General features: G+C 67.2%; 41 protein-coding genes and 2 pseudogenes. 30 read left to right on the top strand and 13 right to left on the bottom strand.

Features of this window, described 5'->3' with window-relative positions; all coding sequences use genetic code 11:
* The 3 genes and pseudogenes from ACTICP_RS08205 to ACTICP_RS08215 all read left to right on the top strand — a co-directional run.
* Positions 1–516, top strand: a pseudogene (locus ACTICP_RS08205) (hypothetical protein); the annotation flags it as partial.
* Between the two features lie 151 nt (positions 517–667).
* Entirely contained in the window at positions 668–1417 is a 750-nt protein-coding gene (locus ACTICP_RS08210; RefSeq protein WP_441891251.1) for a DUF5819 family protein, read from the top strand.
* Entirely contained in the window at positions 1404–2498 is a 1095-nt protein-coding gene (locus ACTICP_RS08215; protein ID WP_441891253.1) for an HTTM domain-containing protein, read from the top strand. Before ACTICP_RS08210 ends, ACTICP_RS08215 begins: the two co-directional genes overlap by 14 nt.
* Here ACTICP_RS08215 and ACTICP_RS08220 read toward each other — a convergent pair.
* The gene (locus tag ACTICP_RS08220; protein ID WP_441891255.1) at positions 2491–2904 is read right to left on the bottom strand and encodes an OsmC family protein; all 414 of its coding nucleotides are present in this window, start codon (positions 2902–2904) and stop codon (positions 2491–2493) included. The two genes, ACTICP_RS08215 and ACTICP_RS08220, sit on opposite strands and share 8 nt — an antisense overlap.
* Before the next feature lie 279 nt (positions 2905–3183).
* Here ACTICP_RS08220 and ACTICP_RS08225 point away from each other — a divergent pair, with 279 nt between their 5' ends.
* Positions 3184–5238 (top strand): acyl-CoA dehydrogenase family protein, encoded by a 2055-nt coding sequence (locus tag ACTICP_RS08225; RefSeq protein ID WP_441891257.1) that lies wholly within the window; start codon positions 3184–3186, stop codon positions 5236–5238.
* A 29-nt stretch (positions 5239–5267) separates the two neighbouring features.
* Positions 5268–5849: a DNA-3-methyladenine glycosylase I gene (locus tag ACTICP_RS08230; RefSeq protein WP_441891259.1), complete on the top strand. Its 582-nt coding sequence runs from the start codon at positions 5268–5270 to the stop codon at positions 5847–5849.
* Positions 5850–5858: 9 nt separating this feature from the next.
* Here ACTICP_RS08230 and ACTICP_RS08235 read toward each other — a convergent pair whose 3' ends face one another.
* The 5 genes from ACTICP_RS08235 to ACTICP_RS08255 are packed head-to-tail and all read right to left on the bottom strand — an operon-like array spanning position 5859 to position 8745.
* Positions 5859–6617 carry a hypothetical protein gene (locus ACTICP_RS08235; RefSeq protein ID WP_441891261.1) on the bottom strand — a complete coding sequence of 253 codons (759 nt, stop codon included), beginning with the start codon at positions 6615–6617 and terminating at the stop codon, positions 5859–5861.
* 3 nt (positions 6618–6620) lie between these two features.
* Positions 6621–7394, bottom strand: coding sequence for a hypothetical protein (locus ACTICP_RS08240; RefSeq protein WP_441891263.1), 774 nt, complete (start codon positions 7392–7394; stop codon positions 6621–6623).
* Between the two features lie 40 nt (positions 7395–7434).
* A complete protein-coding gene (locus ACTICP_RS08245) occupies positions 7435–7746 on the bottom strand; it encodes a hypothetical protein (protein WP_441891265.1) in 312 nt (103 codons plus the stop codon).
* 55 nt (positions 7747–7801) lie between these two features.
* Positions 7802–8452, bottom strand: a complete 651-nt coding sequence (locus tag ACTICP_RS08250; RefSeq protein ID WP_441891266.1) for a hypothetical protein — start codon at positions 8450–8452, stop codon at positions 7802–7804.
* Positions 8449–8745: a WXG100 family type VII secretion target gene (locus tag ACTICP_RS08255; protein ID WP_441891268.1), complete on the bottom strand. Its 297-nt coding sequence runs from the start codon at positions 8743–8745 to the stop codon at positions 8449–8451. Before ACTICP_RS08255 ends, ACTICP_RS08250 begins: the two co-directional genes overlap by 4 nt.
* 181 nt (positions 8746–8926) lie before the next feature.
* Here ACTICP_RS08255 and ACTICP_RS08260 point away from each other — a divergent pair, with 181 nt between their 5' ends.
* Positions 8927–9862: a DUF5684 domain-containing protein gene (locus ACTICP_RS08260; protein WP_441891270.1), complete on the top strand. Its 936-nt coding sequence runs from the start codon at positions 8927–8929 to the stop codon at positions 9860–9862.
* A 105-nt stretch (positions 9863–9967) separates the two neighbouring features.
* A complete protein-coding gene (locus tag ACTICP_RS08265) occupies positions 9968–10486 on the top strand; it encodes a hypothetical protein (RefSeq protein ID WP_441891272.1) in 519 nt (172 codons plus the stop codon).
* 7 nt (positions 10487–10493) lie between these two features.
* Here ACTICP_RS08265 and ACTICP_RS08270 read toward each other — a convergent pair whose 3' ends face one another.
* From ACTICP_RS08270 to eccD, 4 genes are read right to left on the bottom strand one after another with little or no spacing between them, the layout of a single operon-like run.
* Positions 10494–11084, bottom strand: coding sequence for a hypothetical protein (locus ACTICP_RS08270; protein ID WP_441891274.1), 591 nt, complete (start codon positions 11082–11084; stop codon positions 10494–10496).
* A gap of 59 nt (positions 11085–11143) precedes the next feature.
* Positions 11144–12550: a S8 family serine peptidase gene (locus tag ACTICP_RS08275; RefSeq protein WP_441891276.1), complete on the bottom strand. Its 1407-nt coding sequence runs from the start codon at positions 12548–12550 to the stop codon at positions 11144–11146.
* Entirely contained in the window at positions 12547–13857 is a 1311-nt protein-coding gene (eccB, locus tag ACTICP_RS08280; protein ID WP_441891278.1) for a type VII secretion protein EccB, read from the bottom strand. Before eccB ends, ACTICP_RS08275 begins: the two co-directional genes overlap by 4 nt.
* Positions 13858–13860: 3 nt before the next feature.
* Positions 13861–15189 carry a type VII secretion integral membrane protein EccD gene (eccD, locus tag ACTICP_RS08285; RefSeq protein WP_441891280.1) on the bottom strand — a complete coding sequence of 443 codons (1329 nt, stop codon included), beginning with the start codon at positions 15187–15189 and terminating at the stop codon, positions 13861–13863.
* Positions 15190–15407: 218 nt separating this feature from the next.
* Here eccD and ACTICP_RS08290 point away from each other — a divergent pair, with 218 nt between their 5' ends.
* The 21 genes from ACTICP_RS08290 to ACTICP_RS08390 all read left to right on the top strand — a co-directional run bounded on the left by ACTICP_RS08290 (position 15408) and on the right by ACTICP_RS08390 (position 44957).
* The gene (locus ACTICP_RS08290; protein WP_441891282.1) at positions 15408–15725 is read left to right on the top strand and encodes a WXG100 family type VII secretion target; all 318 of its coding nucleotides are present in this window, start codon (positions 15408–15410) and stop codon (positions 15723–15725) included.
* A gap of 22 nt (positions 15726–15747) precedes the next feature.
* Complete coding sequence (locus ACTICP_RS08295; RefSeq protein ID WP_441891284.1) at positions 15748–16041, top strand: WXG100 family type VII secretion target; 294 nt, start codon at positions 15748–15750, stop codon at positions 16039–16041.
* Between the two features lie 111 nt (positions 16042–16152).
* Positions 16153–16491 (top strand): hypothetical protein, encoded by a 339-nt coding sequence (locus ACTICP_RS08300; protein ID WP_441891286.1) that lies wholly within the window; start codon positions 16153–16155, stop codon positions 16489–16491.
* A gap of 14 nt (positions 16492–16505) precedes the next feature.
* A complete protein-coding gene (locus tag ACTICP_RS08305; RefSeq protein WP_441891288.1) occupies positions 16506–17900 on the top strand; it encodes a S8 family peptidase in 1395 nt (464 codons plus the stop codon).
* Positions 17897–19261: a hypothetical protein gene (locus ACTICP_RS08310; protein WP_441891290.1), complete on the top strand. Its 1365-nt coding sequence runs from the start codon at positions 17897–17899 to the stop codon at positions 19259–19261. Before ACTICP_RS08305 ends, ACTICP_RS08310 begins: the two co-directional genes overlap by 4 nt.
* Positions 19262–19329: 68 nt before the next feature.
* Entirely contained in the window at positions 19330–20727 is a 1398-nt protein-coding gene (locus tag ACTICP_RS08315; RefSeq protein WP_441891292.1) for a hypothetical protein, read from the top strand.
* A gap of 62 nt (positions 20728–20789) precedes the next feature.
* Positions 20790–21893, top strand: coding sequence for an RDD family protein (locus ACTICP_RS08320; RefSeq protein ID WP_441891294.1), 1104 nt, complete (start codon positions 20790–20792; stop codon positions 21891–21893).
* Positions 21890–25858 (top strand): type VII secretion protein EccCa, encoded by a 3969-nt coding sequence (eccCa, locus tag ACTICP_RS08325; RefSeq protein ID WP_441891296.1) that lies wholly within the window; start codon positions 21890–21892, stop codon positions 25856–25858. Before ACTICP_RS08320 ends, eccCa begins: the two co-directional genes overlap by 4 nt.
* A 126-nt stretch (positions 25859–25984) precedes the next feature.
* Positions 25985–32068 (top strand): Ig-like domain-containing protein, encoded by a 6084-nt coding sequence (locus ACTICP_RS08330; protein WP_441891298.1) that lies wholly within the window; start codon positions 25985–25987, stop codon positions 32066–32068.
* Positions 32069–32101: 33 nt separating this feature from the next.
* The gene (locus tag ACTICP_RS08335; RefSeq protein WP_441891300.1) at positions 32102–33073 is read left to right on the top strand and encodes an AAA family ATPase; all 972 of its coding nucleotides are present in this window, start codon (positions 32102–32104) and stop codon (positions 33071–33073) included.
* Complete coding sequence (locus ACTICP_RS08340) at positions 33073–34332, top strand: DUF58 domain-containing protein (protein WP_441891302.1); 1260 nt, start codon at positions 33073–33075, stop codon at positions 34330–34332. The genes ACTICP_RS08335 and ACTICP_RS08340 overlap by 1 nt, the downstream gene beginning before the upstream one ends.
* Positions 34329–36743, top strand: coding sequence for a transglutaminase family protein (locus ACTICP_RS08345; protein WP_441891304.1), 2415 nt, complete (start codon positions 34329–34331; stop codon positions 36741–36743). The genes ACTICP_RS08340 and ACTICP_RS08345 overlap by 4 nt, the downstream gene beginning before the upstream one ends.
* Entirely contained in the window at positions 36740–38083 is a 1344-nt protein-coding gene (locus tag ACTICP_RS08350; RefSeq protein ID WP_441891306.1) for an RDD family protein, read from the top strand. Before ACTICP_RS08345 ends, ACTICP_RS08350 begins: the two co-directional genes overlap by 4 nt.
* Entirely contained in the window at positions 38080–38895 is an 816-nt protein-coding gene (locus tag ACTICP_RS08355) for a PP2C family protein-serine/threonine phosphatase (RefSeq protein WP_441838932.1), read from the top strand. Before ACTICP_RS08350 ends, ACTICP_RS08355 begins: the two co-directional genes overlap by 4 nt.
* Positions 38895–40253 (top strand): FHA domain-containing protein, encoded by a 1359-nt coding sequence (locus tag ACTICP_RS08360; protein WP_441891308.1) that lies wholly within the window; start codon positions 38895–38897, stop codon positions 40251–40253. Before ACTICP_RS08355 ends, ACTICP_RS08360 begins: the two co-directional genes overlap by 1 nt.
* Entirely contained in the window at positions 40250–41908 is a 1659-nt protein-coding gene (locus ACTICP_RS08365; protein ID WP_441891310.1) for a serine/threonine-protein kinase, read from the top strand. Before ACTICP_RS08360 ends, ACTICP_RS08365 begins: the two co-directional genes overlap by 4 nt.
* 88 nt (positions 41909–41996) lie before the next feature.
* Entirely contained in the window at positions 41997–42389 is a 393-nt protein-coding gene (locus ACTICP_RS08370; RefSeq protein ID WP_441891312.1) for a hypothetical protein, read from the top strand.
* Between the two features lie 142 nt (positions 42390–42531).
* Positions 42532–43242: a hypothetical protein gene (locus ACTICP_RS08375; protein ID WP_441891327.1), complete on the top strand. Its 711-nt coding sequence runs from the start codon at positions 42532–42534 to the stop codon at positions 43240–43242.
* 187 nt (positions 43243–43429) lie between these two features.
* Positions 43430–43594 carry a hypothetical protein gene (locus ACTICP_RS08380; protein WP_441891314.1) on the top strand — a complete coding sequence of 55 codons (165 nt, stop codon included), beginning with the start codon at positions 43430–43432 and terminating at the stop codon, positions 43592–43594.
* On the top strand, positions 43591–44250 hold the full coding sequence (locus ACTICP_RS08385) for a hypothetical protein (protein ID WP_441891316.1): 660 nt from the start codon (positions 43591–43593) through the stop codon (positions 44248–44250). Before ACTICP_RS08380 ends, ACTICP_RS08385 begins: the two co-directional genes overlap by 4 nt.
* A gap of 2 nt (positions 44251–44252) precedes the next feature.
* A complete protein-coding gene (locus tag ACTICP_RS08390; protein WP_441891317.1) occupies positions 44253–44957 on the top strand; it encodes a hypothetical protein in 705 nt (234 codons plus the stop codon).
* 71 nt (positions 44958–45028) lie between these two features.
* Here ACTICP_RS08390 and ACTICP_RS08395 read toward each other — a convergent pair whose 3' ends face one another.
* Both ACTICP_RS08395 and ACTICP_RS08400 read right to left on the bottom strand, forming a co-directional pair.
* Positions 45029–45475: a dehydrogenase gene (locus ACTICP_RS08395; RefSeq protein ID WP_441891319.1), complete on the bottom strand. Its 447-nt coding sequence runs from the start codon at positions 45473–45475 to the stop codon at positions 45029–45031.
* A gap of 41 nt (positions 45476–45516) precedes the next feature.
* Complete coding sequence (locus ACTICP_RS08400; protein ID WP_441891321.1) at positions 45517–46506, bottom strand: malate dehydrogenase; 990 nt, start codon at positions 46504–46506, stop codon at positions 45517–45519.
* Positions 46507–46553: 47 nt separating this feature from the next.
* Here ACTICP_RS08400 and ypfJ point away from each other — a divergent pair, with 47 nt between their 5' ends.
* Positions 46554–47426 (top strand): KPN_02809 family neutral zinc metallopeptidase, encoded by an 873-nt coding sequence (gene ypfJ, locus ACTICP_RS08405; protein WP_441891323.1) that lies wholly within the window; start codon positions 46554–46556, stop codon positions 47424–47426.
* Positions 47427–47512: 86 nt separating this feature from the next.
* Positions 47513–48484 (top strand): prolyl aminopeptidase, encoded by a 972-nt coding sequence (pip, locus tag ACTICP_RS08410; protein ID WP_441891325.1) that lies wholly within the window; start codon positions 47513–47515, stop codon positions 48482–48484.
* Between the two features lie 236 nt (positions 48485–48720).
* On the opposite strand, the pseudogene ACTICP_RS08415 reads toward pip, so the two are convergent.
* Positions 48721–49616, bottom strand: a pseudogene (locus ACTICP_RS08415) (aldehyde dehydrogenase family protein); the annotation flags it as partial.

Genomic DNA, 49616 nt, shown 5'->3' on the forward strand with positions numbered 1-49616 from the left:
GCTGAGGCAACCGACGCAGAAGCCACCGATGCAGAGGCAACGGATGCTGAGGCAACCGACGCTGAAGCCGGCGATGCTGAGGCTGGCGATGCTGAGGCTGCTGACGGTGGCGACGCCGACGCAGGTGAGCTGGGCATCACGATCGAGCACCCTGTGATCGAGCGGGAGCAGACGCAGTCGGCGACGGGCACCGGTTTCGAGCCGGGCGAGGTCGTCACCGGCGTCATGAACTCCGACCCGGTCGAGCTGGGAACCCAGACGGCCAACGCTGACGGAACGGTCACGTTCACGTGGACGATTCCTGCGGGCACCGACCTGGGCGACCACACGGTTACCCTGACGGGTGCTGATTCGGGATCGGTGAGCATCGACTTCAAGGTCGTGGCGAAGGGTCTCGCTGTAACCGGATCCGAGTCCGGCCCGGCGATTCCGCTGGCGCTGATGCTCATCGCCGCCGGCACGCTGGCGGTCGTTGGATCTCGTCGGATGATCAAGAAGGCGCAGGCGTCAAGCTGAGCCTGACCGATACGAGAATTCGTATCGGATGAACGACGGCTGGCGGCCCGGACTCCGGGTCGCCAGCCGCGTTCCCGTTTGCTGAATGAAGAATAAAGGGAGTTCGGTGCGTAGGAAGCCTTCACCACCGGTGCTGACCAGGTCTGCACGCGTGACCGGGATTATTGCCACCCTCGTCGCCTTCGTGGTCATCGCGGGCACGGCGTTGATCGTCTCACCGGTCGGGACGCCACTCCGCGGCGAAGTCCGATCCGTTGCCTTGCCCTACTTTGGGCAGACCTGGCGAGTTTTTGCGCCGAACATTATGAAGGTCGATCGCACTCTGCAGTTCCGCGTCGGCTGGCTCGATGACAACGGCGACATGGTCAAATCCGGTTGGGTCAACTTCACACAGATCGAGCAACGCGCGGCTGAGGGGAATCCGTTCCCGTCGCGGATACAGAAGCCGAGCTGGAATACCTCGGCCACGTACCTGAATCGCTACCGCGCTTTGGAGGAAGAGCAGCAGACTCGCGCTCGCGATACCTTCATCGAATCGACCGGCGACGGGTTCCGCGCTATCCCGGTGGAGGAGTTGATCGCGGACCTGGGTGAAGAAGATGGCGATGTCATCCGGTACCTGCGGATGGACTACATGATGATGCGGAACATCACTCTGTTCGCCACCGCTGGCTTCGATGAGAAGATCGAGCGAGTCCAGTGGCGTGTTGTGCGCGAGCGGGCAAACGACTTCACTCATCGTTTCGATGAGGAGCAGCAGTTCAGTCCGACCATCTCAACCTTCGGGTGGCGGCAGTCGACGGTCGGAGTTGATCCAGAGATCGTGTCCGAGTATCGGGCGCTGATCGAACGCAATGGCGGGACCTTCGAGTTCGGGGAGGCCCGTCGTGAAGCTGAGTGAACGTTTCGATCGCTGGCTGGTATGGCTCACCTCCGCGTCTCACAACCTGCGCAGTTTCTCGATACTGCGCATCCTGTACGGCCTGGGGCTGCTGATAACGCTCGTTCCCAGCATTTCTGAGCGCTCGCTGCTGTGGGGCCCGGCATCGTTCTGGGTCGACCCGGAAGCAAAACGCCGCGGATTCTTCACCTTCAACACCTTGTTCCCCAAGGAGAATGCGTTGGTCTTCGACCTCGTCTTCTTCTTGCTGATCGCTGTCGCGGTTGTTTTCACGATCGGTTACCAGACGCGTCTGATGACGGTGCTGACCTGGATCCTGGTGTTCGCCCTGCAGGCGAACAACCCCTACGTTCTCAACGGAGGAGACACTCTCTACCGCATCACGCTGCTGTTCCTGATCTTCGCGAATCTCGGTGCGCACTACTCAGTGGATTCCTGGCTTGCGAAACGTCGACAGCGCCGATCGCAGAGAGCAAGGACGCCAAGGCAGTTCATCCCGAGCTACATCGTCAACGCGGGGCACAACGTCGCGCTCATCCTGTGCTGTTTTCAGATCATCGTCGTCTACGTGGTCTCGGGGATCTGGAAGCTTCAGGGCAGCGAGTGGCTCGACGGCACAGCGCTGTTCTACGCTTTGCGCATTGACTCGTTCATGGTCTACCCGGCGTTCAACGAGTTGCTGTGGCAGTCCTCGTTGCTCATCTACATCGCGACGTTCATCGCGTTGTGGGTGCAGACGCTGTTCCCCCTGGCGCTGCTGTGGCGTCCTTCTCGCATCTTCGTCTTGATCTCGCTCGTGTTCATGCACTCGGGCATCGGCATCCTGCTGGGTCTGTGGCCCTTCTCGCTGCTGATGATCGCGCTCGACATGCTCTATATCCGCGACTCCACATGGGTGTCCATGACGAACTGGGCGCACTCGACGAAGATCGGGAAGTTTGTCGACGAGAAACTTCGCGAGTGGGTCAAACTCGGCGGTGTCAGGTCGAACAGGTCACGCACATCGACGGATCCCGAGTCTGCGGCATCCGCTGGTGACACGCCATCCGCCGACGAACCTAAGTCGGCACCAGTCAGCTGACCGCTGACCACGCCTCGGTATGCACGGCAACGGTCGCCGCCCCGCCGATGAGTTTCGACACCGGGCAGCGGGGGTGCGCGGCATCGAGCACCCGCTGAGCTTCGTCGTCTGACGCACCCTCCACAGAGAGATACGCGTCGACATGGAACTCGTATCCGATACCGGCCGAAGCATCGTGCAGCTCAACCTCGACGCGCACGGCCGTCCGTGACCTGCGGGTGACAACGGCCTGAGCGGTCGCGTTCAGACACGTCGCCCAGGCCAGCGCGAGCAACTGCTCGGGGTTCGTGCCAGCGGGATCGCGATCGGGATTCAACGGTGAAGAAACGGTCACCGTCAACCCGTCGCGAACGCGCGCTTCGCCATCGCCGCCATCGCGGTTGATCGCCTCGGTTCGGTACTTCATGCTCATCTCTCTATCTTCACTGCTCTGCGTCATGCTGGATCGGTTTGGTCGGTTACGCGGCGCGATAACCGACCAACTTCATACAGCATCCGCGCTCCGGCACGCGCCCGCGACCCATCGCGCCCAAAGCGCACTCACCCGCAACCTGTCGGCTCACGACAACGCGGCGTGTCCACACCCGCTACCTCCATTGGAGGGAATACACAGCGCGCTTTACCGCGGATTGGAGGAGTCCTACGATCGAAGTATCCCTACTTCTCTCCGAGAGGAACTGCACCCATGGTCGACGCCGCCGTCCGCACTGCAACGACACACTCAGACGACGAAGCCCCGCGCATCGACGTCGATCGGGTGGGTGACCTGCTGCTGGGCACCTGGGCCGACACCCGCCGCACAGCGCGCGAGATGATCAAGGACCCTGCGTTCTGGCGCAAGGATGACCTCGGCAAGGACGAGCACCGCGAACGCGTGCTCAGCCAGTTGCACCTCCTCGTCGACAACAAGGCTGTGCACCGTGCCTTCCCGAAGGAGTACGGCGGGGAAGACAACAACGGCGCCAACATCTCGGGCTTCGAAGAGCTCGTCGCCGCTGACCCGAGCCTGCAGATCAAGGCCGGCGTGCAGTGGGGTCTGTTCGGCTCCGCGATCCTGCAGCTCGGCACCGAAGAGCACCACCGCAAGTGGCTGCCCGGAGTCATGGACCTCTCGATCCCCGGCGCCTTCGCGATGACCGAGATCGGGCACGGCTCCGACGTCGCGGCAGCGGCGACCACGGCGACGTACGACCCGGACACGGAAGAGTTCGTCATCCACACCCCGTTCCGTGCGGCGACGAAGGAGTTCCTCGGCAACGCCGCCCTGCACGGTGTCGCCGCCACTGTCTTTGCGCAGCTGATCACGAATGGTGTCAGCCATGGCGTGCACTGCTTCTACGTGCCGCTGCGCGGCGATGACGGCAACGACCTCCCCGGCATCACCCGCGAGGACGACGGTCTCAAGGGCGGGCTGAACGGCATCGACAACGGCCGGCTCGCCTTCGACAGCGTGCGCATCCCGCGCACCAACCTGCTGAACAAATACGGCAACGTCGCTCCCGATGGCACCTACACGAGCCCGATCGACAGCCCCGGCCGCCGCTTCTTCACGATGCTCGGCACGCTGGTTCAGGGACGCGTGTCCCTCGACGGCGCAGCATCCTGGGGCTCCGCACTCGGTCTGTACATCGCGATCACCTACGCGACCCAGCGCCGCCAGTTCGACGGCGCCGACGGTCAGGAGGTCGTGCTGCTCGACTACGGCAAGCACCAGCGCCGCCTGCTGCCGCGCCTGGCGACCACCTACGCGCAGATCTTCGCGCACGACGAGTTCCTGCAGAAGTTCGACGGTGTCTTCTCCGGCCGCACCGATACTCCGGACGATCGCGAAGATCTCGAGACGCTCGCCGCGGCCCTCAAGCCGCTCTCGACCTGGCACGCGCTCGACACGCTGCAGGAAGCCCGCGAGGCTTGCGGCGGCGCCGGCTACATGTTCGAGAACCGCCTCGTCGGGCTCCGCCAGGACCTCGACATCTACGTCACCTTCGAGGGCGACAACAACGTGCTGCTGCAGCTGGTCGGCAAGCGCCTGCTCACCGACTTCGCGAAGCAGTTCAAGGACAAGGATGCTGCGGCGCTCGCCAAGTTCGCCTTCGAGCACACGGCGGGCAAGGTCTTCCACGGTGCGGGGCTGCGACGGTTCGGGCAGAACATCGCCGACTTCGGCTCGACAGCCCGCTCGGTCGAGAACGGCCTGCGTGCTGAGCAGCAGCACGAGCTGCTGGCCGACCGTGTGCAGCAGATGGTCGCCGACATCGCCGGCCGTCTGCGCCCGGCAGGCAAGGACAAGGTCCTCGGTGAGAAGCTCTTCAACGAGAACCAGGCCGACCTCATCGAAGCCGCCCGCGCGCATGGTGAGCTGCTGCAGTGGGAGGCCTTCACCGATGCCGTGAACAGCATCCCCGACGATGACACCCGGCAGGTGCTCACCTGGCTGCGCGACCTGTTCGGCCTGCAGCTCGTCGAGAAGCACCTCGCCTGGCACATCATCAACGGGCGCCTGTCGACCCAGCGCGCAGCCGCCGTGTCGAGCTACATCGACCGGCTGTGCCTGCGTCTGCGCCCGCACGCCCTCGACCTCGTGAATGCCTTCGGGTACGAGCCCGAGCACGTGCGCGCACCGATCGCCAGCGGTGTCGAGCTCGAGCGCCAGAACGAGGCGCGCTCGTACTACGCCGAGCTCGAAGCATCCGGTGAGGCGCCCGTCTCGGAGAAGGCCCTCAAGAAGAAAAAGAAGTAGCCGACCGCCGCGGCGCATACGCTGGGGGAATGACCTCGCTGATCGACGGAACCGACGGACGCGCGCGCTGCGCGTGGGTCGGGCAGGATGCCGAGTACGCGCGGTACCACGACGAGGAGTGGGGCTTCCCGCTGCACGGCGACCGCGCGCTGTTCGAGAAGATGTCGCTCGAGGGGTTCCAGGCCGGTCTGAGCTGGATCACGATCCTGCGCAAGCGACCCCGGTTCCGCGAGGTGTTCGCGGGGTTCGAGCCGGAGCGCGTCGCCGCATTCGATGACGACGACGTCGAACGTCTCATGGCGGATGCCGGGATCATCCGCAACCGCGCGAAGATCCTCGCCACGATCGGCAACGCACGCCTGGTCGCCGAGATGGGGGAGGGCGACCTCGACGAGCTGATGTGGTCGTTCGCGCCAGCCCCCGCCATCCGGCCTCGTTCATTCGAAGACGTGCCGGCGGTGACGCCCGAGTCGACGGCTATGAGCAAAGCGCTGCGCAAGCGCGGGTTCCGCTTCGTCGGTGCGACCACGATGTACGCGCTCATGCAGTCGGCAGGCATGGTCGACGATCACGTCGACGGATGCTGGCGGGCGGCGCCCGAGCCGAGCTAGAAGCCGCTCCTAGAAGCCGTGCGCGTGGGCGAGGGCGGCGAGCTCTCCATCCGTGCCGTCCCCTCCGTAGAAGGTCGACGTCTGCAGTTCCAGGGTGTCGGTGAAGCCGTTGTCTCCGGGGACAGTGATCTCGAGCGGATAGGTGCCGCCAAAGGCGGGAATTCGAGGCACCTCTCCGTTGTCGCTCCAGCCGCGGGCCTCGTGGAACGCGGCGCTGACGTCGACGCCGTGGATCCGATACTCGGTGTCTGCGGGGAGGAGTTCGACGCCGGTCGCGTCGATCCCGAACTCGTCCTTCGGGATGACGATCGCGTAGTCCCACGGCTTGTCATCGTGCGCGGCGATCAGACGCAGATCGAGCGTCTCGGTGAGCTCTTCACCTGCCAGCTCGTACGTCACCGATGCCGTCGCGTCTTCCCCGTCCTCCGACGCGGCGACGTCGTCGACGGACTGGATCTTCGGGCGATCCTGGACTTGCGCGTAGACCTCGGGGGCCAACAACGCGGACAACGGCTTCTCAAGGTCCAGGTCCACCTCGGGTTCAACCTGCACGAACTCCGGAGCGATGTCGCCAGCCGCGAGCAGCGAGAAGAACGAATTGGCCGACGATTCCGCACCGTCGGCCGCGGTGTACAGCGACTCGGTGTTCGTGGGTGAGGGCGCTGGCTCGCCTGACGCAGCGCACCCGCTCAGCGCGAACACGAGGATGGCGGCCGCCCCGGCAGCAGGCAGCAGCATTCGGCGGGGTCGACGATCTGAAAGAATCACGAGTTAAATCGTAGCCGTCGGCCAGGTGCCGTTCGGGAAGCCGGTCAGATTCGCCATGTCCTGCTTGAGCTGGTCGGCGACATCCTTGGACTCGGTGAAGTTCTTCCCCAATTGCTCACCCAGGTCGACGGCGAGCTGTGCAAGATTGGTGCACAGCGTGACGATCTTGGGGACGATGTCCAACCACTCCAGCGGATCCGCGGTCACGAACGCGGCAGCGGCGTCGATCTGATCTATGAGGTATGTGATCAGTCGTGCGCCGAACTCGATCCAGGAATCGAGGATCTTCTTGGCATAGTCCGAGAGGAAGTTTGCCATCGAATCGGTGTAACCCGCGATCGTGTCGATGGCGATGCGCTGGCGCCCGGCGAGGTCGCCGTACCCGTCTCCAGTCGATCCCTTCCAAGTCGTGTCCGCCTTGAGGTATTCGCTGGTGATCGTCGTCTTCGATGACGTCACGTCCCGCTTGACCTGGAGCCAATCGTCGCGTTTGGCGTACATCACGAAGGGGTTTCCGGGGCTGAGATAATCGCCGATCGTCAGCACGAACTCGTTGAACTTCTCAATGGCCGCATTGAGCTTCTCCACGACCTCGTTCATGTTGGACGTGAACCAGTCCACGAACTTGTCCCAGGCCGAGATGCTGTCCTTTTTTGCGTCGTACGTGGTCGAGCAGGACTCGAGGTCGGTACGCGCCTCTTCGATTCCATCAGTGATGTTCCTGACCATCTCCGTGAACGATCCCTCATCAGTCGGGGAGACGAATGTATCTACCATGGTGTCCTCTCAGGTGCGGCTACTGACGACATTCTGCAGCTCAGTCTTGGTCCAGTTGCCACTGCGCGTATCCGTCGGCTTCTTCGTAGCGTGCCTTTGTGTCGCTCAGGTTCGTTGAGATCTGCTCGAACACGCCCGGTGCCGCACTCAACAGATCGTAGATTGTGCTGTGGGCGGAACTGTAGTTCTCCTCGGCGCCGACCATATGCCCCATGCCGTCCATCGAGAACCGGGGGAGCGCACAACCTTCGACCATCGTTACGACGGATGAAAAGGTCTCGGAAATGTCGCCCCAGGCGGCGGAGTCCTTTCGGAGATCCTCCAGTGCCGCTTCATAGTCTTCGTAGCTCATCGCTGTTCTCTCTTCTCGTCAACCGATCCGAACTGTGTGCTGGGGGGGAGGGGCATCAGGCGCTGCGTACTGCGCGCACGACGCCGGCCAGCGCAGGCAACTCGTTCATGAGGGCGGCTCGACGCTCGCCGAACCAGCCTCTCGCGCGGTTGAAGAGCTCGATGATCTCGGCGGCGATCTCACTCTCAGAGACCAGCTGGACGTTCATCTTGTCGACCACCAGACGTCGCGGCGATCCGCCGACCAGCTCGAGTGTCACGTTCCCCGAGGCACTGCGCAACTCCGCAGATTCTGAGGTCGACGATCGGACAGCCTTGCGATAGCGGTCGAGTTCGCTGAATGCCGAAAGAACGTCACCGAGCTCGGTAGCGAGACGTGAAATGTCCAGAGAGTCAGCATCCGAGTTGGGAAGCGGCGGGACTTCCTTCACATCCGTATCCGTGCGACGCAGTCCTTCCTCCTCCAGTTCGGCAATCGTGTGCAACCGGGACGCGGCGCTCGCATGTCGTAACCGGAACACGAGGGGACCGAGCTCCTCGGGCGTCACTCGCCGCCACCATGACGGTGTGAGGTGGAGCGTGTGCAGTGCACCGTCTGCGTCGACCGAGAGCCGGACCGTGTCGGTCTCGTCAGCTATCTGCCAGACCGCGGGATCTTCCGCCAAGATCGCGGCGAGCCGATCTTGGATCGACTCCGATGCGCTCACGACTCGCTCCACAGCCGACGGACCGACTTTGCAGCACTGGTGAAAGCCTCGTTGGACAGCGACGTATTCCTACGGGCACGGTCCAGTTCGGCGTCCAGTTCTCCCATGTTTCGAAGCCAGTCGGTCTGAGCGCGGACGTATGCATCCTGCGCCTCCCCACTCCACTCACCCGACAGCTTGTTGAGAGCGGTCGTCAGTGCTTCGAGTATTCGCGTCATCTCTTCATGGGCGTCGGCCATGTGGCCGACCAGGACCTCGATCCGTCCGCCACTGACCTTCAATTCTCTGTTCACCTCAACGCCTTCCTCGTCAGCTCCTCATGGCCTTCACCTACGCGATTCTGAGAGTAACGGCGCGATCCGCAACAGGCGATGGGGAGGACTGCCCACACTGGCTCGCGCTGTCCGACGCGGCAATGGCGGGCCTGTGGTGAGCTAATGTCGATGCGGCGGGACCACGACGGAAGGGGATCGGATGCGGGATGTCGATCCGGCGCTGATCACGCTCCTCTGGGGCGCGGGCGCCGGGATGCTCGTCGTCGGCATGGGGCTTTTCGTCTGGTACGCGATCGCGCTCTCTCGGTTGTTCCCCCGCCTCGGCGGGGAGGGGTGGAAGGGCTGGGTCCCGGTCCTCAACGAGGCCGAGATCCTCTCCCGCGGAGGCGTCCCTGCATGGTCAGTGGTGTTCTACTTCATCCCCCTGGTGCAGTTCTACGGACTGTATCTGAAGATCGTCGCGGTGCACCGGACGAACGTGCGCTTCCGTCACGGGGCGGGTTTCACCACGCTGGGCATTCTCGTGCCGCCGCTGTGGGCGACGCTGCTCGCGCAGGCTGATGAGCCGATGGCAGAAGACGCCAAGCCGCGCGCCGCGAGCGTCCGGACTCTCTCCGAGCCACGGCGGACGCCCCTGGCTCGCGATGCATCCGGCTACGCGATCCCGATCCCCGCGCCGCTGGAGCCGACCCTGATCGACGAGGTGCCGATCGACCGCGCGCCACCGCCCGCCGATCCGGCTCCCGCTCCTGTTCCTTCGCCTGCTTCCGCGCCGGTTCCGGTCATGTCAGCTCCGGCCGTGAGCGCTCCGGCCCCGCCGTCGTGGCGGATCGTGCTCGACGATGGCGCCGGGTTCGAGCTCACCGCATCACGCGTCGTGCTCGGACGCAGCCCCGCGGGCGGCCCGGATGAGCAGCTGCTCGCCGTTCCGGATGCGACCCGGACCCTGTCGAAGACGCATGCCCGACTGGAGTTCGACGACGCCGGGTGGCACCTGACGGATCTGAACTCGACCAACGGCTCACGGGTTGTTACAGCCGGTGAGTGGTCTGAGCTGACCCCCGGTATGCGCGTCGCTTTCTCAGCGGCGTTCAAACTGGGCGATGTCGGGATGCGGATCACGGAACAGCCGTGAGCAGGAGCGAGCGTAAGGAGTGAGACTCAGTTGACCGATCTTCGACCGATCGGATGGTCGCTTGCTATTGCTTCTCTGACACTTTCGGCGGTAGGCGTGTTCTGGTTGCGACTGTGGATCCTCGGTCTTGTTGTGGGGGTGGCAGCGCTCGTCGTCAGCGTCGTCGCTGTTCGCCGGAGAGGGAATCGGCCCTCGTTCGCTGATCCGCTCGTCGTGGTCAGTGCGCTCGCGCTTGCTGTGCCGATCGTGATCGCGGTGATCACGATCATCGGCTCACTCACGCGATTGGACACCGGGCCGCCTCGTGACGAGCTTCAGGTCGAGATTCGTGTTCAGGCGGAGGGCGACTTCACCGTCACCTACACCGAGCCTCCGGCATCTGGTGCGTCCCAGGCGACGGTGGCAGAGGTCGCGGCCACCGACGAGTTCGAAGAGTCTTACACCACACGTCTCAGCGAGATCCAATTCTTCGCAGCGATCGCGCCGAACAACATCGGCCCCCAGTCGATCAGCTGCGAGATCCTGATCAACGGGACGACGGTGGTCGACCAGACCGAAGAAGGCCGATTCATCGACTGCTCGTCAGATCTGCAGGAGCTCTACAGAGAACTGACGAGCAAGTAGGGGTCGCTCAGCCGGCGTCGTAGCGGCAGGTCACCGTGCCGTTATCGGAGGTCTCGTCGACGACGACCTCTCCGTTCCAGATGATCTGGCAATTGACGGTCTCGGACTGCGCGTCGTCGGGAGCCTCGAGGGTCAGCTCGGCCCACGATTCCTTCGTGTTGAACTCGGCCCATCCTTCCGCCGGCCATGTTTCGGTGCGGTCGCCTGCGTCGTGGGACATCGACGCAGACATGCCTTCTGGCCCTTGTCCGCGAAGTTCGACCTTGTTGATCGACGTCGCCGAGATCATGCCGACGATGAAGACGATGGTCATGACGCTGCTGATGAGCAGCGCCACGACGGAGCAGATCAGCGCCCAGCCTCCGCGGGCGGCTGACCGACGCGCCCGGACTCCGAGGATGATCCCGGCGATGCCGGTGCCTACCGCCAGCGGGAAGAACAGCAGCGCGACGGGAGACCTCAGCGCCAGGTACGGCAGCGCGAGGAGGATGCAGAGCACGAGAGCAATGATGGAGAACCAAATGGCGACCGTGGGCATGCCCGAGCGGCGAGCACTCTCGTCTGGTGCGGTGGGCTTCCGAGACATGGGTTCACTCATGGGGCAAAGCGTCTTTCATTCGCGGGGCGGCTCATTGTTTTCGGCGCAGTTGTCCCTACTCAGAATGGGGGGGTCGGCGCCCGGTCGAGCAGGCCGCCCTCGTAGGTCTCTTCGGCCCTCGTGTCCGCAGCGGGTGACGTGGCATCCGGATCCCTCATCTTCCCCGAAGGATCCGAGTCTGCCCGACTCGCCCGATGGCGCCGCAGCAGAAGCAGCGCGGAGAGTAGCCCCAATGCGGCGGCAGCTCCGATGGCGACCAGTAGTGTCGCCTCGCGGGTGAGAGCGAAGGGAGCCTCGGTCGGGGCGGACTCGATCTGGGCTCCTTCGGGTCGCACGGCGCTCGCGCTCGTGTCGAAGAACGGGCTCGCCGGTCCCCGCGTGCTGGCATCCGGAAGCAGGTCGATCGCGGCGAGCGGCTGGATGAAACCCCACCCGTCGACGTCGTCGCGGCGATCGGGATCCGAACGCACGGCCGTGGCAGTGAGCCGGTAGGCCCACGCGGCCGGCGGCTCGCTGGGATGCGCCTGCGCGACAAGGGCGGCCGTGGCGCTCGCGTAGCCGGTCGCGAAACTGGCCGATGGCGCGTCCTCGCTGTACAGACAGTCGCCGGCGCCAGTTGCGGTGCTCAGCACGCTCGCCCCGGGCGCCGCAACGTCGACCTGCGGGCCGTGCACCGAGTCATCCGTTGCACGCCCGTTCGCCCCGGCGGCGGTGACGCCGAGGGCCTCCGGATACCCGGCAGGGAAGCGCACGTCATCAGGGGCATCCGGGGTTGATGCGCGGTTGCCGCCGCTGGCGACCACCAACGCGCCGCGAGCGTCTGCGTACTGCACAGCCGCACGCAGCTGCGGCGCGTTCTGCTGCATGCTCATCGACACGTTTATCACGCTCGCCCCGTGATCGACCGCCCAGCGGATCCCGGCGGCGATGCGCTCTGGGGTCGGGCCGAAGCCCTTCTCCCGGTCCTCTTCGCTGTCGCTGCGGAACACGCGCACCGACAGCAATGTCGCGTCGGGCGCGAGCCCCACCACGCCGGAGCCGGAGACCCGGCGTGCGGCGATCTCTCCCGCGACCACGGTGCCGTGTCCGTGCGGGTCGCTGAGGCCGTCGGACCGCTCATCGTCTCCGACGAGATTGACCCCACCGACCACGGCATCCGTCAGATGGGGGTTGTGCACGTCGATGCCGGAGTCGACGACGGCGACGGTGACACCCTGTCCGGTCGCGCGTGAGGCCACCGCCTCAGCCCCCAGCGCGACGAGCGCCGGCGGGGTCTGCGGGGTCAGTACGACGTTCCCCGGCTTGCAGACGTCGCCGGCCGCCGATACCGGGGTCACCGTCTGCTGCGGCTCCGCTGAGATCGGTGCCGGCGGCGCTGTCGCGGCGAATGCGGGGGTGCCGGACAGGATGACGAGCACACCGGCGAGCAGGGCGACGACACCCCGGAGGCGGGAGCGTTCGGTCATTCGCCGCTCACCGGTGTGCTTCCCGCGGCCTCGATCGCCAGAGCAGGGCCGGCCGCGAAGTACGCCAGCCAGGCGTCGGGTACAGCGCCCACCTCATCTGTCGCGTAGCCGAGCCGACCGATCGCTTCTGCACCGTCCGGAATCGCGTACGCCGCCCCAGACTCGTCGACCAGGGCATGGCCGCTGGTATCGCCGTCTCCGACCCGCACCAGGGCGCCGGAGCCGACCGCGACCTTCACCGTCTCGCGCTCCGCGGGAAGTTCAGCATCCGTCGCAGCGAAGACCGTTCGTCCCTCTTCGTCCAGCAACGCGCAGGGGGTCTGCGGATCGGTGAGTGCCGCCAGAGGGGCCTCCGGCCAGTCTGATCCGCCGGCGACGTCGCCCGTGGGCAACGCCGCGATCTCAGCCGGTGTCACGTCGTGCTCGGCACCCGCGTTCGCCCCGCTTCCGAGCAGATACAACTGGTACGCGAGCGGGGTGAGGGGAGCAGCCTCGCCCGTGCTCGTGACGACGTACCGCTCTTCAGCTGGGCGCCCCTGCACGTGCACGATCTCTCCGACGGTGAGGGAGCTGTCCGGAATACGCGCACCCACGTCACGCAGGTTGATTGGTGAGAGACTCTCGCCGGGTGGGAAGAGATTCAACCAGCGCCCGTCGACGCTGATGATGTCTGCGGTGCCGAGCCCCGCGGAGCGCAGCACCGCATCTGCCTCGCCTGCCGGCACCGCGTAGCGCAGGCCGCCGGCGATCACGAACAGGTCGTCGTCGCGGCGCACGACCGCTCCTGCTCCGGGCTGAACTGTCGCGATGGACTTCGCCTCGACCGCGATCGCCGCGGCCGGGTCGTCGTCCACGCAGGCCGTCCACCCGGAGTTCTGCAGAGAAGAAGGTGCGGGCAGGTCATCCGGTGCGCCGAGGATGCCGATCGGCGCACCGACCTCGATCCCGGCAAGGGTGCTCTTGTCGGTGCTGACCACGGAGAACTCGTCTGCGGGAATCAGCAGACGCGCGCTGGCGGTATTGATCACGGGATGCAGCACGCCTTCGGCGGAGACGTAGCGGGCGCCGGTGTCGGTGGCGACGATCAGGCGGTTGTTCTCCCAGCCCTGGGGGAGCCCCGGGCGCAGCATGCCGTAGAACAGGCCGCCGAGCACCACGATCGCGGCCAGGGCAATACCTGCTGCGACGGCGCGGAGCGGTTTCGCGGGCTCGAGCTCCTTGCCACCGGGAGCGCCTCCGGTGAACGCCGACAGCAGCCGTCGGCGACTGAAGCCCTGCGCCTCGATGAGCTCTTTCTTCGTCGCCATCGTCTACAGCAGTCCCGCCGTTACCACTCCGAGCGGCAGCAACAGGGCCATCGCGAAGATCTCGACGGTGTCGGCGAGGCGCCCGAGCCGGAGGCGCGCTCGCGGGCTCAGCAGCGTGAGACCCACCAGAATGACGGTGGCGGCGAGGAGCACTGCCAGCAGACTCAGCCGCAGATCCGGCTGCGTAACAGCGACAGTGAGCCCCGTGCCGGCAAGACCGAGCGCGCCGAGGATCATCAGCGTGAGCACTCCCAGCCGCGCGTGCACCTGACGGGATTGGAACATCATTCCGATGAAGGCGAGCAGGCAGAGCATCGCCCCCGGAATACCCTGCGAGGCGATCAGTGGGGTCGCGATGAGGGCGGCGACACCCAGCGCGGCGCGCAACGAGATGAGGGTCCGGGTTCCCGCGGCGGCTCGACGTTTGACGTCTTCGCCGTCGATGGGCTCGGGGATGCTGAACACGTCGACGTCGCTCTGCGGTGATATGACCCGGATGCGGGTGGAGCCGAGGGCGAGCCACGGGATCCCGTTCGCGAGGGTCGCCGTCACCGCCAGCATCAGGGCGTAGGGCGCTATGACGTTGCCGAACAGAGCGGTGGAGGTCGCCGTGACGCCGATGAGGGCGCCGAGAACGATCGGGATGAGATGAATCTCCGGCTTGTCTTTCGTGAGCGCCAGGCTCACCCCACCGACGATCAGCAGCCCGAGTCCCGCGGCGGCGAACGGCCATCCCCACGGGGTGGTCGACGGCACCGCGAGGTAGCCGCACAGCCCGCCATAGACGGCTGCTGCGAGTCCGAGGGCGTGCCCGGCTTCGTTCTGGTCGAGGCGCAGCAGCACAGTGGCGACGACGAGAAGGACGAGAGTGCCAGAGCCCGCGACGATCGCCGAGAGCAGCCCGGCACCGCTTGCGACGAGCAACAGGCCGCACAGGGTGAGGAACGTGAGGCTGATCGCCAGCGCCGTGCGAGCGCTGTCCTTCGGCATCCAGTTGCTGTGCTGCGCTGTGGTCGCATCGATAACGGCTTCGACGACGTCGTCGTAGACCCGTGGTTCGGGCAGGAGCCCGCCGCGCACGAGCGTGAGCAGTTCTCCGTCATGAACACCCTGCGCCGCGGCTCCGAGGGCGGGATCGAGCGACGTGCCGTCAGCCCGGTGGAGAGCGTAGCCGCCGTGGGCGAACGAGGGATCGAGGACGCCGAGGCTCCTGGCGAAGCCCGGGATGATCTCCACGAGCGGCACTTGTGCGGGCACGCCTGCATCGACACGTCTGTCGTCGCTGACGATCGAGAGCCTCAGCACGGCGCCCGCAGCGCTGCCCTGGTCCATTTGATGCCGGCCCCCCACACGGTCGGTGATCCCGGCGGAATCGTGCCGGCGACAGCGTCAACTCTATAAGATGGCCCGGCGGGGGTCCGGAACGGGTGCGGGGAGTTCTGCCCATGGTGACTTTGGGCGGCACCGATTACCGTCGTTCGTGAGGACACCGCCGGGAGCCAGCTACCTGGCCCTGAGTTCTCGAAATCCCAACCGGAGGAGAGTGAATTATGAACAAGGTCATCTCTGCAGAGGAAGGCGCGCTAAGGAAAGGCGCCTCGGCGGTCCACACTGCTAACACCGAGATCAACCGTGAGGTCAAGAAGGTGCGCGGCGAGATTGAGCAGGTCCGTGCATACTGGACCGGCCCCGCGTCGAACTCCTTCCAGTCGCTGATGAACCAGTGGGACCACAAGACGAGCCAGCTCAACCAGGTGCTGGTGACGCTCGAGGACGCCCTCTCAGGTACCGAGCGCGACCAGGCCGAGACCGAAGACCAGCAGCGTACGACGATCACGGGCCTCGGCTCGATGATGTCGGGCGCCTGAGCGAGATAGAACGAGGTAGATCATGTTGGAGTCAATGTCGGTCAATCCGGCTCAGGTAATTGCTCTTTCCGGCCAGATCCGTACCGGTGCCACCGGAATCAACGGTCACCTGGAAACGCTGGAGACGCAAGTCAACAAGCTTCGCGCTTCGTGGAGCGGTGAGGCGCAGGAAGCGTACGACGTTGCGCAGCGCGACTGGAACATCAAGCTCAAGGAGCTGCAGCAGCTGCTCTCGCAGATCGCGACCAAGACCCAGGAGATGAGCGAAGAGTACACCTCTCGCGACAAGGGGTCAAGGCAGCGTTTCCTGGCGTGACGACAGCCACGGGTGCGGTCCCTCGGGACGCGCACCCGTGCTGTGTCCGGTGCGGATTCGGCGAAGCAACGGTCACGAGTCGACGGATATGAGTGAGAGGCAGACACGGACATGACGATCAGTATCGTCGTCGAGGGCGTCGCCGGCGCCTTGGGCAAAATCCTCCGGGAGATGCAGGAGTTCCCTGCAGCTGTCGAGGTGGCGGTCTCGGAGGGTGGCACCAGTACGGTCACGAAGCCGTTCCGCGATGAGGTGACTTACGCCGCTCGCGAGATGAGCTTCGTGACTACGAAGATCGTCGATGTCGTCAACGACACTCAGGACCACATTCGTGCGGCGGTCAAGACTCTCATGGAGACGGACGCCGAGTTCGCTGACGAGGGTCGCCGGCTGCTTGCCCTGCTCGAATCCGCAGGCGAGCAGAGCGAGGGGTCCGGGGGGACTTACTAGTGAGCCGAGCACCCGTGCTTCGTGCGGTGGTGGGCACAGCGACGGTCGTGGCCGTGCTCGCTGTGGGTGCTGTGGCGCCCGCACACGCCGAGGACGATCTGTCCTCTGGTTCGTGGTACTTCGACAACGGCCATGTGCAGGATGCGCATGATGCCGGTTTCCGGGGGGATGATGTGACGATCGCGGTGATCGACTCGCAGATCAACCCCGATATCGCCGCTCTTCGCGGCACTGATCTTGAGGTGGTCGAACCCTCCTTCTGCCGCACGGCCGATGGAGCGGAGATTCCCACCGTCTCGACGGACCCGGACGTCGCGTATCACGGCACGGGTGTCGTCTCGATGATTCTCGGAACCGGCGCGACGGATCCGGGACAACTGCCGCTGCGCGGCGTCGCTCCCGACGCAAAGGTCATCTATTACAACGGCATCGCGGGAACGAGGGACGAGAGCGATGCCGGTGATCTGAAGTGCTTCGACGAGTCGGGTGAGAACAGCGGGACGGACGGCGTCGGTCGGGCGATCGATGCCGCAGTGACAGACGGTGCCGACATCGTCTCGATCTCGATCGGCGGCGGTGTTTCCGGCGTGGTCAACGATGCGATCGCACGCGCGTATGCCGAAGGGGTCGTCGTGGTCGCGGGCCTTCCCAATGACTCAGGCGCGTCCCAGCCACCCGCAGGCCTGAACGGCGTAGTCGCGGTTCAGGCTTTCGATGAGGCTGGCGAGATCCAGAAGGGCGACAAGGGGCTCGATGGTGCACCCCTGACGCCGAACACGGGCAATTTCGTCGTCGTCGGCGCGCCGGGAATCGGTGTGCTGCAACCCGCCGTGGACCCGGAATGGCAGCTGCAGACGCTGAGCGACGGCACCTCGATCGCGACGCCGATCGTGGCGGGATTCCTCGCGGTGCTCAAGAGCAAGTTCCCGGAGGCGACGGGAAATCAGCTGATCCAGACGATGCTGCACAACACCGGCGGAGAGCAGCATGAGCTCGACTGGAGCAACGATGTCGGCTTCGGGGCGATCTCGCTGACGAGCATGCTCACCGACGATCCGCTTTCTTACCCCGACGAGAATCCGCTGTTCGACAATCCGCAGTTCGAGCTCAACGCCGTCATGGGTCCGACGGCGGAGGACGTGGAGCGGGCCGCGGACGCGGCGCCGACGGCGAGTCCGACGATGGCGGCACCCGTCCCGGATGACGATGGCTCGCCGTCGCCGCTGTGGGCCATCGGCGGAAGTGCGCTCGGAGTCCTCGTCCTGGGCGGGGTGCTCGCGCTGATCCTGACGATGGCCGCGCGCCGGCGCGCGGTTGCAGGGGTGACGACGCCGACGGCGCCGGGCGAAGGCGGACACGACATGGCGGGGGGCTACGCCGGTGGAAGAGACGACGGAGGGTATCGATGAGTGAAGCAGAAGATGAACTGAACCGCATCCGTGCGATCAGTGACTGGCACATTCCCAAGGCGAATGCGCTCCAATTGTCGCTGCAGTCGCTGGATTCCGTACTGAAGACGCTCACCGAAGCAGAAGAAGCATGGCAGGGCGAGTCCGGCGATGCGATGCGCGCTCGAGTTACTGACCTGCGCGCGAAGTTCGACGAAGTCAAGGGGCATGTGTCGACGATTTCGACCTCCGTCGACGCCGCGAACACCGCCCGCCGGACCGCGATGGGAGCGGAGCTGCCCAGCGGTGAGGTGGATCCATTCTGGGAGAACGCGGTCAAGGGCGCTTCCGTCGTCGTGCACCCGATCCTCGGACCGATCGCCGCAGACAAGGCCCTCGACGTCATCGGCGATTTCCTGGGCGGGCAGCGCGAAGAGAAGGCTCGCGCGGCAGTGAAAGCCGTCGCCACGGCGATCGAGGAGCCGAAGCGCAAGGTCGCCGAGGCCCGAAGGGAACTCGCGCGGGTGTCATTCGATAAAGGTGGGACTGGCGACCCAGGAGATTCTGGAGACCCCAGCGGTCCTGGTGATCCCGGCGGCCCCGGTGGTCCTGGTGGTCCTGGTATTCCGGACGGCCCTGGTGTTCCAGACGGCCCCGGTGTTCCTGACGGCCCTGGTGTTCCTGACGGCCCTGGTGTTCCTGACGGTCCGGATGGTCCGGACGGGCCTGACGGTCCGGACACTCCTTACTATCCTCGTGATCCGGATGTTCCTGATTTTCCTCGTGACCCGGATAACCCCGATTATCCTCGTGACCCGGATTACCCGGATTACCCGCGTGATCCGGATTACCCCGATTATCCTCGTGACCCGGATAACCCGAACTATCCCGATGATCCGTCCGTCGACGACCCGAATCCAGACGGTCGTATCCCCGGCGGGCCCGGCCCGGGGGGAAACGGCCCGGGGATGCCTGGTGGCCCCGGCGGACCCGGGGGCGGTGGGGCGCTTCCTGGTGCGATCGGCGGCGGCGGTGCTGGTGCGCTCGCGATCGGAGCCGGAGCGAAGCTCGGCGGTGCCACCGGCTTCGGCGGTGCCGCTGGCTTGGGCGGCCTGAAGGGCGGTGGCCTGCTCGGTTCCGGCGCCGGCGCCGGTGGTGTTGGCGCTGGCGCTGGCGGCGCGGCGAGCGGTTCCGGTGCGGGCGCGGGCGGGCGCGGTGGCATGATGATGGGGGCCGGCGGCGGCACGGGCTCGGAGGACAAGAAGCGATCCCGTTCGGGCCTGGGTGGACCGATCGCGCCACGCCTTGAAGACGATGAAGAGCCGCTGCCGCGGTCGAAGGGCTCCCGTGCGGGGTCACGCGAAGACAATCCGGAGACGTGACGCGTCGACGGAGCGGTGAATAGGCGGACGGGATGAAACCCCGTCCGCCCGACGAGTAGGGTACTGCTGTGAACGGGGGATTGATCGAGCGACGGCGTATCGCGCTGGCGGGCCAGAGCGGACGGATGGATCTGGCCCTCCCTCTCGATGAAAGTCTCGCGGATGCACTGGTCGTCAGCGGTCTCGGTGGTACGGGCGCACTCGCCGTGCTCGGGCCGCATGGATATGAGATCGATGCAACGACCCTCGCCGAGGACCTCGTCGAGGGCGGGCTGTACACGCTCGTCGATCTTGATGTCGTCGCCGCCCGTGCTGAGAGCACCGCCGGGCGGAGGGACGAAGAGCGGACCGACCATGGGGCCCGCTGGGTGCTGTTGGCAGTCGCGGCATTGCTGCTGGTCGCCGTTGTCGGCATAGCCGCTGCACTCGATCCGTTCCTGCGCTTGCTTGCCGCTCTGGTCGCGCTGATCGGGGCGCTCACAACGGCTGTGGTGTGGACGGGGCGTGCGCACGATGTCCTCGCGCTGCGTGGTGTGGTCGCGCCGGCCGCGTTGTCCTTCGCCGCAGGAGCGCTCCTGATCCCCGCATCGTTAGAAGATGCGGGGCCCCTGTCCATCGCGGCCGGTTTCCTCGCGGCGGCAGTCGGCATAGCGCTCATCGCATTGATGACGCGCGTGCGCTCTGTCCGAGCGGCGGCCGGTACGGTCTCGATTGTCCTGGTCATCTTCGGGGCGGTCTGGGCAGCGACACTCCTGCTGCGCTGGGGGCCCTTCGCGGCCGCCGCGATCTGCCTGGGATTGGCTCCGTTGATGCTGCGCGCACTTCCGAGCGCCCTGGTGAACCTGCCCGACGGCGCCTTCATCGACTACAAGCACTTCATGAGCAACCGATGGACGGTGCGCGGAGCCATTCCCGAGTCTCCGACCAGTGTGGACGCGCTGGGCATCAATGAGGTCGTGGCAGATTCCTGGGCGCGGCTCGGATCCGGGACCGTCGTGCTCAGCCTCATCGCGGCACTGTCCGCACCGGTGGTGCTGCTGCGAGCATGGGGCGATGATCCGTTCGTCATCTCGGGCGGGATCGCTCTGTTGATCTGCGTCGTGCTGTCGTTGCTGCTGGTGCCGCGGCACACCGGCTCCCGGCTGCTGCGCTGGGCTCCGCGACTTGCGGCGTTCGTCGTCCTCGTCACGGCGGTGGTGGCGGTTTCCGCGGGTATCGGCCCGTGGTTCGGAGCCGGGGCGGGCGGTGCCCCCGCGGCGTCGCAACTGCTGATCGTTGCCGTAGGGATGTTCCTCATCGCGGTCGTCGCTGTCGCCGTGACTCGCCCCGTTTCACGCGGTGCGCGCTCGCTGGCCTGGTCGCGTGTGGGTGACGTGTTCGAGGCTCTCGCCGTGGCGCTCGCGCTCCCGGCGGCGCTGCTGCACGCAGATATCCTCACTCTCCTGCGTGGGATGATGGCAGCGTGAGTGGAATCGGCGCACCCCCGGGGGGACCAGCAGGTGGATCGGGTGCCCCCGAACCGATGTCGGTGATCATTCCTGACGCCCCGGAAGCGCCCCAGGCAGGAACTCCGGCACTGCGTCGGCGCCGAGAGACCAGCTCCAGGCAGCAGGCAGCGCCGGGGCCCGACCGGACGACGACCGTGCTCGGACCAGCCTTCGCCGGAGTTCCCGCAGCCACCGGTACGCGTTTGATCGCATTCACCATCGATGTGCTGATCGTCGCGGCGCTCGGTGCCGCTGTGCTGTGGGCGACGAACAGCATCGCTCTTGCATTCGTCGTCATTCTGCAGCTCGCGATCGGTCTCACCGTGGCACTCGCGCGCACCGGAGCGACACCGGGGAAGCTCCTGCTGCGCCTGCGTGCGTCTCGCGTCGACGCGCCGATCTCGCCCGGTGTCGGCCGCGCATTCGTTCGAGCGCTGATCACCGGGGCCGGGTTCGTCGTGGGGATCGGATCCTGGCTCGTGGTCGCCTCCAGCGCATTCGATAAGAATGGACGGCGGCAGTCCTGGGCAGACCTGGCCGCCGAGACCGTTGTGGTCGCTGCGCCGCGTCGCGGTGGCGCTGCTGTGCTCACCCGTGCCACATCGACCCCGACGCTGGCTCCCCCGCAGCTGATCAGCATGTCAGCGCGCCCTGCTATCGACGACGACGAGGACGACGAGCCTGTCGTCCTCGACGCGGCACCGCGTGTCTCCGATCCGGTGCCGACGGTCGCACGCGCGTCCGCTCCAGCGGTATCGACGGCCGCGGATCCGGCCCTCGCTGCGCTGCTGCTCGTGTTCGACACCGGCCAGCGCGTACGGATCGATGTTCCCGCCGCGGTCACCCTGGGGCGACGCCCGTCTCCGGCCGAGCCGGGCGATCTGCTCGTTGTGATCAACGATCCGGACAGCACGGTGTCCAAGAGCCATCTCCGGCTGGAGCACTCCCGTGGACGCACGTGGGTGACGGATCTCGGGTCCACCAACGGGTCTGACATCCTTTCGGAAGGCGGTGGTCGCGCCGAGCTCCTTCCCGGAGAGCGCAGCCTGCTCGAAGACGGCAACTGGGTTCGCGTGGGCGACCGGGCTGTGACCATCAACCCGCTGTGGTCCGGCGGAGTCGATCAGCCGCAGGTCACAGCATGACCGGCCCCCGGCTCGCACCGCCGCGCGTCCCCTCGGGGCGGCTCACCGTACAAGCACCTCCTGAACTCCAGGCCAGTGAGGGCGGCTCGAACATGCTGGCCTCGATGCTTCCGATGTTGGGCAGCGTCGGAGCGGTCGTGATGGTCAGCATGTCGAACTCGGGCCCCGCGGGCTTCCTCATCGGCGGGATGGTTCTCGTATCCTCTCTCGGCTTCGTCCTCGTCAACGGCTGGCGTCAGCGCGCCCAGAAACAGGCCGCCACACTCGCGGCGCGACGGGAATATCTCGCCTACCTCACGGAGCTGCGCTCCTCGATCCGGGTCGCCGCCCATCAGCAGCGCCGTGGCGCGAACTGGCAGTTGCCTGCGCCCTCGGCCCTGCCGTATATCGCCGAGGAGCGCACGCGCGTCGGCGAACGCGCCCCGACCGACCCTGATTTCCTCTCGGTGCGGATGGGGATCAGCGATCAGCCGCTGTGCATCACGTTGGAAGCGCCAGAGCTGCCTCCGCTCGCCCAGCTCGACCCGGTCGCCGCTTCGGCTGCGCACCGGTTCATGCTCACGCACGAGACGCAGAAGGAGCTTCCGCTCGGCGTCACTCTCGGTGACTACGCACGCGTCGAGATCACCGGCGACCAGGCCGAGGTGCGCGGGCTCGCGCGGGCGATGCTCCTGCACGCTGCGACCCTGCACGATCCGGAGAGCCTGCAGATCGTCATCGCCGCCGATCAGGAGTCGCTCTCGCAGTGGGAATGGGCGAAGTGGCTTCCGCACACGCACTCGGGCACCGAGCGCGATGCGTTGGGGTCGGCGCGGATGATCAGATCGAGCATCGAAGAGCTGGAGAACATGCTCCCGGCCGATGTCCGTGAGCGCTCCCGGTTCATCCGCGGCGCGGCCGTCCCCACGTTGCCGCACGTGATCGTGCTGACGGACGGTGTGTCGGGGGGAGGTGCGCTGGTGGCACGCGGCGGCGTGACCGGCGTCACCGTGATCGACCTCCCGCACCGATGGGACGACCTGGAGGACGACAACACCCTGCGCGTTGCGCTCGCCGCAGACGCGACCGGGGTCAGCGAACTCGTCAGCAGGCAGGTGCCCGCTCGCGAGTTCGTACCGGATGCGATCAGCATCGTCGAGGCTGAGGCGACCGCGCGCCGACTCATCTCCATGCAGGACGCGAGCGCAGCATCACCGGCTGACGCATCGGTCGTCCGCGGGCAGGCAGAGCTCGTCGACCTGCTCGGGCTGCCCGACGTTCGCGACATCGACCTCGACAGCGCCTGGTCCGGACGTTTGGAGCGCGACCGTCTGCGCGTGCCGATCGGACAGGCGGAGGATGGCTCTCCGCTGATCCTGGACATCAAAGAATCTGCTCAGCAGGGTATGGGCCCGCACGGTCTCATCATCGGCGCCACCGGATCTGGTAAGTCGGAGGTGCTGCGAACGCTCGTGCTCGCACTCGCACTGACTCATTCGCCAGAACAGCTCAACTTCGTTCTCGTCGACTTCAAGGGCGGTGCGACGTTCGCCGGAATGTCGGGAATGCCGCACGTATCGGCGATCATCACCAACCTCGGCGAGGAGATCTCGCTGGTCGACCGCATGCAGGATGCGCTGCAGGGCGAGATGGTTCGCCGGCAGGAGCTGCTGCGAGCCACCGGCCCGTTCGCGAACGTCACCGACTACGAGAAGGCCCGCCGCGGCGGACGCACAGATCTGGCCCCCCTGCCGGCGCTGCTCATCGTCGCGGATGAGTTCTCCGAGCTGCTGGCAGCCAAGCCCGAGTTCGTCGACACCTTCGTCAACATCGGCCGTCTGGGCCGCTCGCTGCAGGTGCATCTGCTGATGAGCTCGCAGCGTCTCGAGGAGGGAAAGCTCCGCGGTCTCGATTCGCATCTGTCCTATCGGATCGGTCTGCGTACGTTCTCAGCATCCGAATCTCGCGCGGTTCTGGGCGTGCCGGACGCGTACCACCTGCCTCCGCAGCCCGGTGCCGGTTTCCTCAAATCCGACACCGAGACGATGACCCAGTTCCGTGCGGCGTACGTTTCCGGGCAGCCGCCGCGCCGGAGCCGGGCCGTATCGCGGAAGCAGCGCAGATCCCAGACCGCGGCGGTCGAACTGTTCACGGCCGCAGCGAGGAACGCGCCCGAAGCGCCGGCTGTGGAGCCCGACGAGACCGACATGGTCAGCGCCGAACCCGAAGAGCAGCGCAGCACCTTCGAGCTCGCCGTCGAGCGGATGAGCGGCCGGGGGCCCGCTGCGCATCAGGTCTGGCTGCCGCCGCTGGAGACTCCGCCCTCCCTGGATGTTCTCCTCGGGGATCTCGTCGTCGACCCGCAGCTCGGCCTGATCTCACCGCGCTGGCGCGCCGTCGGCGGACTCACGGTACCGCTCGGCATCGTCGACGTCCCGCTCGAACAGCGTCGTGAGAACCTCGTCGTCTCGCTGGGCGGTGCGGCCGGCCACATGGCGATCGTCGGAGCACCGCTGAGCGGTAAGAGCACGCTGGCGCGCACCACCGTGGCAGCGCTGGCACTGACGCATACTCCGCGCGAGGTGCAGTTCTTCGTGATCGACTTCGGCGGCGGCAGCTTCGCAGGCATGCAGGGGTTTGCGCATTTGAGTGGGCTGGCGACCCGCTCCGAGCCTGAGGTCGTCCGGCGCACCGTTTCGGAGATCACCGGTTTGCTCAACCGGCGCGAGGTGTATTTCCGAGAGAACGGGATCGATTCGATCGACACGTACCGTCAGCGCCGAGCTCAGGGGCTGGTGGACGACGGATACGGCGATATCTTCCTCGTCGTCGACGGCTGGGGGACGCTGCGGAACGAGTTCGAGATGCTCGAACCGCAGATCCAGGCCATTGCCGCGCGCGGCCTCACCTACGGCATCCACGTGATCATCGCGGCCTCCCGGTGGATGGAGATTCGCGCGAACATCAAGGACCTGATCGGCACGCGAATCGAGCTGCGGCTGGGCGACCCGAGTGACTCCGAGGTCAACCGCAAGTCCGCCGCGAACGTCACCAGTCGCCCCGGGAGGGGCATCGACTCACGAGGGCTGCAGATGCTCACCGCGGTCCCGCGGATCGATGGCGTGGAGGATGCCTCGGAGCTTGCGGATGGCGTGGAGCAGCTCGTGCAACGTGTGGATGCCGCCTGGCCGGGCGGCCCTGGCCCCAAGCTACGGCTGCTGCCGGAGCGCATCACCCACGATGAACTGCGTGCGCTCGCCGCGGAACGGGGCGGAGGGAAGGAACCGCGCAAGATGCTTCTCGGCATCGATGAGGCCGACCTCGCCCCGGTCTCGATCGACCCGCGCGCTGAACCGATGCTCTACCTCTACGGTGATGCGGATTCGGGGAAGTCCTCGATGCTCCGCGGTGTCGTGCACGAGATCATGAGGTTGTACGGGCCGAAGGAGGCGAAGATCTTCGCCGTCGACTACCGCCGGGCGCTGCTCGGCGAGATCCCGACCGAGTACCTGGGTGCGTATCTCACCTCGCATGAGCTCGCAGAGTCGGGTGTGCGCGAACTGGCGGAGTACTTCCGCAGCCGCATGCCCGGACCAGATGTCACACCGGAGCAGCTGCGCAGCCGCTCGTGGTGGACGGGATCCGAAGGGTTCGTGCTTGTGGACGACTACGATCTCGTCGCAACCTCGCAGGGCAACCCGATCGCCGTGCTCGCGCCGCTGCTCGCTCAGGCGTCGGATCTCGGTCTGCACGTGATCCTCACCCGGCGCACCGGTGGCGCGAGCCGCGCCGCCTACGACCCGATCATCCAGCGGATGACGGATCTGGGGGCCACCGGCATCCTCCTCAGCGGCAACCCCGAGGAGGGGCAGCTCATCGGCAAGGTCAAGCCCGTACCGGCGATCCCCGGTCGTGCGCAGATCGTCAGTCGCGACCGCGGTGTGATCGCGGCACAGATGCTCTGGGTGCCGGCGCAGTATGACTGATCACACTCTGATGGGGGGAGTCCTCCCCATCGAGCGGTTTCGATCTGGCGGTTAGGATGTACCGGTGCGCCCGGGGTCGGATGATCCGGCGCACTGTTGTGAAATCCACCCGGGGGGAAACTAAGGATGAAGGCGCTGTCATGGATGCGCGCGAAGCCGAAGACTGCGGCATCGATCGCGGGTCTCACAGCCGGCATCCTCGCCATCGGCACGCTCGCCTTCGCCTATGAGGGCAACCCGACCACCAAGGTCGACCTGAACGACGGCGGCGTCTGGATCACCAAGTCATCGGCCCTCATGGTCGGTCACTTCAACAACGAGTCGACGCTGCTCGACGGCGGCCTGCGTACGACGGGTGAGAGCTTCGACATCCTGCAGGACGAGTCCACGGTCCTCGTCACCGACAACACCAACGCCACGCTCACCGCTGTCGACCCGTCTCGGGTGTCGCTCGGCGACAGCGCGACGATCCCCGGTTCCGCGAAGGTCGAACTCGGATCGCAGACCGCTGCCATCCTCGACAGCGAGTCCGGTGACCTCTGGGTGCTCCCGGTCAAGGGGATCGCCGGGTTCGAGGTGCAGGGCGCCGATCCGCTGGTCGAACTGGGGAAGGACTCCGACGTGACCGTCGGGCAGGACGGCACGGTATATGCCGTCTCGGGCGAACGCGCTGAGGTCGTCACGATCCCGGTCGACAACCAGGGCGAGGCCCTGGAACCGCAGACGGCATCACTCGGCGAGGTCGATACGTCGCTGGCCCCGACGATTACGGCGGTCGGAACGACACCGGTCGTGCTCGCTCCCGCCGACAGCGCGGTCATGACACCGGGGGGCTTCCGCACCGAGATCATCGAGGCAGACACCGCTGTGCTGCAGCAGGCGTCTTCGGCGACCGAAGGCGTCACCGTGGCGACCTCCACCCAGCTGCTCGAAGTGCCCCTCGACGGCGGCGAGATCGAGGCGACCGAGGCCGGCGGCCAGGGCACTCCGGCGGCGCCGGTCTCGCTGCTGGGCTGCACCTACGGAGCCTGGGCGGGGTCCAGTCAGTTCGTGCGCGAATGCCCGGGTGAAGACAGTGACGTGCAGGCCGAGGTTCCTGGCGTCGAACGTTCGGCGTCGCTGACCTTCCGCGTCAACCGCGACGTGATCATCCTCAACGACACGGTCAGTGGTGCGGCGTGGCTGGCCGATGACAGCCTGCAGCAGGTCGACAACTGGAACGACCTGACCCCGCCAGAGGGCGAGACCGAAGACGAAGAGGACACCACGCAGGAGACGGTGGAGACCACTCTTCCCGTGCGCACCGACGTGAACACGCCCCCGGTCGCCGAGGACGACGATTACGGTGTGCGTCCCGGCCAGACCACGGCACTGCCGGTCCTCGACAACGACAACGACCCCGACGGCGACGTGCTGGTCGCCTCGGTCGCCGAGGAGCAGCCGTCGATCGGGGAGGTGCAGCCCATCTACGACGGCGGGTCGCTGCAGATCGACGTCGACGAGGATGCTTCGGGGGCAGCCTCATTCACATATGAGGTGGACGACGGCCGAGGAGGCACGGATACCGCCAGCGTCAATCTGTCGGTGAAGGACTGGGACACCAACACGGCCCCGAAACCGAAACGCACCACCGCTCTCGCGATCGAGACCGGCGGCACCGTCTCGTACAACATCCTGCCCGACTGGATCGACCCCGAGGGCGACGACGTCTACCTGCGTAATGTCGTCGCGGCCCCCGGCGACGAAGTCGAGTTCACGACCGACGGTCAGATCACTTACCGGGCGACCGCGAGCCTGCAGGGCCGCAAAGAGGTTGAGGTCTCGGTGGCCGACGCCCTCGGCGAGATCGCGACGGGCACTCTCGTGCTCGATGTGCGTCCGGCGGGGTCGACTCTGCCGAAGACGAACGCCGATCACGTGATGACCCGCGTCGGCGAGCAGGTGACCGTCTCGCCGCTGGCCAACGACTCCAGCTCCGGTCGCGAGCCCCTGCGCCTGACCCGCGTGAACGGCGACGAGACCCCGGGTGCGACGATCGAGCCCGACTACCCGAACAAGTCGTTCACCTTCAGCGCGCCGACGAAGGGCGTCTACTACGTGCTGTACGAAGTGGCGGCGGGCCCCAACGGCGTGCCGGGCATCGTACGCATCGATGTCGCAGACGCGAACGAGCAGGACCAGCCGCCGGTCGCGGTGCGTGACGTCGCCCTGCTGCCGACCGGCGGCGAGGTGCTGCTGGGTGTGCTGAACAACGACACCGACCCCTCCGGTGGCATCCTTGTCGTGCAATCGGTCACCGTCGAACCCGGCAGCGGCATCTCCGTCTCCGTGCTGAACCACGAATCGCTTCGGATCGGCGACCAGGGCGCTCTCGACGAGCAGGTGACGATCAGCTATCGCATCTCGAACGGGTCGAAGACCGCCGAGGGCGAGGTGGTCGTCATACCCATACCCGCTCCGGAGAAGATTCTCCCGCCGGTCGCGACCCCCGACCAGGCGGTGGTCCGCGTCAACGACGTGGTGACGATCCCCGTGCTCGAGAACGATACGAGTCCGACGGGCGATGCGCTCACCCTCGAGCCCGAGCTCGTCGAGCCGTTCGTCGACCCTGAGGACGGCGAGATCTTCGTCTCGCAGGATACGGTTCGATTCCGGGCTGGCCCGGAGGCGAAGACGGTCTATGCGACCTATGAGGTCTCGGATACGCGCGGCAACAAGGTCGGCGGGTACATCACGATCCAGATCGTCCCCGAGCAGGAGGACAACGCCGCCCCGCGTCCGCAGGACATCACGTCGCGCGTGCTCAGCGGCAGCACGGCCAACATCGCTGTGCCGCTGGATGGCCTCGACGCCGACGGCGACTCCGTGGAGCTCATCGGTCCCGCGACCAGCCCGAAGAGGGGCCGCATCATCGAGGTCGCCCAGAACTATTTCGTCTACGAGGCGTATGCCGATTCGTCGGGCGTCGACACGTTCTCGTACCGGGTGCGTGATCGCCTCGGCAAGGAGGGCACGGCCACTGTGCGCGTCGGCATCGCCCCGGCCGAAGATGCGAACCAGGCGCCGTATGCCGTGAAGGATGCCGTGGTCGTGCGACCAGGGCGTGAAATCGCCGTGCCGGTGATGCTGAACGACTCCGACCCTGAGGGCGATGAGATCGCGCTCGTGGAAGACGGGCTTGTCCTCCCCGAACTCGACGGCATGACCGCCCGCGTCTCGGGCGACCGCGTGCTCGTGCAGGCACCGGATCGCGCGGCCGAGACGTCACTGCAGTACACGATCAGCGATGCGCGCGGCGCGACCGCGCAGGCGGTGCTGCAGATCACGGTTGATGAGGATGTGCCGCTGCTGGCGCCGATCGCCCGCGACGACCGCGTGCTGCCCGCGGACCTGACCGACGGCGAGCTCACCACCAATGTCGACATCCTCGGCAACGATGAGGATCCCGATGGCACCACCGACGGTCTCGACGTCGAGGTCGACGAGGGCGGCACGCTGCTCGAAGACGGCACGGTTCGCGTCACCGTCGGCGAAGAGATGCAGCTCATCCGCTACACGCTCACCGATCGCGACGACCTGTCGACTTCGGCGTTCATCTTCGTCCCGGCGATCAAGGATCTCCGGCCCGCTCTCACCTCGACCACACCGGTCGAGGTGGTCAGCGGCGAGACCAAGGAACTGCCGCTCGACGAGTACGTCACGGTCGCCGGCGGCGGCTCGGTGACGATCACCGAGCATGCCACGGTGAGTGCCGCTCATGCGGATGGTTCCAATCTGGTGAAGGACGGCAGCACACTCGTCTACACCTCCGCGCCCGGCTACTACGGCGAGGACGGCATCGCGTTCGAGGTCACCGACGGCGCGGGACCCGACGATCCGGAGGGACGCAAGGCCACCTTGACGATCCCGATCACGGTGCTTCCGCCGGACAATCAGCAGCCGACGTTCACGCGCGGTGAGGTGAATGTCGCGCCGGGGGAGGATGCCACGACGCTTGATCTCGCGGCGCTGACCACTGATCCCGACAAGGACGATGAAGGCGAGCACTCCTATTCGCTCGAGGACGGTGGCAGTGACGGCGTCAGTGCCACCGTCGAGGGCAGCACGCTGTCGGTTGAAGCGGCATCGAACGCCAAGAAGGGCACTGCCCAGACGCTGACGATCCGCGTCTCCGACGGCGAGACGGATCCGGTCGAGGGCACCGTGGTCGTGAATGTCACAGCGTCGACCCGGTCGCCCGCTACTGCGAACACCGACACGATCGACGAGGCCGACCAGGGCGAGACGATCATGGTGCCGGTGCTCGACAACGACTTCAACCCGTTCCCGGACACCCCGCTGGAGGTCGTGTCGGCGTCGCCGGAGAGCGGTTCCGGCAGCGCCAGCGTCGAGGGCGACCAGGTGCAGGTCACCCCGAGTGAGGAATTCGTCGGCACGCTGGTGGTCCGCTACACGATCGAAGATGCCACCGGGGATCCCGACCGGCAGGTGGACGGCCGCATCGTGCTGACCGTGCAAGGTGTCCCGGAGGCACCGGGCCGCCCACAGGTGACCAGTGTGCAGGATCGCACTGTGGTGGTGTCGTTCTCGGCCCCGTCGAACAACGGCGCCGAGATCACGCACTACACGGTCAAGAGCACGAGCGGCAGTGGGTACAGCAAGCAGTGCGATACGACGACCTGCACGCTGGACGGCTTGACGAACAACGTCGAGTACACCTTCGAGGCGGTCGCGACCAACCGCGTCGGCGACTCCGAGCCGTCGGGAGCCTCGGCTGTCGCACGCCCCGACGCCCGCCCGGACACCCCCGCCTCACCGACGCTGGACTTCGGCGACAAGTCGATCGACGTCGCGTGGAAGACGCCGACGACCCCCGGTTCCCCGGTGGAGTCGTACAACCTGCAGATCTCTCCGGCGCCGCCTTCGGGCGTCGCCGAGAAGACCGGCGTGACCGGCAACTCGCTCACGTGGAAGGGGCTCGAGAACGGCACCTCGTATCAGGTGCGGGTGCAGGCCGTGAACAAGGCACCGGAACCGTCGACGTGGAGCGGCTGGTCGCTGGACGAGATTCCGGCCGGGCCTCCGCTGCAGCCGGGTGCGCCGTCCACGGCCGAGCTCGAACCAGTCGGCAGCCAAGCACAGATGCGTGTCACGTGGAAGGCTCCGAACAACAACGGCGCGTCGATCGACGGCTACCAGCTGCAGGTGCTGCGCGGCGGATCGACGGTGGACACCATCTCTGTGGGGGCGGGGCAGACCAGCCAGGCCGTGAGGGTGAAGACGGACGAGGCCGGTTACACCTACATCGTCCACGCACACAACAAGGCCGGATGGGGTGAATGGAGTGCGCCGTCGGCGGAGCGTCGTGGGGCGATCAGGCCGGATGCGCCGCGGACTCCGTCGATCTCGGCCGGTGACGGCTCCATCACGATCGCCGACAACTACGCGTTGAACGCCGAACAGCGAAACGGTGCCAAGGCGGGGGAGATCAGTTACCAGTACCGGCTGAACAGCGGCAGTTGGCAGAATCTCACGCACAACAGGATCGGCGGACTCAGCAACGGCACGCGCTACACGGTGCAGATCCGCGCGCTGTCGAACACCGGCACGGGCAGTTACACCGGCGCCGCATCGGCGTCGTCGAAGGCCGTGACGCCGTACGGCGTTCCGCCACAGCCGAAAGCCGGTGCTCGGAACAACGGTTCGAACGTGACGGTGTCGTGGGGCAACAACGGCACCAACGGCAAGGGCATCACCGACACGCAGATCAGGGTGACCGGTCCGGGGACGCCCGGCACCTGGCAGAGCGTGGGTGCTGACGGTTCCCGGCAGTACGGCGCACCGTACTCGCAGACGATCAAGATCGAAGTGCGGGTCAAGAACGACAGCACGTGGTCCGCCGTCGCTTCCGACTCCGCGACGACGGACGCGAAGCCGGACCCGCGCATCTGGGTGACGCGTGGATCGTCGGCACAGGGGAAGGACAACTGCAACGACGCCTCCTGCGCCCACTTCAAACTGAACACCAAGGACTTCCCCGCCGGTGATCACCAGCTCTCATGCATGTCCGACCAGGGGCAGATCGGCAGCACGCGGACGGAGAACCTTCCCGCGAACAGCACGAAGCAGCTCGACTGCTACTTCGGGTACGCGGGCTCCGACGTGTGGGTCGTGATCGATGGCAAGGCGTATGAGAAACGCGCCTGGTGAGTGCTGAGCACAGAGCAAGAGGAATGAATTGACATGACAATGACCCCCGAACAGGCGGCCTGGTTCCAGGGCACCTTCACCCGTCTCGTCGAGAACATCGACAAGGCCGTGCAGGGCAAGCACGAGGTCGTCGGCCTGGTGCTGGCAGCCATGCTCGCCGAGGGCCACGTCCTCCTCGAGGACGCGCCAGGAACTGGCAAGACGAGCCTCGCGAAGGCGCTGGCGGCGACCGTGCAGGGCACGAGTTCGCGCATCCAGTTCACACCCGACCTGCTGCCCTCCGACGTCACCGGCGTCACGATCTACGACCAGCAGGCGCACAAGTTCGAGTTCCACAAGGGCCCGATCTTCGCATCCATCGTCCTGGCTGACGAGATCAACCGTGCCTCCCCCAAGACCCAGTCGGCGCTGCTCGAGGTCATGGAGGAGTCCAAGGTGACGGTCGACGGCGTGACCCACGAGGCGGGCCGGCCGTTCCTCGTGATCGCGACGCAGAACCCGGTCGAGCAGGCCGGAACTTACAAGCTCCCCGAGGCGCAGCTTGACCGGTTCCTCATCAAGACCTCGATCGGCTACCCCGACCTCGCGACGACTGCGAGCATCCTCGCCGGAGCATCCGACCGCAACCCGTCGGCGCACCTGAGCGCGATCATCACCACCAGTGCTGTCGCCGACATGGCCGATCTGGCCGCCAGCGTGCACGTCGAACCGGCCGTGCTGCAGTATGTCGCCGAGCTCGCCGAGGCGACTCGTGAAGATGCGGGCGTGCGTCTCGGCGTCTCCGTGCGCGGCGCGATCGCCATGGTGCGACTGGCCAAGGTGTGGGCAGCGTCCCGCGGCCGGCACTACGTGCTGCCCGACGACATCAAGGCGCTGGTGGCACCCGCCTGGCAGCACCGCCTGCTGCTCGACGCCGAGGCGGAGTTCGCCGGTACAACCGCCGATGTCGTCGTAGCCCGCGTGATCGAGCGCGTCGCGGCCCCCCAGGCGCGAACGGCGGCTTGATGACGGCACAGACACTGTCCGCCGCACCCGAGAACGCTCGAGACGCCGGCTGGCGTGACATCGCGGCGCTCATCGGCGCGCGCGTCGGGGGGCGTCTGCAGAAGATCGCCGCGGTGATCCGGCCGCTGGCGTGGGTGCTCATCGCGCTGGCGATCATGTTCTGGATCATGGGCAGCGCTCTGGGGTGGATGGAGCTGATCATCGCCGCGGTGATCATCACGATCACGCTGCTGCTGTGTGCGCTGTTCCTCATCGGCCGTACGGAGTACGACGTGGCGCTCGACCTCGCCCGCACCCGGGTCGTCGTCGGCGAGCGCGCTGTGGGTGCATTGACCCTGGCGAACCCCGGCAGCCGTGCCATTCTGCCCTCGCGCGTCGTGCTGCCCGTCGGCAGCGGCCGCGGCGAGTTCGGCATCCAGCGCCTCGCGCCGGGGGAGAAGGCCGAAGAACTGTTCGCTATCCCCACCCAGCGACGGGGCGTCGTCGAAGTCGGACCGGTCAGCGTCGTCCGCGGCGATCCGCTCGGCCTTTTCGAGCGGGCGCATCGGCGTGATGACCCCGTCGACCTGTACGTGCACCCGCAGACCGTGCTGTTCGACGGGCAGTCGCTGGGCTTCCTGCGCGACCTCGAAGGTCTTCCCGCCGCCGATCTCTCCCGAGACGATGTCTCGTTCCACGCGCTCAACGAGTACCAGCCCGGCGACGACCTGCGCCACGTGCATTGGCGCTCCACCGCGCGCACCGGTGTGATGATGGTGCGGCAGTACGAAGAGACCCGGCGTTCGCACTTCGTGATCGGCCTGTCTCGTTCGAGTGGCGACTACGCTGTCGATGCCGACCTCGAGCTCGGCATCTCGGTGGCCGGCTCCATCGGCCTGCGTGCGATCCGCGACTCGCAGCGGGTGGACGTGCGGGTGCAGGGCGGTGAACTGCGCGCCGGCACCGGCAAGCAGTTGCTCGACTCGCTCGCCGGCGTCGAGTCCTCGAAGTCACGTGAGGGCGGCATCGCCGAGCTCAGCGGTGTCATCGCGGCCACGCTGCCACTGGCCAGCGTCGTCGTGCTGGTGTGCGGAAACAGAGTCTCGAACGAAGACCTCCGAGTCGCCTGCGCGCGCCTGCCCTTCGGCGCCAAGGTCATCGCGATCGTCGCCGACACCAACGTCGAGATGCCGGCGCTGCGCCGCATCGGCGAAGCAGACGTCGTCAGCGTCGGAACCCTGCAGCAGATCCCGCTCGCACTGCAGAAGGTGCTCGCATGAGCGCGCAGACGTCCCCGGCATCCGCCTCGCCGGCATCCATCGGGGGGATTCCGCTGCGCCGCTGGATGCTCGACATCGGTGCCGTCATCGTGCTCCTCGGCACCTCGGTGGTCGGCTTCTGGCCGAGCTTCGCCGGCCCCAGCTTCCTGGGGGCGGCGCTCGGCGGAGTGCTGATCGGCATCGCCATCGCGGTCGTGTCGGCCTGGCGCCACTGGGGTGTGCTCATCGTCACCGGGCTGACCATGCTGGCCTACTTCGTGTTCGGCGGTGCACTTGCGCTGCCGCACACGACGATCCTCGGGATCATCCCGTCCATCGACACGCTCCAGCAGCTCGCGGTCGGCGTCATCACGTCGTGGAAGCAGATGCTCACCACGGTCGCTCCCGTTGCGGGCGCCGACGGGCACTTCATCGTCCCGTTCCTGCTCCTGCTCGTGACGGCGGTGCTCACGGCATCCCTCGCGCTGCGGCTGCGGCAGCCGGCCTGGGCCCTGATCCCGGCGGGCGCGCTCCTCGCCGCCGTCATTGCCCTCGGCACGCCCGAGCCCGCCGTTCCCGTCATCCAGGGCGCCGTGTTCGCCATCGCGAGCATCGCCTGGCTCGCGGTGCGGCAGATCTGGGCGCCGCAGAACGCCGCGGTGTCCGTCGGCGAAGTCGACGCCGCTCGGGCGAACCAGATGCGCATGCGCCGCCTCATCTCCGGCGCGGCCGTGCTCGTCGTCGCCGCCGGAGCGGGCGTCGCCACCAGCGCTTTGACCGCCCCCGCCGAGGTCCGCCACGTCCTGCGCGACACGATCATCCCGCCCTTCGACGTGCGCGATTTCCCGAGCGCGCTGCAATCATTCCGCGGACACGTCCGCGACGACGCGGACAGCACGCTGTTCACCGTTCAGGGTCTGCCGGAAGACGCACGCATCCGGCTCGCGGCCATGGACGAGTTCGACGGACAGGTGATCAACGTCGTCGACGGCGGCCCGGGCACCTCGAGCGCTTTCGCGCCGATCCGCTCGAATATGTCGCCCGATGCCGAGGGGCTCCCGGTCACGTTGCAGGTCGAGATCGACGGGTACAACGACGTCTGGGTGCCGCAGGCCGGTCTCGTCTCCGAGATCCGCTTCGAAGGCGATGACGCCGATGCCCTGCGCCGGTCGACGTACTACAGCAGCGGATCGGCGACCGCGGTGGCCACGCCCGGTCTGAGCACGGGGGACAGCTACACCGTGCAGACGACGGTGCCGGCGACCGTCACAGACGAGCAGCTCGCCGAGGCGGAGTTCGGATCCGTGCGTCTGCCGAAGAACGACAACGTGCCCGAAGAGCTCACCTCGCTGGCCGCCGAGGTCGTCTCGGAGGCGACGACGCCCGTCGAGCAGGTGCAGGCGCTGTCGAGCTTCCTCTCGGAGGACGGCTTCTTCAGCCACGGGCTGGAGGGCGAGGTCCTCTCCCGCTCCGGACACACCTCGGAGCGCATCTCTGCGCTCATCGGCGGAGACCAGATGATCGGCGACGACGAGCAGTACGCCGTCGCCATGGCGCTGCTCTCCGGCGAGCTCGGGATCCCTGCGCGCGTCGTGATGGGCTTCTACCCCGACGAGAAGGATGCCGGCGCTGCGAGCTTCGCCGCGAACGGAGAGAACATCCACGCCTGGGTCGAGGTGAACTTCGACGGGTTCGGCTGGGTGCCGTTCGACCCGACACCGCCCGAGGATCAGGTGCCGAACGACCAGAACACGAAGCCGCGCGCCGACCCGAAGCCGCAGGTGCTGCAGCCGCCGCCTCCGCCGCAGGAGCCAGTCGATCTTCCGCCGACGCTGCCGGATGACCGCGAGTCCGAGGACGAATCGCTGAACATCCTCGGCATCATCGGCGCGATCCTCCTGATCGGCGGCATCTCGCTCGGCATCCTCGCGCTGCTCGCCGCGCCGTTCATCATCATCGGTGCTTGGAAGGCCTCGCGTCGTCGTGCCCGTCGCAGCGCTGAGCGCACCGCCGACCGGATCGCCGGCGGGTGGGACGAACTCACCGACCGCGCCGTCGACTACGGTGCCCGCCTGACCGCGGGCGCGACCCGCGGCGAGGAGGCCTCGCTGCTGGCCGGTTCCCTCGCCGTGCCGACCGTCACGATGCTCGCCGATCGCGCGGATGCCGAGGTCTTCGGCCCGCGCGACCCGAGCGTCGAAGACGTCGACGCATTCTGGCAGGAAGTCGACGGCATCGTCGTGGGCCTGGGCAGCGAGGCGGGGTTCTGGAAGCGCATGAAGGCGCGACTCAGTCTGCGATCACTGCTGGGCGGATCGGCCCTGTCATCTGGATTCCAGAACCTGAAGGATGCCGCGACTGCGCGCATCCGGCGAGAACCTGGCACCATCAAGAACAGCACTCCCGAAGCACCCGAGAGCGAGACACCATGACGCAACCGTCGTTCGGCACCGTCGCCCCGACGTCACGCCGTGCAGTGGCATACATCATCGATGCCCTGATCGCGGCCGGGATCGGGATCATCCTGTCGATCTTGCTGACCATCTTCTCCGTGATCGCGGGACCAGAGGGGATGCTCGGCGTCCTCGCCGTCGGCGGCCCGATCATCTGGCTGCTGCTGGTGGGCTGGTTCGTGTTCTACACCTTCATGCAGGCCGGGAACGGCTCGATCGGCATGCGCGCGCAGGGGCTGCGGCTCGTGCGCGAGGCCGATGGCACGCCTCTCGGATTCGGCAAGGCGCTGCTGCGCAACATCATCTTCGGTCTCTCGGCAGCCATCGTCGTCGGCTACTTCACCCCGCTGTTCGACGGTTCCGGGCGCTTTCAGGGCTGGCACGACAAGGTCGTCGGGTCTCTGATGCTCGACGCGCGTGCCGGCGGCGGCGCGATCACGGCCCCGCTGACGCAGGCGGTGACCGTGCCGCCTCGTCCGTCGATGCCGAATGAGACGCCGGGCAGCGCCCTCCCGAACGGCGCACCTCCGATCCCAGGGCTGGCGACGCCGACGCAGCCCACTGGTTATGCGTACCCTGCGGCGCAGCCGGCGTACCCCACCGCCCCCGAGACGCCGGTTTCTCCAGCGGCGATGGATGCTCCAGCGATGGACGCTCCAGCGATCGATGAGACCGTTCGCGCCGAGGACGTCCGGCGGCCGGCCGCACCCGCTCGCCAGATGCCTGCCCCTCCGGTCCCGGACCTGCAGGCGCCCGAACCGCCGGCTCCGATCGCGCATCCGGCTGCTCCGGTCGCGAACGAGGAAGCGCTGATCGCGTTCGTCCCCGGGATCACGCAGGACAGCCCGCCCGAGCGCCGCACGCCGGCTCCGCCCGCGGCTCCGGAAGCGCCGGAAACTCCGGACGCGCCTGCTGCTCCGGACGCGACCCCGGTTCCGGAGGTGCCTGCCGAGGTGGACATCCTTGACGTCGAGGACACCCGCATCAGCATCCCCGGACACCGACTCGTCTTCACGTGGGACGACGGCACCCGGGTGGCCGTCTCTCGGCGCACGCTGTTCGGCCGCAATCCCGCGCCCGAAGAGGGCGCCGCGGTCGTGTCCGTGCGCGACGAGACACTGTCGCTGTCGAAGACGCACTTCGAGGCTGCCGCTGAGGCATCCGGTGGGTGGGTCGTCGACCGGCACTCCACGAACGGCACCGTCATCGTGCGCGACGGGCAGCGCATCGCGTGCACACCCGGTGAGCAGGTGCGGGTGCGCCTGGGAGATGCGATCGAGATCGGCGACCGCATCGTGACCATCGGAGGCTACGCATGACCGCACCCCTGATCGTCTCGTCGGGATCATCGACGCACACCGGGCTCCGGCGCGCCCTGAACGAAGACGCACTGCTGGCCAGCACACCGGTGTTCGCGGTCGCTGACGGCATGGGCGGGCACGAGGCGGGGGAGCGCGCCAGCGCCGCCGTCATCGCTGAGTTCTCGCCGTACCTCGGCCGACTGAACCTCGTGCTCGATGACGTGCTCGACGTGCTCAGCCGTGCGCGCGACGCCGTGGACGCTCTATCGGTGTCAGCCTCAGGCCGTGCCGGTACGACACTGAGCGGTGTCGTCCTCGCCGACGTCGACGGCATGGGCTACTGGCTGGCCTTCAACATCGGCGACTCGCGTACCTATCGGCTCTCGGGGGGTGAGCTGGAGCAGATCAGCGTCGACCATTCCGTCGTGCAGGAGCTTATCGAGACCGGCGAGCTCGATCTCGCCGATGCTGCGTCGGATCACCGGCGCAATATCATCACGCGGGCGATCGGCGCGGGCAGCACGGGCGACCCCGACTTCTGGATGTTCCCCGCCGAGCTGGGAGACCGGATGCTGATCTGCTCGGATGGCCTCTCCTCCGAGGTGCCAGACGCGCGGATCCTCGAGGTTCTGACCGCAGAATCCGATCCGCAGACCGCGGCCGGCGTACTGGTCAGTGAGGCCGTCGACGCTGGCGGCAGAGACAACATCACCGTCGTGGTAGTGGATGCCGTCTCGGTGGCATCCCGCCCGGGCGTGCAGATGCGCGCCGATGACGACATCGACGAAGATACCCGGCCTCGCGAGGCCGTCGTAGGAGGGATCGGCTGATGCAGACGACCTATCGACCTGGACAGTGGTCCATCCTCGTGGCTCCCGGCGCGCTGATCGCGCTGTCGCCCGACGCGCCGGATGAGCTCATCACCCGGCTGTGGGAACGCGAACGCCCGGTCGGCGAGCTCGCCGCCGTCATCGATGCGCTCACCGAACAGGCCTCGGGTTCCTTCGCGGCGATGCTGCCCTTCGCAGCGGTCGTGATGGAGGGACCGAACGCGCGCATCGCCGTGCGGGGCGATGCCACTGTCGCCGTCACCGGCCCGGAAGGGCACGAGACCTTCAACGGCTCCAACGTCACGACCTGGAGTGAACGATTCGTCGCGAACGCGAGCCGGATCGCGATCACGGCCGGTGACGCCGATGCGGGCGCCGAACTGCCGATCACGGGCGGTGTCGTGCGGGCGGCATCGGTCCGCGCCGATATCGAACCGGCAGACACCGTCGTCGAGGAGCCCGAGGCTGCAGAGCCTGAGAAATCGGACGCCGAGGCGCTCGACCCGGCGATGCCGGTCGTGCCCGTCCCGCTGGTCGAGGAGACTCCCGAAGAGTCGGAGCCGGTCGAAGCATCCATGCCGGCTGAGGAATCGGAGTCCGTCGAGGAATCGGAGTCGATTGGAGATCCGGAGTCCCTTGAGGAACCGGAACCGATTGAAGAACCGGAGCCGGAGCTCGTTGAGGATCCGGCACCGGCCGAGGACCTCGCCGAGCCCGCGACCGAGGAGATTCCCGAGCTCCCGACTGCTGACGAAGACGTCGTCGAAGGCGCCACGCTGGTGCCCTCCGAGGCGACCTACTCATCCGACTCGGACGAGTTCGACCAGCTGTTCGGTGCGACCATCGCGACGGCGGGCGCGGTCGCCCCGCCACCGGCTCCGCCCGCGCCTCCGGCCCCGGTCGACGGCGACCATGACGGTGCGACGATCTCGGTCGCCGAAGCGCGAGCACTCCGGCAGAACGTCCCGGCCGCCGAGCCGGATGCGCCGACCGCCGTGCTTCCCGTGGTCGCGGAGTCGGCCGGGCGGGTGCGCGTCTCCACTGGCCAGGTCGTCACTCTCGACCGCACCGTGATCATCGGTCGCCGGCCCCGGTCCACACGTGCGAGCGGGGCTGACCTGCCGCACCTGATCGCGGTCGAGAGCCCCCAGCAGGACATCTCGCGCAGCCACCTCGAGATCCGTCCGGAGGGAGACACAGTCGTGGTCGTCGACCTGCACACGACGAACGGCTCCACGTTGCTGCGCTCGGGCTCCGACCCGCTGCGGTTGCACCCCGGTGAGCAGACCCTCGTACTCTCTGACGATGTCGTGGACCTCGGCGACGGCGTGACCGTCGTGTTCGAGGATCTGCCGTGAGCAGACCCCCTTCTCCACCTCCCGACCTCCCGGGCTTCACCTACGTCAGCGTTCTCGGCACCGGCGGCTTCGCCGACGTCTTCCTCTACGAGCAGCAGATGCCCAAGCGGCGCGTCGCCGTGAAGGTGCTGCTCGCCGACCGGATCTCCAGCGGCGCCGCCCAGGAGTTCGCCGACGAGGCCAACGTCATGGCCATGCTGTCGACACATCCTGCGATCGTCACCATCTACCAGTCCGGAGTTGCCGGCGACGGCCGCCCGTACATCGTGATGGAGAACTGTCCCCGCCCGAATCTGCAGACCCGCGCACGCAAAGAGCCGCTGTCGGTCGCTGAGGCGCTGCGCGTCGGCATCCAGGTCGCCGGCGCCGTCGAGACCGCGCACCGTGCCGGGGTGCTGCACCGCGACATCAAACCGGCGAACATCCTCGTCACCGAGTACAACCGGCCGGCGCTGACCGACTTCGGTATCGCCTCGAGGACAGGTGCGGTGACCGAGGCCAGCGGCATGTCGATCCCCTGGTCGCCGCCCGAGTTCTTCGCCGACCCGCCATTGGGGGGCGCGCGCTCCGATGTGTTCGCCCTGGGGGCGACTCTGTACACGCTGCTCGCCGGGCGCTCTCCGTTCGAACGCCCAGGGGAGCGCAACACCAGCGCCGACCTCATCGAGCGCATCGAGCGCACGCCGCTGCCCCCGCTCGTACGGGGTGATTCTCCCGCCAGCCTGCAGCAGGTGCTCGAGCGGGCAATGGCGAAGAGCCCCGACGTCCGCTACCCGAGTGCCGTCGCCTTCGCGCGTGCTCTGCAGAAGGTGCAGATCGAGCTCGCGCACTCGGTCACGCCGATCGACATCGTCGATGATCATCCGCTGCCGGAGGATTCCGAAGACGACGACGACGGCCTGACACGCGTTCGCAACGTCGTCAACATCGAGCCGGATGCCGGGCACACCCGCCCGTCCGCGACGACCCGTCCGTTCGGTTCGCCGCAGCCGGCCGCAGCCCCAGCGGAACCCGGACCCCGATTCGACCCCGGTCTGTCCGCCTCGGCCGCAGCGGACACGGTGCTGCGTCCCGGGGGAGAGAGCGCGGCATCCGCACCGATCGATGAGGATCGCACCGTGGTGCGCGGCCCACGCACGGTGTCTCCCGACGCATCCGCCCTGCAGCCGGCGCCGTCGTCGGTTCCGCCGGATGCGCACCTGCCCGCGGCCGAGAACGCTGCGACCGAGGAGAAGCGCAAGCCCCGCGTCGGCATGTGGATCGGCATCGCCGCCGCTGCAGTCGTACTCGTCGGCGGCACGGTGCTCGGCGTCAGTATGCTCGGCGGAGGCCAAGACGAAGAGCCCGACCCGGTGGCCACGCAGGACGAAGTCATTCCGAAGGATCCGGTCTCACACGCCGTGCCCTCGGTCGGCGAGCTCGCCGGAGAGCGCAACGGCACCGCGATCACCTTCAGCTGGAAGAATCCGTCCCCGGAGGACGGTGACCTGTACCTGTGGAACACGGTCGACCTCGCCGGCGGCGGCGCCACCGAGACCACGGAAGAGACCAGGGTTACCTTCGAGGGCGCGGCATCCGGACAGGTGTGCGTCGATGTGATGCTGCGACGCGGCGACGGGCGCGCCTCGGAGCCGGTTCGGGCGTGCGTGGAGTGACGCCGCGCGACAACGGAGCGGAGACCGTCATCATTATCGTTCCGACCACGGTCATGGACTCATGAGCGGCGGCTCACGGTCGGTACAAGTGAGCAGGGACGGTCTTGCGCGTGATGCGACCGTCGCCTGGTACCTCGATCCGACCTACTCGTGGATCGTGGAGGTTCGATCGCGCGGATTCGGCACGGTCCAGGCTCGAGCCGACGATGCGTTCGAAGCGCTCTGCCTCGTTCGCGAAGAGCTCGAACCGTTCGGGTGGAGGGTCGGCGTCGCTGGTGCGCAGCCCGACGTCTGGCCCAGCGGCATGGCTCGGGACCAGGGGGGAGGCCAGCAGGCCTACCGGATGACGGCGGAGCGGATCGGAAACCTCGTCGACACCTTCGAACCGGTCGACCCGGCGACGGTGACCACCGTCGCCGCGCAGAGAGCCGAGACCGACCGTCTGTATGAGGAGATCCGGCGAAGGACGCAGAACAGCTGAGCTGAGGTTCTGTGGTGTTCACACGCCTGACGCGTTCGCATGGCAGGATGTTCGCCGAGGGGGTCGATACGTGACTGAGCCGAGTACTGCCACGGCGCTGGAAGAGGATGCTGAGCCGAAAGAAGGGCGTGCAGCGGTGCCGTTGCACCTGGAATTCGCCGGGGAGTGGCACGAGCTGCCCGCAGACAGACCGTTCATCATCGGCCGCGAGGGCGACCTCGAGATCGATGACAATCCGTACCTGCACCGGCACTTTCTCAAGCTGCAGCACCACGACGGGCTGTGGTGGCTGACGAACGTGGGGGTGCGCCTTGCGGCGACGGTCTCCAGTGCCGGCGGTGCCGTGCAGTCCTGGCTGTCACCGAGCGCGAGAATGCCGTTGGTTTTCGAGCGCAGCGTGATCGTCTTCACTGCTGGCCCGGTGACGTACGAGCTGAATCTGCTCACCGAAGAGGCCCCGTACGGGGTGTCGCGCCATGTCGAGGCATCGATGAGCGGAGAGACGACAGTGATGCCCGTGAGCTTCACGAAGCTGCAGAAGCAGTTGATCGTGGCGCTCGCCGAGCCGATGCTGCGGCGCGAGGGCGTGAGCATGAATGAACTGCCGTCATCCAGCGCGGCCGCCGAGCGGCTCGGTTGGACGATGAGCAAGTTCAACCGCAAGCTCGACAATGTCTGCGACAAGCTCGATCGCATGGGCGTTCAGGGCCTCCGTGGAGGGCCTGGCAAGCTCGCCACCAATCGCCGTGCGCGTCTGGTCGAATATGCCGTGACGTCGCAGGTGGTCACCCGCGCCGACCTTCCGCTCGTCGACGACATCACACTGCAGGACGAGTCCGACCCGGACGACTGAGGCTCGAGCGTCAGCGCGCGGCGTCGGCGAGGTGACGGTCACGTGCCGGATGTCGGGAGGTGGATGCCGGAATGCCTCGAGGGAAAGGAACCGGACGCACTCCGACTCAGACGTCTCGGCATAGGATGATGCGCGGGGCCAGAGCCGCCTACGGGGGCAGCATGATCGGCCGGACGAGAAGAGCGGAATGTCGGACAGCGGTGACCTTCTCATGCCGGGGGCACTGCTCGGCTACGCGGAACGCGTCAGCGGACGCGTTCCCGATGATGACATGGTGACCTGGCGGACGCAGGAGTCCACGCGCCGCACGGGATGCATCCGGGGTGCCTTTTCGCAGTTGGCGGAAACGTGAGCAGGGCTTTCGCGATGATCGGTGAGCGGGCGCGCGCCCGCCTCGCGTTGCCCGATCAGACCTCCGCCGTGCTCCAGGCCGACAGCACCGCGGAAGTGCTGCGCGCGGACTACGAGCGGTGGTCGCGGTGGCTGCTGGGACTGGTCGCATACGTGCTGGCTGTCGCGGGGTCTTTCATCGGCGTGGGCGTGGGCGTCAGCATGACGGCTCCGGGGGTGCGGGCCACCGGTTTCGACATCGTGATGGTCGTCATCATGCTGGCGATCGCCGGCGTAGGAGTGTGGATGCTGGTGCGCCTCTGGCACAGTGGACGGCAGCTGACGCGCGCCGCCGCCGCGTGGATGCGCCTGCCCTACACGCGGGGGGTGCGGGCCCGGGGCGCCGGGGGATGGGTGCTCGCGCGGACGACGAACTTCGAGCCGCCGATCTTCGCGCGGCTCGTCACGGTGAGTTTGGCGCTGCTCGTGGCCGTGTCGGGGATCGCTCTGTTCATCCGCGGCATCGTCGAGGGCTTCGACATGACGACGGTGGCGGCGCTCGTCGTCGGGCTCATCTCGCTCGCGAGTGGCCTGGGTCAGGCTGGGGGCGTCATGCGCCTGATCTCGGGGGTGAGCGAGGCCGACCCGCTCTGGGTGCGCCTGCGGGGTGGAGGGTGAAGATGCGCGGCAAGGTGCGGAACGGACTGGTGGCGGCGATGGCCGTCGGCATGGTGATGACGATGACGAGCTGCGGCTTCACTGCGGCACCGACCGGTGACGCCCTCTACCGTGATGGTGAACAGCGCTACGTCGCCTACGCGACGACCATGCACTCGGTCATCATGGCCATCGATGAGACCGAGTGGCCCGTCGATCAGGGATCGTTCGGCGCGTCACCCATCCCGTGCCGGATCAACGGCGAGCTGACCGGCTTCGCCTTTTCCTGGGCACGGTTGCTCGAGCTGGGCGACCGCGATGTCGACGACGTCGTCGCCGCGGCGACGACGTCATTCGAGGACGCGGGTATGGAGGCTGCGACTGCGACATACGGTAAAGGCGACCGGCAGGAGATCAACGTGATCGGCACCGGTGGCGACGTCGGTCGTGGGGTCGTGACGGTGCGCCCCGACCAGAACCATATTCGGGTCACGGCGAGTCCCGGCTGCTTCCCCGGTGACGCGGCGGATCTGTCGGATATGGTCTTCGGCGGCGGCCTGGTCTACAAGGGGGCCTCTCGGCGAATCCCCGCCTTTGAGGGGCCGGACTGGCAGCCGCGGTTCTACTTCCCCGAGGAGGGGAGTCCGGTGTACCACACCGAGGATGGGGAGCCGATCGAACCACAGCCGTCGCCGACCGAGCTTCCGAAGGCCCCGTACGGGGATTGATCACTGGAGCGAGTGACCAGGACAGGACGCCGCCACGGCGGGCGAAGGGTTCTCGCGGTGACGCTGGTCGATCAGCGCGCGGCGTCGGCGAGGTGACGGGCGTGGTGGCCGAGCACCTTCACCATGATCCCGCGGCTGCGCAGCGCTGCCGCTGTTCGGGTCTCCTCATCGCGGTCGCGCCCGAGGGCGTGCACGTTCGCGACCACAACCACATCTCCTCGCTGCAGAGTGTCCAGCAGCCGTGTGACCCGACCTTCCCAGCTCTCCAGGATGTCCGGCGCCGGGTGCCGGAACCCCTCGATCGGCACGCCGAATCGGGTGAGGTCCTCGCGCTGCTCCGTGACTGACGGCATCCCCTCGCGCGCCACGACCAGCCCGACCAACCGCGCGCCCTCGGGACGCGCCGACCACCAGCCGTGATCGTCGTTCGCCAGGCACTTCGGGCACTCGGCCGCGGCATGCGGCAGATGCAGCGGACTCGTCAGTGCAGCATCCGTGATGTCATGCGTATCGCCCATGGTCGCACCTCCGGCATCCATTCTGCCCTGCGTGGAGAGCTTCACAAGACCCCGAGCGCGCGCACCGCTTCGCGCTCTTCGACCAGCTCCGCGACCGAGGTGTCGATGCGTGCGCGTGCCCAGTCATCCAGTTCGAGTCCTTCGACGATCTGCCACTGGCCGCCGACCGCCCGCACCGGAAAGGACGACACGAGTCCGGCGGGAACACCGTACTCCCCGCGCGAGACGACGCCGGCGCTGGTCCAGTCGTCGGTACCGGCGACCCAGTCGCGGGTGTGCTCGATCGCGGCGTTCGCGGCGGATGCCACGGACGACGAGCCGCGCACCTCGATGATCTCGGCGCCGCGCTTCGCGACGCGGGGGATGAACGTCTCCTCCAGCCACCCACGGACGTCATCCATCCGCTCGCCGAGCGCGTCGAGCACCGGCCGGCCGTCGACGGTTGCGTGAGCGAGGTCGGGGAACTGCGTGGCGGAGTGGTTTCCCCAGATCGACACCCGACGGATGCCGGAAACCGGAGCATCCAGCGCCGCGGCGACCTGCGCCCGTGCACGGTTCTCGTCGAGACGCGTGAGGGCGCTGAAGCGGTCGGCGGGGACGCCGTCGGCGGATGCTGCGGCGATCAGCGCGTTCGTGTTCGCCGGGTTGCCCACCACCGTCACCCGCACATCGGCGGCGGCCCGCGCGGCGATCGTCTGCCCCTGCGGCCCGAAGATCCCGGCGTTGGCTGCGAGCAGGTCGCCGCGCTCCATTCCGGGGCCGCGCGGGCGCGCGCCGACGAGCAGCGCGAGGTTGCAGCCGTCGAAACCGGTGGCCGCGTCATCGGTGACCTCGACGCTCTCGAGCAGGTCGAATGCGCCATCGTGGAGTTCCAGGGCCGCGCCTTCGGCTGCTTTCACACCCTGCGGGATCTCGAGCAGCCGCAGCCGCACCTTCTCGTCGGGGCCCAGCATGTCGCCGGCAGCGATGCGGAAGAGCAGCGCGTACCCGATCTGTCCGCCAGCACCCGTGATCGTGATCGTCGTCGCCATGAGAACGAGCCTACGGGCCGCGGGCTCCTGCGGGGTACTCTCATGCCATGACGTTCAACCCCGACTCCGACATCTCTAGCCATCGCACCCGGCGCCCCGGTCGCACCGCCGCGATCGCCGGCGTCGGCGGCGTCGGGCTGCTCGGGATCATCGCGCTCATCGCGGGGCCGCTGCTCGGCGTCGACTTGACCGGACTGCTCGGCGGCGGAACTCAGGGCGGCAGCCCGTCCGATGCCGGCGAGACGGTGCTGGCGTGCGAGTCCGGGGAGGACGCCAACACGCAGGACGACTGCCGTATGGCCGGCGCGCAGGTGCTGCTCGATGGTTACTGGGAGCAGCAGGTCGAGGGGTACACGCCGCCGCAGCTGTACGTCTTCCACGGGCAGACGTCGACGCAGTGCGGCACGGCATCCAACTCCGTCGGACCGTTCTACTGCCCTCCCGAGCAGGGTGTGTACATCGACCCGGACTTCTTCCAGATCATGCGGCAGCAGTTCGGTGCATCCGCGGGTGAACTCGCCCAGCTCTACATCGTCGGGCACGAGTGGGGCCACCACATCCAGAACATCACCGGCACCATGAGTCAGTATCCGAACAACGGCACCGGTCCAGACAGCAACAGTGTGCGCACCGAGCTGCAGGCCGACTGCTACGCCGGCGCCTGGCTGGCCGCCGCGGCCGACCAGACCGACGAGAACGGGGTCGCCTACCTCGAGACGCCGACCGAGGCCCAGATCGAAGACGCTCTGAATGCGGCCTTCGCCGTCGGCGACGACCACATCCAGGAGCAGTCCGGCTTCAGCAACCCGGAGTCCTGGACCCACGGGTCGAGCCAGCAGCGCCAGGGCTGGTTCGCGAGCGGCTACCAGAACGGGCTCGGCAGCTGCGACACCTTCGCGGTGGACGGCAGCCAGCTCTGAGCCGCGTGGTTCCGCGGGTGCGCGGTATCTGCGCGATACGGTGAGGAGTCCGCCGACGCCGGCGGAAACCACAGACTCACCGGGGGATGAGCATGAACACGGACGCACTGTATCCGTCGATCGAACCGTATGACAGCGGGATGCTGCCCGTCGGCGACGGCCAGCGGGTGTTCTGGGAGGTCAGCGGCAACCCCGAAGGCAAGCCAGTCGTGTTCCTGCACGGCGGACCAGGCGGCGGTATCGCCCCGTGGCACCGCCGTTTCTTCGACCCCGAGAAGTACCGGATCGTCCTGTTCGACCAGCGCGGGTGCGGGCGGAGCACGCCGCACGCCAGCGCTCCGGACGTCGACATGAGGTTCAACACCACGTCACATCTGATCGCCGACATCGAGCTGCTGCGCAAGAACCTCGGCATCGAGAAGTGGCAGGTCTTCGGTGGATCGTGGGGCAGCGCCCTTGCTCTCGCCTACGCGCAGGCACACCCGGGTGCGGTCACCGAGCTCGTGCTGCGCGGCATCTTCACGCTGCGCCGTGCGGAGCTGGAGTGGTTCTATGAGGGCGGCGCCGCCGCGCTGTTCCCCGACCTGTGGGAGGGGTTCGTCGCGCAGATCCCGGTGCTCGAACGCAACCGGATGATCGAGGCCTACCACCGCCGCCTGTTCGACGCCGATCCGGCCGTGCACGTGCCCGCTGCGCGGGCCTGGTCGACGTGGGAGGGCTCGACGATCACGTTGCGCCCCGACGCCGACACGGTCGATCGCATGACCGAGGATGCCACGGCCGTCGCCTTCGCCCGCATCGAGAACCACTACTTCGTCAACCGCGGCTGGTGGACGGAGGGGCAGCTGATCGCCGGGGTGGATGCGATCCGGCACATCCCCACCGTCATCGTCCAGGGGCGCTACGACGTGTGCACGCCGATGATGACGGCGTGGGACCTCCACACGGCCTGGCCCGAAGCTCGCTTCGTCGTGGTCGACGATGCCGGGCACGCGGCATCCGAGCCCGGCATCCAGCTGGCGCTGCGCGAGGCGACCGACGGCTTCACGGAGCGGTGACGGGGGCTGACGAGCGTAGGGCAGTGTGAAGGCGGTTTCGACTCGCTCCGCTCGCTCAACCCGTTTCGTCTGCGTCGCCTCCGGCGACTCCGCTCAACGCCCGGTTATGCGGGCCACGGGTCGAGACGAAACGGACGCTACGCTCAACGCCCGGTTGTGCGGCGGTCGCGGGTCGTTGAGCGAGCGGAGCGAGACGAAACGCGTTGAGCGAGCCGGAGGCGAGTCGAAACGGGCCCCTACGCGCGCAGCGCCTGCAGCAGTGTCTTCACGAGCCCGAGCATCCCGCCGTTCGCCCGGAACCGGGTGAGCCCCTCGCTGACGACCGCGCCGGTTCGTGCCGTGACGAACCACGGCGGCTTCGGCAGGATCGCGAACCGGCCACCGCCGTTGATCACCGGAAGTGACCGGGGGAAGGGCCGGAACGGTCCGCGCAGCACCGAGCGCTCCACGCGGTCGAGCAGCAGCGCGTTGTGCACGACGCCGATGCCGCTGCCGACGTCATCGAGGGTGTTTCCGGGGAAAGCGCCCCACGTCAGGGTCGGGGTGATGAAGCCGACCGCCGTCCAAGCGTTGATCGCGATCGAGCCGTACCGCAGCTGGGTGATGGCGCGCTCGAACCCGGTGCCGAGCGATTTCTGCGTGGCCGGGTCGATCAGCAGGTTGGCGCCGAGGGTGCCCTGTAGCTCGTCGTTCGCGTGCGAGACCGCGGCGTCGAGGAACCCCTGCCCGGTGCCGGGGAGAGTGACGACGCCGAGCACGGGAGCGAAGTACTCGGTGTTCTGCAGCGCGGTCGCATCGTCGTCGGCATCGAGTTCGATGAGCAGCCGGTCACCGAGCACGAGGGCGTCGGGGTAATCGTCGTTCGCCTGCTGCATCCGCTCCTCGGAGTGCGGGTACCAGTTGGGACGCTCCGGAGCTTTCGCGTAGGCACGGCGGAGCGCCGCGCGGAACGCATCCGCCTGCGCCCAGTCCGACGACATGATCACGACCTGTCCGGCGATGCAGTTGTGCCCGCAGTTCTGCAGGCGCATGGTCGCGATGTGCTCCGCCTGGAAGGTCAGATCGGCATCCGACCACTCGCCGGGCACGACGATGATCGGCGAGACGCCGCCGAGTTCGGCGGTGATCGGCT

The organism is Microbacterium sp., assembly GCF_052102115.1.
Classification (GTDB): domain Bacteria; phylum Actinomycetota; class Actinomycetes; order Actinomycetales; family Microbacteriaceae; genus Microbacterium.

Coding starts and splice junctions, on each gene's coding strand:
- ACTICP_RS08220 (WP_441891255.1), bottom strand. CDS start 2,904: ATGAAGTACCGAACCGAGGCGATCAACCGCGATGGCGGCGATGGCGAA.
- ACTICP_RS08225 (WP_441891257.1), top strand. CDS start 3,184: ATGGTCGACGCCGCCGTCCGCACTGCAACGACACACTCAGACGACGAA.
- ACTICP_RS08230 (WP_441891259.1), top strand. CDS start 5,268: ATGACCTCGCTGATCGACGGAACCGACGGACGCGCGCGCTGCGCGTGG.
- ACTICP_RS08240 (WP_441891263.1), bottom strand. CDS start 7,394: ATGGTAGATACATTCGTCTCCCCGACTGATGAGGGATCGTTCACGGAG.
- ACTICP_RS08245 (WP_441891265.1), bottom strand. CDS start 7,746: ATGAGCTACGAAGACTATGAAGCGGCACTGGAGGATCTCCGAAAGGAC.
- ACTICP_RS08260 (WP_441891270.1), top strand. CDS start 8,927: ATGCGGGATGTCGATCCGGCGCTGATCACGCTCCTCTGGGGCGCGGGC.
- ACTICP_RS08270 (WP_441891274.1), bottom strand. CDS start 11,084: ATGAGTGAACCCATGTCTCGGAAGCCCACCGCACCAGACGAGAGTGCT.
- ACTICP_RS08275 (WP_441891276.1), bottom strand. CDS start 12,550: ATGACCGAACGCTCCCGCCTCCGGGGTGTCGTCGCCCTGCTCGCCGGT.
- eccB (WP_441891278.1), bottom strand. CDS start 13,857: ATGGCGACGAAGAAAGAGCTCATCGAGGCGCAGGGCTTCAGTCGCCGA.
- eccD (WP_441891280.1), bottom strand. CDS start 15,189: ATGGACCAGGGCAGCGCTGCGGGCGCCGTGCTGAGGCTCTCGATCGTC.
- ACTICP_RS08290 (WP_441891282.1), top strand. CDS start 15,408: ATGAACAAGGTCATCTCTGCAGAGGAAGGCGCGCTAAGGAAAGGCGCC.
- ACTICP_RS08295 (WP_441891284.1), top strand. CDS start 15,748: ATGTTGGAGTCAATGTCGGTCAATCCGGCTCAGGTAATTGCTCTTTCC.
- ACTICP_RS08300 (WP_441891286.1), top strand. CDS start 16,153: ATGACGATCAGTATCGTCGTCGAGGGCGTCGCCGGCGCCTTGGGCAAA.
- ACTICP_RS08310 (WP_441891290.1), top strand. CDS start 17,897: ATGAGTGAAGCAGAAGATGAACTGAACCGCATCCGTGCGATCAGTGAC.
- eccCa (WP_441891296.1), top strand. CDS start 21,890: ATGACCGGCCCCCGGCTCGCACCGCCGCGCGTCCCCTCGGGGCGGCTC.
- ACTICP_RS08330 (WP_441891298.1), top strand. CDS start 25,985: ATGAAGGCGCTGTCATGGATGCGCGCGAAGCCGAAGACTGCGGCATCG.
- ACTICP_RS08335 (WP_441891300.1), top strand. CDS start 32,102: ATGACAATGACCCCCGAACAGGCGGCCTGGTTCCAGGGCACCTTCACC.
- ACTICP_RS08340 (WP_441891302.1), top strand. CDS start 33,073: ATGACGGCACAGACACTGTCCGCCGCACCCGAGAACGCTCGAGACGCC.
- ACTICP_RS08345 (WP_441891304.1), top strand. CDS start 34,329: ATGAGCGCGCAGACGTCCCCGGCATCCGCCTCGCCGGCATCCATCGGG.
- ACTICP_RS08350 (WP_441891306.1), top strand. CDS start 36,740: ATGACGCAACCGTCGTTCGGCACCGTCGCCCCGACGTCACGCCGTGCA.
- ACTICP_RS08355 (WP_441838932.1), top strand. CDS start 38,080: ATGACCGCACCCCTGATCGTCTCGTCGGGATCATCGACGCACACCGGG.
- ACTICP_RS08360 (WP_441891308.1), top strand. CDS start 38,895: ATGCAGACGACCTATCGACCTGGACAGTGGTCCATCCTCGTGGCTCCC.
- ACTICP_RS08380 (WP_441891314.1), top strand. CDS start 43,430: ATGTCGGACAGCGGTGACCTTCTCATGCCGGGGGCACTGCTCGGCTAC.
- ACTICP_RS08390 (WP_441891317.1), top strand. CDS start 44,253: ATGCGCGGCAAGGTGCGGAACGGACTGGTGGCGGCGATGGCCGTCGGC.
- ACTICP_RS08395 (WP_441891319.1), bottom strand. CDS start 45,475: ATGGGCGATACGCATGACATCACGGATGCTGCACTGACGAGTCCGCTG.
- ACTICP_RS08400 (WP_441891321.1), bottom strand. CDS start 46,506: ATGGCGACGACGATCACGATCACGGGTGCTGGCGGACAGATCGGGTAC.
- ypfJ (WP_441891323.1), top strand. CDS start 46,554: ATGACGTTCAACCCCGACTCCGACATCTCTAGCCATCGCACCCGGCGC.
- pip (WP_441891325.1), top strand. CDS start 47,513: ATGAGCATGAACACGGACGCACTGTATCCGTCGATCGAACCGTATGAC.